Annotated in this window: 54 protein-coding genes and 1 other RNA gene (2 of these 55 only partly in view); 26 read left to right on the top strand and 29 right to left on the bottom strand. The window is 64.7% G+C overall.

The window, feature by feature from the left end:
- Positions 1 to 1,107, top strand: the 3' end of a protein-coding gene (locus RT460_RS07600; RefSeq protein ID WP_313318181.1) for a penicillin-binding protein 1A. It extends 1,329 nt beyond the left edge of the window; the window shows 1,107 of its 2,436 coding nt (coding positions 1,330-2,436); the start codon falls outside the window, past its left edge; its stop codon occupies positions 1,105 to 1,107.
- 74 nt (positions 1,108 to 1,181) lie between these two features.
- Positions 1,182 to 1,823, top strand: a complete 642-nt coding sequence (locus RT460_RS07595; protein ID WP_313318180.1) for a hypothetical protein — start codon at positions 1,182 to 1,184, stop codon at positions 1,821 to 1,823.
- A 286-nt stretch (positions 1,824 to 2,109) separates the two neighbouring features.
- On the opposite strand, the gene RT460_RS07590 is transcribed toward RT460_RS07595, so the two are convergent.
- From RT460_RS07590 to RT460_RS07560, 7 genes are all read right to left on the bottom strand, one after another.
- Positions 2,110 to 3,384: a citrate synthase gene (locus RT460_RS07590; protein ID WP_313318179.1), complete on the bottom strand. Its 1,275-nt coding sequence runs from the start codon at positions 3,382 to 3,384 to the stop codon at positions 2,110 to 2,112.
- Positions 3,385 to 3,664: 280 nt separating this feature from the next.
- Positions 3,665 to 3,907: a type B 50S ribosomal protein L31 gene (locus tag RT460_RS07585; RefSeq protein WP_054657059.1), complete on the bottom strand. Its 243-nt coding sequence runs from the start codon at positions 3,905 to 3,907 to the stop codon at positions 3,665 to 3,667.
- A gap of 86 nt (positions 3,908 to 3,993) precedes the next feature.
- Positions 3,994 to 4,929 (bottom strand): nucleoside hydrolase, encoded by a 936-nt coding sequence (locus RT460_RS07580; RefSeq protein WP_313318177.1) that lies wholly within the window; start codon positions 4,927 to 4,929, stop codon positions 3,994 to 3,996.
- Between the two features lie 65 nt (positions 4,930 to 4,994).
- Positions 4,995 to 7,124, bottom strand: coding sequence for an ATP-dependent DNA helicase RecG (recG, locus tag RT460_RS07575; protein WP_313318176.1), 2,130 nt, complete (start codon positions 7,122 to 7,124; stop codon positions 4,995 to 4,997).
- 278 nt (positions 7,125 to 7,402) lie between these two features.
- Complete coding sequence (locus tag RT460_RS07570) at positions 7,403 to 9,799, bottom strand: TonB-dependent receptor (protein WP_313318175.1); 2,397 nt, start codon at positions 9,797 to 9,799, stop codon at positions 7,403 to 7,405.
- Between the two features lie 82 nt (positions 9,800 to 9,881).
- On the bottom strand, positions 9,882 to 11,069 hold the full coding sequence (locus tag RT460_RS07565; RefSeq protein ID WP_313318174.1) for an SO2930 family diheme c-type cytochrome: 1,188 nt from the start codon (positions 11,067 to 11,069) through the stop codon (positions 9,882 to 9,884).
- An 8-nt stretch (positions 11,070 to 11,077) separates the two neighbouring features.
- Positions 11,078 to 12,313, bottom strand: a complete 1,236-nt coding sequence (locus tag RT460_RS07560) for a parallel beta-helix domain-containing protein (RefSeq protein WP_313318173.1) — start codon at positions 12,311 to 12,313, stop codon at positions 11,078 to 11,080.
- Between the two features lie 117 nt (positions 12,314 to 12,430).
- On the opposite strand from RT460_RS07560, the gene RT460_RS07555 reads away from it, so the two are divergent.
- Positions 12,431 to 13,468, top strand: coding sequence for an AraC family transcriptional regulator (locus RT460_RS07555; RefSeq protein WP_313318172.1), 1,038 nt, complete (start codon positions 12,431 to 12,433; stop codon positions 13,466 to 13,468).
- Between the two features lie 54 nt (positions 13,469 to 13,522).
- On the opposite strand, the gene RT460_RS07550 is transcribed toward RT460_RS07555, so the two are convergent.
- The 6 genes from RT460_RS07550 to RT460_RS07525 all read right to left on the bottom strand — a co-directional run bounded on the left by RT460_RS07550 (position 13,523) and on the right by RT460_RS07525 (position 20,045).
- Positions 13,523 to 13,906 carry a RidA family protein gene (locus RT460_RS07550; RefSeq protein WP_057629049.1) on the bottom strand — a complete coding sequence of 128 codons (384 nt, stop codon included), beginning with the start codon at positions 13,904 to 13,906 and terminating at the stop codon, positions 13,523 to 13,525.
- Between the two features lie 604 nt (positions 13,907 to 14,510).
- Positions 14,511 to 15,155, bottom strand: a complete 645-nt coding sequence (locus tag RT460_RS07545) for a heme-binding beta-barrel domain-containing protein (RefSeq protein WP_313318171.1) — start codon at positions 15,153 to 15,155, stop codon at positions 14,511 to 14,513.
- Positions 15,156 to 15,582: 427 nt separating this feature from the next.
- Positions 15,583 to 17,742: a bifunctional (p)ppGpp synthetase/guanosine-3',5'-bis(diphosphate) 3'-pyrophosphohydrolase gene (locus RT460_RS07540; protein ID WP_313318170.1), complete on the bottom strand. Its 2,160-nt coding sequence runs from the start codon at positions 17,740 to 17,742 to the stop codon at positions 15,583 to 15,585.
- A 107-nt stretch (positions 17,743 to 17,849) separates the two neighbouring features.
- Positions 17,850 to 18,149 (bottom strand): DNA-directed RNA polymerase subunit omega, encoded by a 300-nt coding sequence (gene rpoZ, locus RT460_RS07535; protein WP_313318169.1) that lies wholly within the window; start codon positions 18,147 to 18,149, stop codon positions 17,850 to 17,852.
- Positions 18,150 to 18,272: 123 nt separating this feature from the next.
- Complete coding sequence (gmk, locus tag RT460_RS07530) at positions 18,273 to 18,893, bottom strand: guanylate kinase (protein ID WP_313318168.1); 621 nt, start codon at positions 18,891 to 18,893, stop codon at positions 18,273 to 18,275.
- A gap of 291 nt (positions 18,894 to 19,184) precedes the next feature.
- Positions 19,185 to 20,045, bottom strand: a complete 861-nt coding sequence (locus tag RT460_RS07525) for a YicC/YloC family endoribonuclease (RefSeq protein WP_313318167.1) — start codon at positions 20,043 to 20,045, stop codon at positions 19,185 to 19,187.
- Between the two features lie 108 nt (positions 20,046 to 20,153).
- Between RT460_RS07525 and rph the strand changes: the two genes are divergently transcribed.
- From rph to pepQ, 7 genes are all read left to right on the top strand, one after another.
- Positions 20,154 to 20,882, top strand: a complete 729-nt coding sequence (gene rph, locus RT460_RS07520; RefSeq protein ID WP_313318166.1) for a ribonuclease PH — start codon at positions 20,154 to 20,156, stop codon at positions 20,880 to 20,882.
- Positions 20,879 to 21,268, top strand: coding sequence for a VOC family protein (locus RT460_RS07515; RefSeq protein WP_313318165.1), 390 nt, complete (start codon positions 20,879 to 20,881; stop codon positions 21,266 to 21,268). The genes rph and RT460_RS07515 overlap by 4 nt, the downstream gene beginning before the upstream one ends.
- Positions 21,265 to 21,864 (top strand): RdgB/HAM1 family non-canonical purine NTP pyrophosphatase, encoded by a 600-nt coding sequence (gene rdgB, locus RT460_RS07510; RefSeq protein ID WP_313318164.1) that lies wholly within the window; start codon positions 21,265 to 21,267, stop codon positions 21,862 to 21,864. Before RT460_RS07515 ends, rdgB begins: the two co-directional genes overlap by 4 nt.
- 14 nt (positions 21,865 to 21,878) lie before the next feature.
- On the top strand, positions 21,879 to 23,090 hold the full coding sequence (gene hemW, locus RT460_RS07505) for a radical SAM family heme chaperone HemW (RefSeq protein ID WP_313318199.1): 1,212 nt from the start codon (positions 21,879 to 21,881) through the stop codon (positions 23,088 to 23,090).
- A 71-nt stretch (positions 23,091 to 23,161) separates the two neighbouring features.
- On the top strand, positions 23,162 to 25,627 hold the full coding sequence (locus RT460_RS07500) for a DUF1631 domain-containing protein (protein WP_313318163.1): 2,466 nt from the start codon (positions 23,162 to 23,164) through the stop codon (positions 25,625 to 25,627).
- Complete coding sequence (locus RT460_RS07495) at positions 25,624 to 25,971, top strand: PilZ domain-containing protein (RefSeq protein WP_313318162.1); 348 nt, start codon at positions 25,624 to 25,626, stop codon at positions 25,969 to 25,971. The genes RT460_RS07500 and RT460_RS07495 overlap by 4 nt, the downstream gene beginning before the upstream one ends.
- An 82-nt stretch (positions 25,972 to 26,053) precedes the next feature.
- Entirely contained in the window at positions 26,054 to 27,382 is a 1,329-nt protein-coding gene (gene pepQ, locus RT460_RS07490; RefSeq protein WP_313318161.1) for a Xaa-Pro dipeptidase, read from the top strand.
- A gap of 1,153 nt (positions 27,383 to 28,535) precedes the next feature.
- Here pepQ and pepP read toward each other — a convergent pair.
- A complete protein-coding gene (gene pepP, locus RT460_RS07485; protein ID WP_313318160.1) occupies positions 28,536 to 29,861 on the bottom strand; it encodes a Xaa-Pro aminopeptidase in 1,326 nt (441 codons plus the stop codon).
- A gap of 8 nt (positions 29,862 to 29,869) precedes the next feature.
- Positions 29,870 to 30,415 carry a YecA family protein gene (locus tag RT460_RS07480; RefSeq protein WP_313318159.1) on the bottom strand — a complete coding sequence of 182 codons (546 nt, stop codon included), beginning with the start codon at positions 30,413 to 30,415 and terminating at the stop codon, positions 29,870 to 29,872.
- Between the two features lie 124 nt (positions 30,416 to 30,539).
- Here RT460_RS07480 and RT460_RS07475 point away from each other — a divergent pair, with 124 nt between their 5' ends.
- From RT460_RS07475 to RT460_RS07440, 8 genes are all read left to right on the top strand, one after another.
- Positions 30,540 to 30,761, top strand: a complete 222-nt coding sequence (locus RT460_RS07475) for a TIGR02449 family protein (protein WP_293706393.1) — start codon at positions 30,540 to 30,542, stop codon at positions 30,759 to 30,761.
- Entirely contained in the window at positions 30,758 to 31,057 is a 300-nt protein-coding gene (locus RT460_RS07470; RefSeq protein WP_313318158.1) for a cell division protein ZapA, read from the top strand. The genes RT460_RS07475 and RT460_RS07470 overlap by 4 nt, the downstream gene beginning before the upstream one ends.
- An 87-nt stretch (positions 31,058 to 31,144) precedes the next feature.
- Positions 31,145 to 31,329, top strand: a non-coding RNA gene (gene ssrS, locus RT460_RS07465) — 6S RNA.
- Positions 31,330 to 31,527: 198 nt separating this feature from the next.
- On the top strand, positions 31,528 to 32,118 hold the full coding sequence (locus RT460_RS07460) for a 5-formyltetrahydrofolate cyclo-ligase (protein WP_313318157.1): 591 nt from the start codon (positions 31,528 to 31,530) through the stop codon (positions 32,116 to 32,118).
- Positions 32,115 to 32,591, top strand: coding sequence for an EVE domain-containing protein (locus RT460_RS07455; protein WP_313318156.1), 477 nt, complete (start codon positions 32,115 to 32,117; stop codon positions 32,589 to 32,591). The genes RT460_RS07460 and RT460_RS07455 overlap by 4 nt, the downstream gene beginning before the upstream one ends.
- Positions 32,592 to 32,740: 149 nt before the next feature.
- A complete protein-coding gene (rpiA, locus tag RT460_RS07450; protein WP_057629081.1) occupies positions 32,741 to 33,388 on the top strand; it encodes a ribose-5-phosphate isomerase RpiA in 648 nt (215 codons plus the stop codon).
- A gap of 220 nt (positions 33,389 to 33,608) precedes the next feature.
- Entirely contained in the window at positions 33,609 to 34,067 is a 459-nt protein-coding gene (locus RT460_RS07445; protein WP_313318155.1) for a DUF192 domain-containing protein, read from the top strand.
- A gap of 65 nt (positions 34,068 to 34,132) precedes the next feature.
- A complete protein-coding gene (locus RT460_RS07440) occupies positions 34,133 to 34,981 on the top strand; it encodes a SirB1 family protein (protein ID WP_313318153.1) in 849 nt (282 codons plus the stop codon).
- Between the two features lie 61 nt (positions 34,982 to 35,042).
- Here RT460_RS07440 and RT460_RS07435 read toward each other — a convergent pair whose 3' ends face one another.
- Positions 35,043 to 35,234, bottom strand: coding sequence for a rubredoxin (locus RT460_RS07435; protein ID WP_313318152.1), 192 nt, complete (start codon positions 35,232 to 35,234; stop codon positions 35,043 to 35,045).
- A gap of 69 nt (positions 35,235 to 35,303) precedes the next feature.
- Here RT460_RS07435 and thiE point away from each other — a divergent pair, with 69 nt between their 5' ends.
- Entirely contained in the window at positions 35,304 to 35,930 is a 627-nt protein-coding gene (gene thiE / locus RT460_RS07430) for a thiamine phosphate synthase (RefSeq protein WP_313318151.1), read from the top strand.
- Between the two features lie 169 nt (positions 35,931 to 36,099).
- Positions 36,100 to 37,392 carry a glutamate-1-semialdehyde 2,1-aminomutase gene (gene hemL, locus RT460_RS07425; RefSeq protein WP_313318150.1) on the top strand — a complete coding sequence of 431 codons (1,293 nt, stop codon included), beginning with the start codon at positions 36,100 to 36,102 and terminating at the stop codon, positions 37,390 to 37,392.
- Positions 37,393 to 37,668: 276 nt separating this feature from the next.
- Here the strand turns inward: hemL and azu are convergent, their stop codons facing one another.
- A complete protein-coding gene (gene azu, locus RT460_RS07420; RefSeq protein ID WP_313318149.1) occupies positions 37,669 to 38,121 on the bottom strand; it encodes an azurin in 453 nt (150 codons plus the stop codon).
- Between the two features lie 138 nt (positions 38,122 to 38,259).
- Here azu and RT460_RS07415 point away from each other — a divergent pair, with 138 nt between their 5' ends.
- Positions 38,260 to 38,856 (top strand): HAD-IA family hydrolase, encoded by a 597-nt coding sequence (locus RT460_RS07415; protein ID WP_313318148.1) that lies wholly within the window; start codon positions 38,260 to 38,262, stop codon positions 38,854 to 38,856.
- Between the two features lie 220 nt (positions 38,857 to 39,076).
- Here the strand turns inward: RT460_RS07415 and RT460_RS07410 are convergent, their stop codons facing one another.
- Positions 39,077 to 40,306: an acetylornithine transaminase gene (locus RT460_RS07410; RefSeq protein ID WP_313318147.1), complete on the bottom strand. Its 1,230-nt coding sequence runs from the start codon at positions 40,304 to 40,306 to the stop codon at positions 39,077 to 39,079.
- A 70-nt stretch (positions 40,307 to 40,376) separates the two neighbouring features.
- On the opposite strand from RT460_RS07410, the gene RT460_RS07405 reads away from it, so the two are divergent.
- Positions 40,377 to 41,240, top strand: a complete 864-nt coding sequence (locus RT460_RS07405) for an ion transporter (RefSeq protein ID WP_313318145.1) — start codon at positions 40,377 to 40,379, stop codon at positions 41,238 to 41,240.
- Between the two features lie 160 nt (positions 41,241 to 41,400).
- Here RT460_RS07405 and RT460_RS07400 read toward each other — a convergent pair whose 3' ends face one another.
- Positions 41,401 to 42,216, bottom strand: a complete 816-nt coding sequence (locus RT460_RS07400; RefSeq protein WP_313318144.1) for an NAD(P)-dependent oxidoreductase — start codon at positions 42,214 to 42,216, stop codon at positions 41,401 to 41,403.
- A gap of 140 nt (positions 42,217 to 42,356) precedes the next feature.
- Here RT460_RS07400 and RT460_RS07395 point away from each other — a divergent pair, with 140 nt between their 5' ends.
- On the top strand, positions 42,357 to 43,031 hold the full coding sequence (locus tag RT460_RS07395) for a hypothetical protein (RefSeq protein ID WP_313318143.1): 675 nt from the start codon (positions 42,357 to 42,359) through the stop codon (positions 43,029 to 43,031).
- A 60-nt stretch (positions 43,032 to 43,091) separates the two neighbouring features.
- On the opposite strand, the gene RT460_RS07390 is transcribed toward RT460_RS07395, so the two are convergent.
- Entirely contained in the window at positions 43,092 to 43,757 is a 666-nt protein-coding gene (locus RT460_RS07390) for a serine/threonine-protein kinase (protein ID WP_313318141.1), read from the bottom strand.
- A 124-nt stretch (positions 43,758 to 43,881) separates the two neighbouring features.
- On the opposite strand from RT460_RS07390, the gene RT460_RS07385 reads away from it, so the two are divergent.
- Positions 43,882 to 45,882 carry a VTT domain-containing protein gene (locus RT460_RS07385; protein ID WP_313318140.1) on the top strand — a complete coding sequence of 667 codons (2,001 nt, stop codon included), beginning with the start codon at positions 43,882 to 43,884 and terminating at the stop codon, positions 45,880 to 45,882.
- Positions 45,883 to 46,054: 172 nt separating this feature from the next.
- Here RT460_RS07385 and RT460_RS07380 read toward each other — a convergent pair whose 3' ends face one another.
- The 8 genes from RT460_RS07380 to RT460_RS07345 all read right to left on the bottom strand — a co-directional run bounded on the left by RT460_RS07380 (position 46,055) and on the right by RT460_RS07345 (position 53,526).
- Positions 46,055 to 46,660: an LON peptidase substrate-binding domain-containing protein gene (locus tag RT460_RS07380; RefSeq protein ID WP_313318139.1), complete on the bottom strand. Its 606-nt coding sequence runs from the start codon at positions 46,658 to 46,660 to the stop codon at positions 46,055 to 46,057.
- A gap of 88 nt (positions 46,661 to 46,748) precedes the next feature.
- Positions 46,749 to 48,122: a DcaP family trimeric outer membrane transporter gene (locus RT460_RS07375; RefSeq protein WP_313318136.1), complete on the bottom strand. Its 1,374-nt coding sequence runs from the start codon at positions 48,120 to 48,122 to the stop codon at positions 46,749 to 46,751.
- Between the two features lie 245 nt (positions 48,123 to 48,367).
- Positions 48,368 to 49,156: a 2-oxo-3-hexenedioate decarboxylase gene (gene dmpH / locus RT460_RS07370; RefSeq protein WP_313318133.1), complete on the bottom strand. Its 789-nt coding sequence runs from the start codon at positions 49,154 to 49,156 to the stop codon at positions 48,368 to 48,370.
- Positions 49,153 to 50,193: a 4-hydroxy-2-oxovalerate aldolase gene (dmpG, locus tag RT460_RS07365; RefSeq protein ID WP_313318131.1), complete on the bottom strand. Its 1,041-nt coding sequence runs from the start codon at positions 50,191 to 50,193 to the stop codon at positions 49,153 to 49,155. Before dmpG ends, dmpH begins: the two co-directional genes overlap by 4 nt.
- A gap of 9 nt (positions 50,194 to 50,202) precedes the next feature.
- Positions 50,203 to 51,141, bottom strand: coding sequence for an acetaldehyde dehydrogenase (acetylating) (locus tag RT460_RS07360; RefSeq protein WP_313318129.1), 939 nt, complete (start codon positions 51,139 to 51,141; stop codon positions 50,203 to 50,205).
- Positions 51,142 to 51,181: 40 nt separating this feature from the next.
- The gene (locus RT460_RS07355; protein ID WP_313318127.1) at positions 51,182 to 51,979 is read right to left on the bottom strand and encodes a fumarylacetoacetate hydrolase family protein; all 798 of its coding nucleotides are present in this window, start codon (positions 51,977 to 51,979) and stop codon (positions 51,182 to 51,184) included.
- Complete coding sequence (locus RT460_RS07350) at positions 51,976 to 52,179, bottom strand: tautomerase family protein (protein WP_313318125.1); 204 nt, start codon at positions 52,177 to 52,179, stop codon at positions 51,976 to 51,978. The genes RT460_RS07355 and RT460_RS07350 overlap by 4 nt, the downstream gene beginning before the upstream one ends.
- 21 nt (positions 52,180 to 52,200) lie before the next feature.
- Positions 52,201 to 53,526, bottom strand: a complete 1,326-nt coding sequence (locus RT460_RS07345; protein WP_313318123.1) for an MFS transporter — start codon at positions 53,524 to 53,526, stop codon at positions 52,201 to 52,203.
- Between the two features lie 89 nt (positions 53,527 to 53,615).
- Between RT460_RS07345 and RT460_RS07340 the strand changes: the two genes are divergently transcribed.
- Positions 53,616 to 54,284, top strand: coding sequence for a hypothetical protein (locus RT460_RS07340; protein ID WP_313318121.1), 669 nt, complete (start codon positions 53,616 to 53,618; stop codon positions 54,282 to 54,284).
- A 62-nt stretch (positions 54,285 to 54,346) separates the two neighbouring features.
- Complete coding sequence (locus RT460_RS07335; RefSeq protein ID WP_313318119.1) at positions 54,347 to 55,192, top strand: IclR family transcriptional regulator; 846 nt, start codon at positions 54,347 to 54,349, stop codon at positions 55,190 to 55,192.
- A 177-nt stretch (positions 55,193 to 55,369) separates the two neighbouring features.
- On the opposite strand, the gene mpl is transcribed toward RT460_RS07335, so the two are convergent.
- On the bottom strand, positions 55,370 to 56,254 hold the 3' portion of the coding sequence (gene mpl / locus RT460_RS07330; RefSeq protein WP_313318117.1) for a UDP-N-acetylmuramate:L-alanyl-gamma-D-glutamyl-meso-diaminopimelate ligase. Its footprint extends 582 nt past the window's final position; only the last 885 of its 1,467 coding nucleotides appear in the window; its start codon lies off the right edge, out of view; its stop codon occupies positions 55,370 to 55,372.

Below are 56,254 nucleotides of genomic sequence, written 5' to 3'. Positions count from 1 at the left end.
TTTGCCGGCAACAAGTTCAACCGCGCCACCCAGGCGCGCCGTCAGCCGGGTTCGAGCTTCAAGCCCTTCATCTACGCCTCCGCGTTCGACAAGGGCTTCAACCCGGCCTCCATCGTGCTGGATGCGCCGGTGGTATTCCGCGACCGCCGCGGCAAGACCTGGCAGCCGCAGAACGACGGCGGCGGCTTCCGCGGCCCGATGCGCCTGCGCGAGGCGCTGGTGCAATCACGCAACCTGGTCTCGGTTCGCCTGCTGGACAGCGTCGGCGTGGACTATGCGCGCAAATACATCAGCGAATTTGGCTTCCAGGAAGCCGAGCTGCCGCCGAACCTGTCGATGTCACTGGGTACCGCCTCGCTGACCCCGTTGTCGGTCGCGCGCGGCTACGCGGTGTTTGCCAATGGCGGCTCGCGGGTGGACACCTGGATCGTCGACGAGATCAAGGACCGCGACGGCAACGTCATCTTCAAGGAAAACCCGGCCATGGCCTGCCGCGGTTGCGGCGGCCTCAGCACGCCAGGCGCTGCGCCGGCCAGCCAGGTCGTCGATGGCTTCAATTTCGGCGCCGAGCCTGCGGCAGCTACCGCCCAGGCGCCGGCCGCCAAGCCGGATGCGCCGGTGGAACCGCCGAAGCCGGTCAACCCGGATGCCCGTACCGCGCCACGCGCCATCGACGAGCGCACCGCCTATCAGCTGGTGTCGATGATGCGCGACGTGGTCCAGCGCGGCACGGGCACCGCCGCCAAGGTGCTGGGCCGCGAGGACGTGGGTGGCAAGACCGGCTCAACCAATGACCACCGCGACGCCTGGTTCTCCGGCTTTGGCGGCCCGCTGGTCACCACGGTATGGGTTGGCCGCGATGATTTCCGCTCGCTGGGCTACCGCGAATACGGCGGCAAGGCTGCCCTGCCGATCTGGATCGACTACATGCGGGTGGCGCTGAAGGATGCCCCCATCGCCAAGAACGATCCGCCGTCGGGGATGGTCGAGGCGACGCTGAATGGCGCCACCGAATGGGTGAAGACCGAGGACCTGGAGCGCATGCAGGATTTCGACTTCCAGCAACAGGACCAGGCAACCAACGACGCCGCGTTCGATATTTTCTGATCGCAGCCACAGCGGCGGGACGCAATGCCCGCCGCCTGCCTACAATCGGGCTCGCATTCCACCGGAGGAGCCCGATGCCGCCATCCCCGCAGACCACCCGCCGTGCCCCACGCGAACGCCTGCTGATCGCGCAGGAGGCGGCACGCCTGATCGCAGAGAGCGGCATCCACGACTTCGAACACGCCCGCCGCAAGGCGGCTGCCAAGCTCGGCATCCATGAAGAAGGCCTGTGGCCGAGGTTGGCCGACGTTGAGCAGGCCCTGCGCGAGCACCAGCGGCTGTTCGCCGCGACGGAGCAACCCGGCGCACTGCGCCAACGCCGCGAATCGGCCGTGCAGGCCATGCAGTTCCTGCAGGCCTTCCAACCGAGATTGGTGGGCCCGGTCCTAAGCGGTGTTGCCGGCGACAACAGCCCGGTCACCCTGCAGTTGCACTGCGATGATGCCGATGCTGTGCAACGTTTTCTGCATGAGCAGCACATCCCCGCCGAAGCCAGGACCTGGTCGCTGCAACTGGCCGGCCATGCAGGCCGCCAGCACTTTCCGGGCTGGGAGTTCGCCGCCGACGGCATTGCCTTCGAACTGTTGGTGCTACCCGAGGACGCATTACGGCAACCGCCCGTCTCACCCGACGACGGCAAGCCCCTGCCGCGCGCAACGCTGGCGCAGCTCAAGCAACTGCTGGCCACCTCCGCTCCCCTGGCAGGTGCGGTGTAAACCACAAAGCCGCAACACTTGCCCTGTAGTGCCGAGCCATGCTCGGCAGAAGCTCTACCGATAGCGTCCATTGCCGAGCATGGCTCGGCACTACAACGCTTGCCGGCGCAGCTGGACAAAATATCACCACGCACTGAAAAGGCACGCCACACAACGGTTGTGCGGGCTTATCCACAACTTGTGTCACCACCCCCGCACAAGCTATGTGGATAGCGCACATGAAAAAGGCCCCGCCGAAGCGGGGCCTTGCAAGCAGCGGAGGCGGCGCATCACTGCGCCGACGCCCTTACTTGTAGTCGCGCACGTCGTGGCCGGTATAGACCTGACGCGGACGGCCGATCTTCATTTCCGGATCAACCTGCTGTTCCAGCCAATGCGACACCCAACCTGCGGTGCGGCCCAGCGCGAACATGACGGTGAACATCTCGGTCGGAATGTTCAGTGCCTTGTAGATGATGCCGCTGTAGAAATCGACGTTCGGGTACAGCTTGCGGGCGACGAAGTACTCGTCCTGCAGCGCAGCCTGCTCCAGCTTGACGGCAACGTCGAGCAGCGGATCCTGCACACCGAGCTGGCCGAGCACCTGCTTGGTCATCTCACCGATCACCTTGGCGCGCGGGTCGAAGTTCTTGTACACGCGGTGGCCGAATCCCATCAGGCGGAAGCCCGAGGTCTTGTCCTTGGCCTTGACCACGGCGGACTCGACGTTGTCGGCCGAACCGATCTCTTCCAGCATCTTCAGCACGGCTTCGTTGGCGCCGCCGTGTGCCGGGCCCCACAGTGCAGTCACGCCAGCGGCAACCGAAGCATACGGGTTGGCGCCGGTGGAACCGACCAGACGCACGGTCGAGGTCGAGGCGTTCTGCTCGTGGTCGGCGTGCAGGATGAACAGCAGATCCAGTGCCTTGACCACGTCCTTGTTCAGATCGTACTTGCCATCGGCCGACTCGAAGGTCTGCTTCAGGAAGCGGCTGACGTAGTCCAGCGAGGTGTCCGGCTTGTTGGCCGGCAGGCCCTTGCCGTGACGGTAGATCAGGGCCGACAGGGTCGGCACCTTGGCGATCAGGCGCACGGCAGCCTGGCGGCGCTGTTCGGCGTCGTCCAGATCCAGCGAAGCGTGGTACTTGGCCGACAGCTGCGCGATCGAGGCAGTCAGGATCGCCATCGGATGTGCATCCTTGGCGAAGCTGCCGATCAAGGTGTTGATGGAATCATCAACGCCGGCTTCAGCGGTCAGTTCGGCTTCGAAAGCCTTCAGCTGGTCGGCGCTCGGACGATCGCCATTGATCAGCAGGTAGGCCACTTCGACGAAGCTGGACTTGGCGGCCAGCTGCTCGATCGGATAGCCGCGATACAGCAGCACGCCCTTGTCACCATCGATGTAGGTGATAGCCGACTTGCAGCTGGCGGTAGCGGTGTAGCCAGAGTCGTAGGTGAAGAGACCGGTTTCCTTGGTCAGCTTCGAGATATCGACACAGTTATTGCCCAGGACGGGTTTGACGACAGGCAGAACGACCGACTTTTCGCCGGCGTTGAGCGTGACCTGATCAAGATCGGACACAGTGTGCGCTCCTCAAGTGGAAGGCGCCTGTCCTGACGATTGGGGTGCGGGCAGGCGCGTGAAGGAATTCCGCAGTTTTCCACTGCGGTTCCGACGATTATCGCACAGCAGCATTTGCAGATTGCGAAGACAAAAGTCTTATAGGCGGGGGTTTGCCTGCGACACAGCGTCGCGCTGGCAAAGCCGCCAGATTCCGCAATGGTTCAGCCGTACGACGGACAAGACAAAACAACGGCCGCGCAGGGCGCGGCCGTTGTCGGGACAGCAACAACCCGTTCGATTAGCGCGCGTAGCGCTTCTGGAACTTGTCGATGCGGCCGCTGGTATCGATAACCTTGTGCTTGCCCGTATAGAACGGGTGCGAAGCCGAGGAAATTTCAACCTTGACGAGCGGATACTCTTCGCCGTCTTCCCACTTGACCGTTTCCTTGGAGGACATGGTCGAACGGGTCAGGAACTTGAAATCGGAGGTCACGTCGTGAAAAACGACGTTGTGGTAATCGGGATGGATATCGGCCTTCATGGGCTCGCACCGTGTGGGCTGGTGGTCAAGACCGCCATTATAGGCAGGCATTGCCCCGACAAGCAAGTCGGGGCCAATCACCTGCCTTACAGCCCCAACGCCCGCCGTACCTGGGCCTCGAACCGCTCCTGGTCATAGCCGATCAGCAGGGCGGTATTGTCCGCCGCGCCAGTCTGCCGGTTCCAGTCGACGATGGTGGCGCCGCGGCTGCGGTTGCCGGTCAGCTCGATAGACAGCGGGCGCTGCTCGACCCGGGTCGCCCCTTCAGGCTGCAATGCCCACGCCATGGCCAACGCATCGGCGGCGTACCAGCGTTCACCGCGGCTGTCTTCGGACCACAGCCGCGTCTGCCGCGAGATCAGCTCATAGAAACGCGCCTTGTCCGTATCGGACGCCAACCATTGCTCGACATCGCGATGCAACAGGCCATGCGCAACAGTCGCCTCCCAATCAGCGACGTCGGTGTGCGGGAACTGGCTGAAAACAATATGCGCAGCTTCCGGGTCGAAGGCGATGTTGAATTCCGCCGCCGGCGTGATGTTGCCATGGCCGGTGATCGCACCGCCCATCACCAGAAAACGCTTGATGCGCTTCGGCAAGCTCGGGTCCAGCTTGAGTGCAAGCGCGATGTTGGTCAGCGGGCCGAGTGCCACCAGCACCAACTCCCCGGCGTACTGGTGCGACAAACGCAGGATCGCCAGCGCGGCGTGCTCGGCCTCGACCTTGCGCGCGGTCAACGGCAGGTCCACATCACCGAAGCCGTCACGGCCATGCACGTGCGCGGCGTCCTCGGCCGGATAGACCAGCGGATCGGGAGTGCCGGCAAACACCGGCACGTCTTCACGGCCAGCGACTTCGCACAATTTGAGCGCGTTGCGCACGGTGTATTCGAGGCCGACATTGCCCGCTGCCACGGTCAAGCCCACCACGTCGTGGCGTTCGTCGGCAAAGGCCATCAGCAGCGCCAACGCGTCATCCACGCCCGGGTCGGTATCAATCAGCAACGGTATCTTCTGGCTCATCTTCTGCTTCACTTCTGGTTGATCATGGAGTCTGTCACCACATCCATGACAGTGGAAGCACGCAATCAGGCCGATGCATAGCGTACCGCGCCACCAATCCAGCGCCTGACGATGCGATCGGCCAGCGCTGGCGCCTCATCCAGCAAACGTTCGGCCAAGCTGTGCACGGTCGGCAACATGCCCGCATCCCGCGCCAGGTCGGCAACGCGGAATGCGGCCAGCCCAGTCTGCCGCGTACCCAGCAACTCGCCCGGGCCACGCAGTTCAAGATCCTTTTCGGCGATAAGGAAGCCATCGGACGTGTGCCGCATGGTTTCCAGGCGTTCACGCGCCATTGCCGACAGCGGCGCCTGGTACATCAGCACGCAACTGGAGGCGGTGGCGCCGCGACCCACCCGACCACGCAACTGGTGCAGCTGGGCCAGGCCCAGGCGCTCTGCGTTCTCGATGATCATCAAGGAGGCATTGGGCACGTCGACGCCCACTTCAATCACCGTTGTGGCGACCAGCAGGTCGGTCTCGGCCTGTTTGAAGGCACGCATCGCAGCCTGCTTCTCCGCCGCCTTCATGCGCCCATGCACCAGACCGATGCGCAGCTCTGGCAACTGCGCCGACAGCGCCTCGAAGGTGGTCTGCGCAGCCGAGGCATCCATGCGTGCATTGCCTGGCCCGGCCTCTTCTTCGCTTTCTTCGATCAGGGTACAGACCCAGTACACCTGACGCCCCTGTTGGCAGGCGACGCGGATGCGTTCGACCAGCTCCGGGCGACGCTCGGCACTGATCACGATGGTCTGCACCGGGGTGCGCCCCGGCGGCAGTTCATCGATCGCCGACACGTCCAGGTCCGAATATGCAGCCATCGCCAACGTGCGCGGGATGGGCGTGGCCGTCATCACCAGCTGGTGCGGCACCACCCCGGCAGCGGCGCCCTTGTCGCGCAATGCCAGACGCTGGTGCACGCCGAAGCGATGCTGTTCGTCGACGATGGCCAAGGCCAGATCGTTGAACACCACGTTTTCCTGCATCAACGCATGGGTGCCGACCACCACCTGGGCGTGCCCGGATGCAACCTCTTCCAGCACCTTGCTGCGCGCCTTGCCGGTGACCTTGCCGGCCAGCCAGGCGACGCGGATATCCAGTGGCTCCAGCCAGCTGCGCAGGTTGGCCAGGTGCTGCTCGGCCAGCAGCTCGGTCGGTGCGGCCAGTGCCACCTGCTTGCCCCGCTCAACCGCCAGCATCGCCGCCAACGCGGCAACCACGGTCTTGCCGGAGCCGACGTCACCTTGCACCAGGCGCAGCATCGGGTGAGCACGCGCCAGATCCTTGCGGATCTCGTCGAACACGCGCTGTTGGGCACCGGTCAGGCGGAACGGCAGCGATTGCAGGAGCGCCTTGACCAGCCCGTCGCGCCCGCGCAGCGACGGTGCACGGTGCTGCTGCAAGGCGATACGCTGGCGACGCAGGCTCAGGTGATGGGCCAGCAACTCTTCCATCGCCAAACGCCGTTGTGCCGGATGGGTCCCTGCGGCCAGCGCGGCGATATCGGCATCCCTCGGGGGACGATGCATGGTCAGCATCGCCTCGCGCAGTGAGGGCAATTGCAGCCCTGCCAGAAAGCTGTCTGGCAGCAACTCCAGCGCCGCTGCATCCGGCAGGCGGTCCAATGCCTGTCCGATCAGCTTGCGCAGGCTGGCCGGACCAATGCCTTCCACCGCCGGATAGACCGGATCCAGCGATTGCCCCAGCGCGGCATCCTCGCCGTCGCCCAGTACGTGATAACTGGGATGGACGATCTCCAACCCGTGCTGGCCAGGCCGCGGCGTGCCATAGGCGCGCAGGCGCCGGCCCACCGCGAACTGCGCCACCTGCGCGGCTCGAAAATGAAAGAACCGAAGCACCAGGGTGGCACCGGAGTCATCACTGATCGCCACCCGCAGCACCGGCCGATAACGGAAGCCCCGCTCCACCGCTTCCACCCTGCCCTCGACCTGCGCGGCCATGCCCGCCTTCAACGCACGGATCGGCAACAGCGTGGTGCGATCTTCGTAGCGCAGCGGCAGGTGCAGCCACAGGTCCTGCAAGGTCGTCAGACCACGGGCTTCAAGCTTGGCTGCCACCCGGGGCCCGACCCCGGCCAGACGGCTCAGCGGTTCGGTGGAAAGATCGAGGATGGCGGGTTCACGGCGTGCAGGCATGACATAAGGATGCCGTCATGCGCCGCAAACAGAAACCCCGGCGTCAGCTGACGCCGGGGTTTCCTACAGTTTCGCCGCGGGTTTCCTGTGGCGATGTCGATCGGCGCCTTGTTGCGGTAAATGTACGTGGCGAATAGGCCCTCACCCCCAACCCCCGCTCCGCGCCCCGGCCCTTGCGCTGACGCAAGGGCGTTCGATGGACAGCGAATCGGTGGCTCGTAAACTGTCCATCTCACCCCGCAAGCGGGAGAGGGGAGCCTTTTGCGCAGGCAACATTTTTAGAACTTCACAGTCATCTCCAGGCCGTAGGTTCGCGGATCGGTGATGGTGGCGCCGACCACACCCAAGGGATCTCGCCCATAGGTGTTCAGGCCACGCACGTACTGCTTGTCAAACACGTTGTTGGCATACACCGCCCAGGTCCAATGCTGCAGCGGCGAGGTCCAGCCCACGCGCACGTCGGTGCGCTGCTGCGATTCACCGATGTTGAGCAACCTGCTGATACCACAATCGCCCTGCAGCTCGGAGCCCGCGTTGCAGCGCACCGCACCCCGATAGGCGTGACGCAGCGAGAAGCGCAGCTGGCCATTGCCCCCCAGATCGGCCAGGTACACCGCACCCGCCGACGCAGTGAAGCGCGGTTCACCGGTAGCGGCACCGTCCAGGTCGACGCCTTCGGGCGTCACGTAGTTCTTGTACTTGGAATCGATCCACTCCGCTGCCGCATCCAGGGTGAGGCCATCGGTGACCTTCCAGCGCATGTCGAAGTCCACGCCCGTCGCTTCCAGGTCACTGGTGTCGAACACATAGACCGGGATGTCGACGGGATTGTTTGGGTCCGGATCGACCAGGCGGATGGCCTGGCGGTTGTCATAGCGGTAGTGGAAGGCAGACAGGTTGTAGGAGAACCGATCGAAGCTCTGCTTCAAGCCGATCTCCAGGTTCCACACATCCTCGTTCTCGAACGCCGGCCCGATCTGCAATGCGTTGAAACCGCCGGCCTTGTAGCCCTTGGCCAGTGAGCCGAACACCATGGTGTCGTCATTGAGGTGGTAATCCACCACGAAGCGCGGGCTCCAGTCGCTCCAGCTCTTCTTGTCGCGCACCAGCTTGCCCTTGTTGACCATGGCCGGCGCATCGATGAAGGCCATGTCGAAGGTCAGCAACTCGCGGGTGATCGGAACCCCCATCTGCGCCAGCGCCTGGAAGAAGCCCAGCGCCTCCAGCGTGTCCAGCTTGGCCTCCAGGCCCGGGGCATTGCGCGGCGTATTGAGCCAGGTGAAGTCCTTCTCATCGCGCGTGTAGCGCAGGCCGAAGGTGAGGTTCAGTCGGTCGGTCGCCTTCCAGATGACGTCACCGAAAGCAGCATAGGATCGGGTGCCCAAGGTATTGGCGAAGCGTTCGTTCCACTTCTCGCCGACCAACGAAATGGGAATGCCGTTCATCTGCGCCAGCATCGAGGTGAAGTTGAACAGGCTGCCATCGGGCGTGGGCGCGATGCCCATGTTGCGTACGATGTTGTCCACGGCCTCGGTGTTGGTGTTGACCTCGCTGGTCTGGCGCGCGTCCTCGTCGAAATAGCTGGCGCCAGCCACCCAGTCGAAGCGCGCGTTGCTGCCGGAGAACTTGAACTCCTGGTAAAGGGTTTCGTTGCTCTCGGTGTTCTTCGAGTCCACGTACAGGTCGTAGCGGTTGGTGCCGTCTTCCTCGGTGTGGTTGGTGGAGTCGTATTTGCGCCAGGAGCTGGTGGAGGTGAAATTTCCCCACGACAAGGCATGGTCGATGATCAGGCTGACACCATCGAAGGTCCGCCACTCGGCGTTGTCCGCATCGCTGTAGGTCTTGATCTTGCGCGGGTCCAGATAGTCGTCCGGATCCACCGGCACGCTCGGCCGTGCGGGGTAATCCGGCAGCGCCACGATGCCCGTGGTGACACGGCCGTTCTGGTCCAGGCTCTCGTGGTCCCAGCTGACGTAAGCGGTGGTGTTGTCGCCGAATCGCGATTGCCAGGCCGCGCGCGTCGCCCATACATTCTCGCCGCCCAGGTCCTTGCCGGTGGCGCCATCCTGGAACCAGCCGTCGCTGGTATTGATCAGGGCATTGAAGCGCAACGCGGAGTTATCACCGGTGGGGATGTTCCACATGGCGTCAGCGTATTTCTTGCCATAGTTGCCGACCCGCACGGTGGCACGTGCTTCCGTCTCGGCCTGCGGCCGACGGGTGATCAGCGAGATCGCACCGGCAGCGGTATTGCGCCCGAACAAGGTGCCCTGAGGCCCCTTCAACACTTCGATGCGCTCCACGTCGACGAAGGGCAACAGCACGCCACCGCCACGCCCGCCATACACGCCATCGACAAAGATACCCACCGCGGGATCGGTACCGATGCCGAAATCGTCTGTTTCCACGCCACGCAGCTTGAACGAAGGCTGGGTTGGCTGAACGGCATCGATCACCAGGCCAGGCACGAAGGCATCGATATCGCCCAGGTTCTCGGCGGCGACGTCACTGAGCAGGGCCTGGTCCACCACCTGCAGCGCGATCGGCACATCCTGTATTTCCTGTTGCCGGCTCTGTGCGGTGACCGTGATGCGATCCAGCGTAGTGGCAGCATCCTCCGTCGCCGACTGGGCCATTGCCGGGGTCGCGACCCCCAGCACCATCAGCCCGGCCATGGCCCGCTGCAACCCGATTACCAGATTCCTTTGCTTCACTCGCATCGCGCTCTCTCCCACGCAGTGAGGTGTAAAGCCGGCATCAAACGGCCGGCGGTCCTGTAATGCCCGGCTGGCCTTCGCCACCGGTGTCGCAGCTTGCTTCCAGTTCGTTGATCCATTGCCGGATCAAGGCCACGCCTTCCTTGTGTACGACTGCCCGTCCGACCTCCGGCATCATCACGGCCGGATCATCGCTATCGATGCGATAGGCGATGATCGAGGCATCGGCGTCACCGGGCTGGATGTCATACAGCCGGTTGCCGGTGCCCTTGCCTGCTGCAATGGGCTGCTTGCAGATACCCAGCTTCAAATGATCCTGGGTCGGCGCGTCCAGCCACAGCCCCGAGGTGATCGCCGGCCCGGTGCGGCTATGGCAGTGCCCGCAGTTCACGTCCAGGTAGGCACGTGCACGCGCATCCAGGGCAACGTTCGGATTGCTGGCATCAGCCGAGCGCGGCACCTGTTCCGGCGCCGGCAGATCCTTCAGGTAGCCGATCTCCGCCAGGTGGCTCAACTGGTTGTCACGGCCGCTGGCGTAGTCGAAATCACGGTTCAGGTGCCTGGCCTTGGGCCCGATCGGCTGCAACCTGCGGGACCGGTTGTCGGTGACGTGGCAGCCTGCACATTGGTTCTGGTCCGGCACCTGGTAGGCCAGCGCCTCGCGCGTGCCATCGGCGGCCACCAGTTCCAGGTCGACGCTCGCTCCAGTCCGCTGCAGGCTGGCCGCGGTCTGCTCCTTGTTCCAGACATAAGGCAAGGCAACCCAGCCCTCCTTGCGATGCACCAGCAAGCGGGTTTCGATCAAGCGGACTTTGGACAGGTCCAGGCTTTCGCCCTGCAGTGATGACTGCGAGGGCGGCGTCCGCGCGACCGATCGGCCATCGCCGGCACCGTCAGCCGGCAGGGGGTAATAAAACGTCTTGCTGAGGATGGTGCCCACCGGGAAATCAAACGCGTGTTCCGGCTGGTAGCCGGCCGCCTGGCCCTTGGGCATCCATACCGTGCGCAACTTGTGGGCATAGTCGCTGAACAACGGGGTATTGAGGTCATATGGCACCACCCCGTCATTGAGCGACAAGCGGCCATCACGCACCCGCAATACATGCCATTCGTCCAGCGTGGCCGGCTGGCCCTGTTCAAAAAAATGCACGCCTGCCGGCTTGCCGCAACCGGCCAGCGCCAACAGCACCGTTACCAGAACCATGCCCCGCAACATCAGATTGCCCATGCCCGTGCTCAAGCCCGCTTAAGGTCGATGGCAGGCAAACGCGGCAACTCACAGTCAAACGGCTTGGCGTCCTTGCTCGGGTTCTTGTACCCGCCGGGGCCATCGGCGTTCACCACGCCGCTGACATTGCGCAGGCATATCTGTGGGCCAAGCTTGACCCCGTCCACCATCCTCTCCTTGTTGTAATAGCCATCCCACAACACGTCCGGGAAATTGCCGGTCAGGCCATACATGGCCACCTTCAAGGCTTTCAGATCCAGTCCATCGGGGGAATCGCCGCCACCGGACAAGGTGTTGTTGTGGATGTAGATGCGCTCCGGGTAGGGGTCGAAGTTCGGCGACGCACTGCTGTCCTTGTAACCAGTGGAATACACGCTGGAAACAATGATGTTGGTGGTCGCGTTGTCACGCACTTCGTTGTCGAACACCTCGATGTCATCGTTGGAGTTGATGACGATGCCCGAGCCCGCCGGCACGCTGGACACCGGCGTGCCCTTGGCGCCGAAGTTCTCGTGATTGTTGGCGATCACCTTGTTGTTGAACACGCGGATGTTGGCGCCCTGCTGCGACAGCCCTGGCATGTTGAACACCAGGATGCCGCCGGTATTTCCGGTAGCCACGTTGTCGTACACATCAGCGTTGCGGGTGTTCTCGACCTCGATGCCGGCCACGTTCTGCTCGGCGCGACTGTTGCGCACGATCACCCCATCGGACTGGCCCACGTAGATGCCAGCATCGGAGGCACCAATGGACACGGTGTTCTCGATCAGCACGTTCTTGGTCAGCACCGGATAGATACCGTAGGCGCCGTTCTTGGTGCTGGGGCCACCGGTCCACTGCACCTTGATACCGCGGATGGTGATGTTTTCCGATTCGCTGATCTTCAGCCCATCGCCTTTTGAATCCTCGATGGTCAGGTTCTCGATGGTGAAGTTGTCGCCGTTGACCAGCAGCCCCTCGGCGCCCGCCTTCTGCCCCTTGAAGCTCAGTACGGTGCGATCCATGCCCGCCCCGCGGAGGGTCACGCCATCGGCGCGCAGGCTGAGGCTGCGCTCGAACTGGTGCCGCCCCGCCGGGATGTCGATCACGTCGCCAGGCTTGGCATCGAGCAGTCGCTCCTGCAACGTGGCCGCAAATGCCCCGTCGGCGGCAGCCACGGTCGGTGCCTGCTGGGCCTGCTTCTGGCAGCCGGCAATCATCACGGCCAAGGTGGCGGAAACCGCCAAGGTAACGCTGCGCTGCATGATCCCCTCCCATACGCCTGCAGATGTTGGGCGCAGTCTGGCTTTCAGGCAGTGTTCACGCGAAGGGCAAGAGCGGCATACTTGGGGGGGCAAAGCGGACAAGCTGGAGGGGCTTGAATGCATCGCAGGAGCGCCGGCGGCGACCGCCTGGCTATCGCCAATGTGCCAACCAACATGCTCAGCGGGCTATTGCTGCTGGGCAGCGAGCTGGGCGTGGACACCGACAGCTGGCTGGCCGGCCTGCACCTGAGCCAGGACCAGCTCAACGACCCGCGCACGCGCATTTCCTACCGCCAGGCCTACGAAGTCATCCGCCGGGCACTGCCGATGCTGCCGATTGATGCTGCCGGCCTGGCAATGGGCGGCGCGCAGAACGGTGGCAACTTCGGCCTGCTCGGGTTGGCGATGAAGACCGCTCGCACCTTTGGCCAGGCCGTGCGCATTGGCCTGGACTACCAGCGCAACCTCGGCCCCTTGATGGACCTGGTGCTGGACGAGAGCAATGCCGACACCCTGGCCGTGGTTGCCACCGCGCCGGAGCAGGCCCAGGACCTGCTGCCGTTCCTGTGCGAGGAAATGTTCTCCAGCATCCTGATGCTGGGCCGGGAACTGGCCGGCACGGACTTCAGCCCGGTCCGGCTGGAGGTGGCGTATGCCGCACCCGCCAGCATCGACAAATACCAGGCACTGTTCCGCTGCGAGCTGCGCTTTGGCCAAACCCGCAATGCCATGGTGGTGGAGCGGCACTGGATGCAGCTGCCGTTTGCCAGCTACAACCCGGTAACCTCGCAGCAGGCCTTGTCGCTGTGCCGTGCGCAGTTGGCCACCTTGGCCAGCCGCGGCGAAACCACCGCCGCACTGGAGCGGCTGCTGCGTGCGCAGCTGCGCGACAACCCACAGATGAGCGACGTTGCCCAGGCCCTGCACCTGAGCGAGCGCACGCTGCGCCGTCAGTTGGCCGAAGAGGAAACCAGTTTCAGCGAGATCCATGATCGCCTGCGCACCGAGCTGGCACTGGAACTGCTGCAGGAGCCGGAGCTGAGCATTGCCGCGGTCGGCAGCCAACTGGGCTTCAACGACGCGCGCGAGTTCCGCCGCGCGTTCAAGCGCTGGACCGGGCACACCCCCAGCGATATCCGTCGGCCCGCTGGCTGAAACGCAGATGCCCGGCATTGGCCGGGCATCCTTGGACACATCCTGCGGGCAGGATCAGTCGATGATCATGATCGCGTCGACCTCGAACGCGGCGCCCTTCGGCAGGCCCGACACTTCGATGGTGGAACGCGCCGGGAACGGCGCCTGGAAGTATTCCTGCATCACTGCATTGACCTTGGCGAACTCGCCCAGGTCGGTCAGGTACAGGCCCAGGCGCACCATCTTGTCCAGCGAACCGCCGGCTTCCTCGGCCACGGCCTTGAGGTTGTCGAAGGCGCGACGGGCTTGCGCGGTGACGTCGCCGGCGACGATCTCACCGGTAGCCGGGTCCAGCGGGATCTGGCCGGAGAAATACACGGTATTGCCGGCGCGCACGGCCTGCGAGTACGGGCCGATGGCAGCCGGGGCGTTGGCGGTGTTGATGATCTGGCGGGACATGGACAGCTCCAGTCTGGAAAAGGTGGGCCATTGTAGCGTCGCCTTCTTGGCGGGCGGCTGAGCGTAGCCGGCGTCATATGCTGGACAAAATTTCATCACACCTAGCAGAGCCTTGTCCCGCAAGGCCTGCCAGCGCTTATCCACAACTTGTGGGGGCAACAGGGCACAAGCTGTGTGGATAGTGCCGCGCGCCATCCACAAGCCATGGACAAAATATCACCAGCTTCTGCAAAGCACCGCCAGACAAGGGCTGCGCGGCCTTATCCACAACTTGTGTAACCAGCCGGACACAGACCGTGGGGATAACCGCGCCGCCGCCAATAGAGCCGAGCAGGGCTCGCCGCCACAAGGCTGGCTATGGGTAGGGCCGAGCCATGCTCGGCTGGGGCTTTACCGGAAACGCCGCTTACCGAGCATGGCTCGGCACTACAGGGCTGGCTATGGGTAGAGCCGAGCCATGCTCGGCTGGGGCTTTACCGGGAACGCCGCTTGCCGAGCATGGCTCGGCACTACAGGACTGGCTTTGGTAGAGCCGAGCCATGCTCGGCTGGGGCTTTACCGGGAAAGCCGCTTGCCGAGCATGGCTCGGCACTACGGGGATGGCTCAGTCGGCCAGCGCGGCTGCGCGTGCGGTCGGGTTGGGTACCGCCGCGCCAACCTTACGCAGGGTGTTGCGGTCGGTATGCGCGAACGGCTCGCTGCGATCAGGGATGACCAACATGGTCTGCTGCTCGTAGGACCAGGTGCCATCGTCGTTGATCGTCACTTCGATGTCGTAGCTCTCGGTGCGGAAGGCATGCTCAAGGAAGGGATTTGAACTGATGCCATTGGTGGTCGAGCCGCGCTCGGCGCGCAGCTTGAAGCGCTTTGCATCCGGCGCAGCCTTGCCCACCGCCATCGCCGTCTGCCCGCGCGGGATCGACAAGGTCTGGATGATGGTGCCGGTGGCCGGCTCCCACAGCCAGTAGCCAACCTGGTCATGGAAGGTTTCAACCTCACCCGGCTTCACGATGCGGGTGTGATAACGCAAGCCATAGAACAGCTGCGGCCCGTTCGGCTGCGCATCGATCGGCTGGAATTCCACATGCTCGATATAGGCCTGGTGCTCCGGGCCGTCCGCCTTGGGGTTGACGTCCATGCCGCGCTCCCCGATCCAGATACCGGCCAAGGCCGCCAGCGGACCGAGATTGGCCAGCGTATCGGTATCAGGGGTGGGCTCGGTATAGATGTCCTGCGGGAACGTGCTCATGTGCGTACTTGCTGAAGGGGGTATCCCTTGTATGGTACGCACAAGCCTGCAATGACTCATCCACACGCATCCACAGCGTGTGGACAAAATATCACCACGTTTTGCAGAGGCTTGGTACGCAAGGGCTACGCGGGCTTATCCACAACTTGTGTAGCCATCAAGGCACAGCCCGTGGGGATAACCGCGCTATCGCTGTAGAGCCGACCCATGCTCGGCTGCGGTATTGGCGCGATCGCTTCTTGCCGAATGCGGTTTGGCATTGTCGGGATGGCCCCCTGCCGAGCATGGCTCGGCACTACAGGGGGGGCATTGTCGGGACGGCCCCCTGCCGAGCATGGCTCGGCACTACAAGGGGGTTTGACATTGCCGGGACGGCCCCCTGCCGAGCATGGCTCGGATTACCCTGCCAGGTGTGGTTCGGCAGGCGCTACTGGCGGCGTACCGCCTGCACTACCTGCAGGCGGCGCAGGCGGCGCATGACTTCGGCCAGATGGTTCCTGTCGCGGACCTGGATGTTGAAACACAACACCGCCGCATTGAAGTCACGGTCCAGGTAATCCACACGCTCGATGTTGGAGTGGCTCTGGGCGATCGCCGCAGCAAGCTGGGCAAGCACGCCGGTGCCGTTCTCCACTTCGACCACCAGCGCGGTGTCGTAGTCGCCGACCACGCTGGTATCCCAGCCGATCGGCACCCAGCGGTCCGGCGTCTTGCGCAGCTCGGCCAGGTTCGGGCAATCCATGCGATGCACCACGATGCCCTTGCCGGCGGTGTGGTAACCCATGATCTCGTCGCCCGGGATGGGCTGGCAACAATTGGCGAAGCTGACCACGCCACGTTCGCTGCCGTTGATCAGGATCTTCTCCTGGGCGCGGTGCGCGGTGCCCCCGGCACGCAGTTCTGCATAGGACATCAACGCCTGCGCAGCCTGCGTGGGCATCCAGTTGCCCAACGCCACGTCGGCCAGGAAGGCCTCCAGGCGCGGATAGCGGTGCTCGTTGAGGAAGGCGTCCAGGCGCCCCTTGGGCAAGCGTTCGATCGAGCTGTCCATCGCTTCAAGCGCGCGGTCCAGCATGCGATGCCCCAGCTGCACGGCGTCCTCGTGCTCAAGCTGCTTGAGCTGGTGGCGGATCGCGGTACGCGCCTTGCTGCTGACCACGAACTCCAACCACTGCGGCTTGGGCGAGGCTGAGCGCGCGGTGATGATTTCCACCGTCTGCCCGCTGCTCAGACGCGTGCGCAGCGGCACCAGCTTCTTGTCCACCCGCGAGGCCACGGCGCGGTTGCCCACGTCGGTATGCACCGCGTAGGCAAAATCCAGCGCGGTCGAATTGCGCGGCAGCGCCAGGATCTTGCCCTTGGGCGTAAACAGGTAGACCTCGTCCGGGAACAGATCCACCTTGACGTTGTCCAGGAATTCCAGCGACGAACCGGCGGTGCGCTGGGAATCGATCAGCTCCACGATCCACGCATGCGCCCTGCTCTGCGCGCTGTTCGGGCCGTCGCCGCCGAACTTGTAGGTCCAGTGCGCAGCCACGCCGCGCTCGGCGATCAGGTCCATTTCCTCGGTGCGGATCTGCACTTCGATCGGCGAGCCGTACGGGCCGAAAAGCACCGTGTGCAGCGACTGGTAACCGTTTGCCTTGGGAATGGCGATGAAATCGCGGAAGCGCCCATCCAGCGGCTTGAACGCCGCATGCACGCCGCCCAACGCGTGATAACAGTTGGGCACGTTGCGCATCACCAGGCGGAAGCCGAAGACATCCATGACCTGGTCGAAGCTTTTGTTCTCCTCGCGCATCTTGGTGTAGATGCTCCAGGGCGTCTTGATGCGGCTGATCAGGCGGTGTTCCAGGCCTTCACGGGCCAGGCGCTGCGACAGCTGCACCTCCACCTGCGCCATCGACTCACGGCGCACCACCGGCTGGCTGCGGATATGTTTTTCGATGATGGCGTGCCGCCACGGGTACAGCGCGCGGAAGCCCAGGTTCTGCAACTCGGACTTGATCAGGTTCATGCCCAGGCGCTGGGCAATAGGCGCGTAGATGTCCAGCGTCTCCATCGCGATCCGGCGACGGGCCTCGGCACTCTGCGCGCCAAGGGTGCGCATGTTGTGCAGGCGGTCGGCCAGCTTGATCATGATCACGCGCAGATCGCGTGACATCGCCAGCAGCATCTTGCGGAAGCTTTCCGCCGCCGCTTCCTGCCGGTCACGGAACTTGAGCTTGTCCAGCTTGGTGACGCCATCCACCAGGTCGGCAACGGCCTGGCCGAACTCGGCGGCCAGTTCTTCACCGGTGAGCGGGGTGTCCTCGATGGTGTCGTGCAGGATCGCCGCGATCAGGGTTTCCACGTCCAGGCCAAGCTCGGCCAGGATGCGCGCCACCGCGACCGGATGGGTGATGTAGGGCTCACCGGACTTGCGGGTCTGGCCGGCATGCGCCGACGCCCCCACTTCCCAGGCGCGACGCAGCAGCGGCAGCTGCTCGGCGGGGAGATAGCTGGCTGCGCGTTCGAATTGCAGTACATAGTCAGGTACCGCCCCGCCCGCTGGCGTGGCTACCTGGGCGGAAGGGCCTGGGTTCATGCCGAAAGACTATGCCAGCAGGCGTGCTTCGGCAAACCCCAAAATGCAGAACAGCCCGCATGGGGCGGGCTGTTCGCAGACAACGTCAATCAATGCCAGAGAGGCGATCAATCGTCGTTCTTGGACATGTCTTCGTCGGCGACCACTTCAGCGGCAGCCCATTCCAGCGCCTCACGCTCAACGCGCTCGCGCTCGGCCTTCTCGACTTCCTCGATCAGCTCGTTGTCGATCTTGCGGGCAGCGATTTCGCGCAGCGCCAGCACGGTCGGCTTGTCTTCGCTCTCGCTGTTGTCGATCGTCGCCTGGACACCATTGGCCAGCTGACGGGCGCGCTTGGACGCCATCATGACCAGCTCAAAACGGTTGTTAACGACTTCCAGGCAATCTTCTACGGTAATGCGGGCCATGCGGGCTCCCGGCGACCTGCACGGCCGCTCGAACGAATGAGGGAAAGGGGATGGATTGTAGCGGCAGGGCGGCGCCGGAATCAAGCCGACGCCTGAACAGCCCCTTGTGGATCAACAACTTGCTCAGCTTTCCGGGGTCAACAGGGAGGCAATGAGCTGGGCGTGACGTGCCTGTTGGGGCTCCCGGCGCAGCCGGCTGGCGGCAAAGATCGAGCACATCTCGCCTACCGCGGTGTCGAAGTCCTCGTTGACGATGACGTAGTCGAACTCGTCGTAATGCAGCATTTCCTCGCGCGCGGCGGCCAGCCGCTGGGCCATCACCGCCTCGCTGTCCTGGCCGCGCTTGCGCATGCGCTCGGCCAACGCCTGCCGCGAGGGCGGCAGGATGAACACGCTGACTGCGCCCGGCACTTTCTCGCGCACCTGGCGCGCGCCCTGCCAATCGATTTCCAGCAACACGTCCTTGCCGGAGGCAAGCTGCGGCTCCACCGATTGCCGCGCCGTGCCCTTCCAGTCGCCATGCACCAGCGCGTGCTCGAAGAAGTCGCCGGCAGCGATCATCTGCTCGAACTCGGCGGCCGGGACGAAGTGGTAGTGCTTGCCGTTCTCCTCGCCCGGACGCATGGCCCGCGAGGTGAAGGAGATCGACAGGGAGATGTGCGGGTCGCGCGCCAAGGTGGCGTTGACGATGCTGCTTTTGCCGGCCCCGGATGGGGCAGCGACGATGTAGAGGGTGCCACGCATGCGGTGGGCCAACGTCGGAATGGCCCGGCATTGTACCGGCGCGGGCCCGTCTGTGCAGGGGACGGTGGTGTTCATGCCCCGCATCGGCCTTGTGGGAGCCGCCGCACCTGTAGAGCCGAGCCATGCTCGGCTGGGCGTTATCTGTAGAGCCGAGCCATGCTCGGCTGGGCGTTATCTGTAGAGCCGAGCCATGCTCGGCTGGGGCGTTACCGGTAGAGCCCCTGCCGAGCATGGCTCGGCACTACAGGCAATCCTGGGTAAGCCTCTGCCGAGCATGGCTCGGCACTACCGTTACTCGATGTTCTGGACCTGCTCGCGGATCTGGTCGATCAGCACTTTCAGCTCGACCGCGGCATTGGAGGTGCGCGCGTCCACCGACTTGGAACCCAGGGTGTTGGCCTCGCGGTTGAACTCCTGCAGCAGGAAGTCCAGGCGGCGACCCACCGGCTCGCGCTGGCGCAGTACGCGGCGGATCTCGGCGATATGGCTGCCCAGGCGGTCCAGTTCCTCGTCCACGTCCAGCTTTTGCAGCCACATCACCAGTTCCTGCTCGGCGCGGCCCGGGTCCACCGGGTGCGGCAGGTCGGCCAGGCGCGCGGCGAGCTTGACCCGCTGGCCTTCACGGATGACCGGGATCAATTCGCGCACTTCGGCGGCAATGCGCTCCACCGCATCCACCCGTTCACTGATGGCCGCAGCCAGCTTGTCGCCTTCACGTTCGCGGCCCTGCACGAAACCGTCCACCACTTCGTCCAGCAGCGCCAGCGCCTCGGCCTGCAACGCTGCCGCATCCGTGGATTCGACCTGCAGGACACCGGGGTACTGCAGCAGTTCGGTGAAGCCGATGCGCATGTCCGGAAAGCGCGAATGCAGGCGCCGCGCCAGGTCGCCCAGTTGCTCGATCAGCGCGTCGTTGACCGACAGCGACGTCGCCGCCTCGGGCGCACGCAGGCGCATCACCAGGTCCAGCTTGCCGCGGCTCAGGCGCGCTGCGATGCGCTCGCGCAGCTGCGGCTCCAGCGCACGCAGGTCCTCGGGCAGGCGCACGCCCACTTCAAGGAAACGGTGGTTGACCGAGCGCAGCTCGCAGCCAAGGGTGCCCCAGGGCGTTACGCGTTCGCCGCCAGCGTAGGCGGTCATGCTTCGAATCATTGGAATTCCGGTGCGTTGCAAAGGGCGAATGGTACCCTAGGCGCCCCTGGACGCCGGCCTTGCGGCCGCCCGGGCGCCCTATCAGCTCCCCCTGTTTATTGGATCCCCATGACCTTTTCCCGTCCGAGCGGCCGCCAGGCCGACCAGTTGCGCACCGTCACCATCGAGCGCTCGTTCACCCGCCATGCCGAAGGTTCGGTGCTGGTGAGCTTTGGTGACACCCGCGTGCTGTGCACGGCCAGCGTCGAGAACCGCGTACCGGGCTTCCTGCGCGGCAAGGGCGAAGGCTGGGTGACCGCCGAGTACGGCATGTTGCCGCGCTCCACCCACACCCGCTCCGACCGTGAAGCCGCGCGCGGCAAGCAGGGTGGCCGTACCCTGGAAATCCAGCGTCTGATCGGCCGCACCCTGCGTGCCTGCATCGACCGCAATGCGCTGGGCGAACGCACCATCACCCTGGACTGCGACGTGCTGCAGGCCGATGGCGGCACCCGTACCGCCGCCATTACCGGCGCCTACGTCGCCCTGGTCGACGCGGTAAACGTGTTGCTCAAGCGCGGCGAGATCAAGCGCAACCCGCTGTTCGGGGCCGTTGCGGCGGTCTCCGTCGGCGTCTACAAGGGCCAGCCGGTGCTGGACCTGGATTACGCCGAGGACAGTGACTGCGATACCGACATGAACGTCGTCATGAATGATGGCGGCGGCTTCATCGAACTGCAGGGCACGGCCGAAGGCCACGCCTTCCGTCGCGACGAACTGGATGCGCTGCTGGTGCTGGCCGAAAAGGGCATCCGCGAGCTGTTCGACGCGCAGCAGGCAGCCCTGGCACAGGCATGAACCGGCGCATCGCCTTGGTGACGTTGGTCGTCGCCGACTACGACGAGGCGATCGCCTGGTACACCGGCAAGCTGGGGTTCCAGCTGCTGGAAGACATCGACCAGGGCCGCAAGCGTTGGGTGGTGGTGGGTCCGACCGATGGCAGCGCCGCCGCGCTGCTGTTGGCACGTGCCAGCGATGAAGAACAGCGCAGCCGCATCGGCAACCAGACCGGCGGCCGCGTTGGCTTCTTCCTGCACACCGATGACTTCTGGCGCGACCACGCGGCCATGAGCGCAAACGGCGTCGAATTCCTCGAAGCCCCGCGCGAAGAATCCTATGCCACGGTCGCGGTGTTCCGCGATCTGTATGGCAACACCTGGGACCTGTTGGAGCCCAAGCAATGAAACTGGTACTGGCCAGCGGCAACGCCGGCAAACTCAAAGAGCTGCAGGCCATGCTGGCCGAACTGCCGCTGCAGATCGTGCCGCAACGCGAGCTGGGCGTGGACGACGTGCCGGAGACCGGCCTGACCTTCGTCGAGAACGCCCTGATCAAGGCCCGCCACGCCTGTGAAGTGACCGGCCTGCCCGCGCTGGCCGATGATTCCGGCCTGATCGTCGACGCTCTCGACGGCGCCCCCGGCCTATACAGCGCGCGCTATGCCGGCAGCCCCACCGACGATGCCGCCAACAACGCCAAGCTGTTGGCAGCGCTGCGCGATGTGCCCGCCGAGCGCCGCACTGCGCGTTTCTACGCGGTAATCGTGCTGCTGCGCCACCCCAATGATCCGCAGCCGCTGATCTGCGAAGGCAGCTGGGAAGGCCGCATCATCGATGAACTGCGTGGCAGCAATGGCTTCGGCTACAACCCGGTGTTCCTGGATGAAGAACTCGGCCTGACCGCCGCGCAGATGGAGCCGGCGCAGAAGAACGGCCGCAGCCACCGCGCCAAGGCCCTGCAGTTGCTGGTGCAGCAGCTGTCCACCCAACTGGCGCGCTGAGAAGCAGCATGCATATGCACGTCCACGACCACAACGACGCCTGCGGCTGCGATGCACCGGGCCCGGTGCAACTGGTACCGCCGCCCTTGGCGCTGTACGTGCACCTGCCCTGGTGCGTGCGCAAATGCCCGTACTGCGATTTCAACTCGCATGCGGGCAAGGGTGAACTGCCGTTCGATGCCTATATCGATGCGCTGATCCGCGACCTGGACCAGGACCTGCCACTGGTCTGGGGCCGGGTGGTCAGCAGCGTGTTCTTCGGCGGCGGCACGCCCAGCCTGTTTCCGCCGGAGGCGATCGACCGCTTCCTGCAGCAGGCCAGCGCGCGGCTGCGTTTCGCGCCGAACCTGGAAGTAACGCTGGAGACCAACCCCGGCACCGCCGAGCACGGCCGCTTCGACCGCTACCGCGCAGCCGGCGTCAACCGCATCAGCTTCGGCATCCAGACCTTCAACGATGAAGCCCTCCAGCGCCTGGGTCGCATCCACGACAGCAACGAGGCCGAACGTGCGGTCAAGCTGGCGCAGGACGCCGGCTACAACAACTTCAACATCGACCTGATGTACGCGCTGCCGCAGCAGACGTTGGCCCAGGCCGAGCATGACCTTGAGCGGGCCTTCGCCCTGGACCCTACCCATATCTCGCACTACCAGCTGACGCTGGAGCCGAATACGGTGTTCTTCGCGCGGCCGCCGCAAGGCATTCCCGACGAAGACAGCGCCTGGGACATCCAGGAACACTGCCAGGCCCTGCTCGCCGAGCGTGGCTATGGCCAGTACGAGGTCAGCGCCTACGCCCGTGATGGCTGGCAATGCCAGCACAACCTAAACTACTGGCGCTTCGGCGACTACCTGGGCATCGGCGCCGGTGCGCACGGCAAGATCAGCTCTGGCGCCGAGCAGCACGTGCTGCGCCGCTGGAAGCACAAGCACCCGCAGACCTTCATGGATACCGCCGGCAGCCTGGCCAGCATCGGTGGCGATGACGTGATCAGCGCCGAGCGGCTGCCGTTCGAGTACATGCTCAACCTGCTGCGCCTGCACGAAGGCTTCACCCTGCGCGATTTTGAATCGCGCACCGGCCTGCCCCGCGCCGTGCTGCAGCCGGCCCTGCAGCAGGCACAGGCGCAGGGCTGGCTGTTGCCCGACAGCAGCGGACAGCACTGGGTTCCGACCGAATTGGGGCGGCGCTTCACCAATGACGTTGTAGGGCTTTTCCTGACATAACAACCAGTAAAAGTGGCGATCAGGTCACCAAAGTGATAGAAATCACGCCCCAAGGGGCAGGGATCAATCGAATGTCAGGGACCGGATCACGCACTTCCAACCAGGCGCTGGCGCGTATCGCCGCCGCGCCGGCACCCGCGCGCGCGCGTGCGTTGCTTGAAAGCGTGTACCTGACCGCCATCGAGGTCCTGCATACCCCCCTGCAGCTGACCATGGTCGAGCTGGAGCGGGCCCTGTTCCAGCGCGCTGAGAAAGCCCGCAGCAGCCAGATGCAGGCCGATGTCTACGCGCAGATGCGCCTGCTGCGCGACAACGCAGCCCGCTTCCCCGATAGCTTTCTTGATGCCCTGGCCGCACAGCTGTCGGACCTGAAGAGCACACCGAAGCCGGTGGTCGAAGAACGCTCGCAGACCAGCTTCAAGACCATGACCCTGGTGGAAGACACGGACATCGACCGCGATATCGTGCTGCACGACATGGCACGCCGCGAAAGCAGCCGTGGTGTAAGTGCCCTGCAATTGCTGGGGCAGCGCTTTGCGGTCCTGGCGGCACAGCCTGCATTCGATGTCGACCGCGTGCCGACCGGCCCGTATTCGCTGTGCAATGCGCTGCGCGACAGCGGCGAGCAGCTGCAGCTGAATCTGGAAACCCAGTTGCTGCTGTACCAGGTGTTCGAACGCCAGGCCATGGAACGGCATACCGAGTTGTCCGATCGCCTGAACATCCTGCTGGCACGCGAAGGCGTGCTGCCCGGGCTGATCTACCGGCCCTATCTGGTGCGCCCCTCGGCGCCGCGCGGGCATGGCCCAGCCACCTCAACCGGCGCAGCGCCTGATGCGCAACGCAATGCCGGCCAGGCGCCGTTGACCAGTTGGCAAGGTCAGGGGCCGGCCGCATCCTGGACCCAGCTTCCGGACACCCAACCCGCTCCGGCGGGGGGAGCGGCCACCTTCCCAGGCAGCCCGGCACCGACGGCTGCTGACACCGCAAACGCCGCCAATGCCGCCGGCCTGCACGCCCTGCTGGATGCTGCGCGACAAAGCCTGTCACGGCAGGGCACCGCTGGCGGTACTGCCGGCCAAGCAGCACTGGGCGCGCTTGTGGGCGCTGGCGGGGCTGCGGGGACAGCCACCGGTACCGCGGCCATCCCCAACGCCTGGCCGCAGGCAGCGGCAGGCGCAGCAGCAGCCACGCAGCAGCCCGCAGCGCAGGCCGTCCCCAGCGACGCGGTGATGGGCGTGCTCGCCAAGTTGCAGGCCCAAGCCGCCACCCCCAATGGGCGCCGCGGATTCAGTGATATCCACGACGCCCTGCTGGCCCAGCTCAAGGCCGAGCACGGCAGCAACGCCGCCCTGTCCCCGCAGGATGCCGACACCCTGGACCTGCTGGGCATGCTGTACAGCCAGATCCAGCGCGAGGTGCGCGCCGAGGGGCCAGCCGCCGACCTGCTGAGCCAGTTGCAGGTGCCGCTGGCACGCGCCGCGATCAACGACCAGGAATTCTTCCAGCGCGACCAGCACCCGGCGCGCGAACTGCTCAACGCGGTTGCCGAATCCGGGGCCGTCTGGCTCAGCGACGACGACAGCGACCCGATGCTGCTGTACAAGCTCGGCGAGGCAGTCCAGAAAGTAGTCACCGACTACCAGGGCGATGAGTCGGTCTTCATCGAGGCCAACGAGCGCATCCAGACCCACCTGCGCGGGGCCGCACGGCGCGCCGAAGTTGCCGAACGCCGTCAGATCGAAGCCGCGCGCGGCAAGGAAAAGCTGGAAGCAGCCAAACAACTGGCCAACCACAACATCGACGAACTGTGCGCTGCGGAAGCACCGCCCAAGTTCGTGCAGACGCTGCTGCGCAAGGCCTGGGCCGACGTACTGACGCTCACCCTGCTGCGCCAGGGCGAAGAATCCGAGGAATGGCAACAACGCGTCCAGGCCACCCAACGCATCAGCGAGATCACCCGCCTGCCACCGGGCGGAGCACCGGACATCGCGTTTGGCGAGCAGATCGAAGAATCGCTGCTGCAGGTGGGTTACCACCGCGACGAAGCCGGCGCCATCGCCAGGCGCCTGTCCTCTCCCGGCGGCGAGGACGACGTCACCTCCAAGACCGAACTGACCGCCAAACTGAAGGCCCGCTCGCGCCTGGGCGAGGCAGGTGACCGCGATGAGGACGAGGAACGCCGCAAGAACAGCCAGCCCGAGCGCACCCCGGCCGAGGAAGCCTATTACCGACAGCTGCGCACCCTGCCCTTTGGCACCTGGTTCGAGTTCACCATCAACCAGCAAGGCGACAGCCGCCGCCAGCGCCTGTCCTGGTACAGCCTGATCACCGACAACGCGCTGTTCGTCAACCAGCGTGGCCAGAAGGTTGCCGAGCACTCGCTTGATGCCCTTTCCCGGCTGATGGCCAACGGCCAGCTGCGCATCGTCACCGAAGACCGCGGCCGCCTGATCGACCGCGCCTGGCAGGCCACCTTGCGGACCCTGCGCGCCATCGCCGGCAACAACAGCTCTTCAGCAGCGGAAAGCCCATGACCACCGAAACCCGCCGCGCCCCGCGCCTGCCGGTACCGGCGCTGATCCCCGTCCGCGACCAGATGACCGGCGCAGTGATCGGCCGGCTCAGCAATGTATCGGAGACCGGCATGCTGCTGATCGCCTCCGAGCCGCTGCACGATGACGCGCTCTACCAGTTGCAGTTTGCGATCCCCGACGGCCGTGGCGGCAACGCCACCATCGATGTTGGCGTGCACCTGTTGTGGCGGGAGCCGGCACAGGCGCCGGACCAGTCCTGGGTTGGCTTCCGTTTCCTGACCCTGGACAACGCGCACCGTGAGCGCCTGGTGAAGTGGATCGAAGCCAGCCTTCCTGCGGGCTGAGCGCCGAAACCGGCACAGCAGCGGCACGCTGTTTGCGGCAAAATCATTGCCTGCATTCCGTATCGACAAGCGAGCCCGTGCAATGAACCAGAAAGATCCCGGCGCCCTGTATTCCCAGCATCTGGGCGAAATGATCCGGCGCGCCGACGCGGCCCTGGCACGTGCCGGCTACGACCACCTGGTGGTTCCCAGTGGCACCCAGCACTACCAGGTGTTCGATGACCGCGATTACCCGTACGCGGTCAACCCGCAGTTCAAGACCTGGCTGCCGCTGACCAAGCTGCCCTACAGCTGGCTGATCCATACCCCGGGCAAGCGCCCAACGCTGGTGTTCTACCAACCCTTCGACTACTGGCATGTGGTCCCGGATGCCCCCAGCGGCTGGTGGGTGGAGCACTTCGACATCCATATCATCCGCAAGCCGGAAGAAGCACTGGCTTTGCTGCCGGCAGATCCAAGCCGCTGCGCCATCCTCGGTGAGCCGCAAAGTGCGCTGGGCGGCTTTGCCCCCAACAATCCGCCGGCGGTTATCAACTACCTGGAATGGCATCGCGGCTACAAGACGCCTTACGAGATCGCGTTGATGCGCCAGGCCCAGGTACTGGGTGTGCGCGGCCACCGCGCCGCCGAGGCCGCATTCCGCGCGGGTGCCAGCGAGTTCGATATCCACATGGCCTATTGCAGCGCCGTGGGCCAGGACGCCAATGAACTGCCCTACGGCAACATCATCGGCCTGAACGAACACGCCGCCGTGCTGCACTACACCGACCTCGGCAAGCAGGCACCGCAGCCGCTGCGCAGCTTCCTGATCGATGCCGGCGCCTCGGCCCATGGCTATGCCAGCGACATCACCCGCACCTACGCCGCAGCCGGCCATGATGAGTTCCAGTCCTTCATTGACGCCGTGGACGCGGCCCAGCTGAAGATGTGTGCAGCGGTGCGTGCAGGCTTCGACTACAAGCAGCTGCATGTTGATGCCCACCTGTCGCTGATGGCCATCCTCAAGGACTTCGGGGTGATCAATGTGTCCCCTGAAGCAGCGCTGGCTACGGGTGTGAGCGCAGCGTTCTTCCCGCACGGCATCGGTCATCTGATCGGCGCACAGGTGCACGATGTGGCTGGCTTTGCCGCTGGCGAAGACGGCGGCCGCATCGAGCGCCCGGCCGGTCATCCGTATCTGCGCATGACCCGTGTATTGGAGCCGGGCATGGTGGTCACCATTGAGCCAGGCCTGTACTTCATCGACATGTTGCTGGACGAAGTAAAGAAGGCCGGCAATGCCGCCAGTGTGAACTGGGACCGCGTGGACTTCTTCCGCCCGTATGGCGGCGTACGCATCGAAGATGAAGTGCTGTGCACCGACGGCGAAGCGGACAACCTCACCCGCCCGGAATTTGCCGCACAGGCGTGATCGCTTGCCCGGACGGCGGATAGCTGTCGTCCGGGCTGTTGGCACGCGCATCCGATGGATCTGATTTTGGTCAGGTGAACGCCGGACGGCGCTCGGTTGCGCTGTGTCCCCTGCCCCGGTTGGTATACGGGGCTTCCCGGGTGCGCTGGCGCTTACCCGGGCTACGTGATCTCGCCGGCCTTTCACTTTCACCGACCGATATTCGGCCCAGCAAGCAACGCTATTGCACTTGCACTTGCCCTCCCTTACGCAAAGCGTACGGGAGGGTATGGGAGGGGTGCTTTGCCTTGGCTCTGGCGGGTGCATTCGCTTTTGCAGTTGCTTTTGCAGTTGCTTTTGCAGTTGCAGTTGCAGTTGCTCCAACGCTTTTGATCTACCGGGTCCCCTTCCGCAGCGACGGAGCTGGCAGACAAGACCTCGCACGGGGCGACGTGCAGGACGCACGTCGTTTTTCGACGATACAGGGATGTATCGTCGAAAAATCCTGCCAGCGGAGTGGACCTGGAGCGCGCAGCGCGGAAGGCGCGCAGGCAGGGTGTGCTTTCTTTTGGTTATCTTTTCTTTGCACAAGCAAAGAAAAGTAACTCGCTCCCCGAAGGGGAGTGAAAGCTTTTGCTCTGGCTTTTGCTGTTTGCTGCAAGTCGGAGCGAAAGCTGAAGCCAAGGCCAAGGCAAGAGCTTTCGCCCCCCTTCGGGGCGCGAGCGCACCTTTCTTTGCTTGTGCAAAGAAACGTGGCCCAAAGAGACGCGTTCCAACAGCCGAATGGCTCGTCAAGCACACCCTGCCTCCGCGCCCACGCCGCTTCGCGACGCGGGTCCACTCCACCGCCGGGATTTTTCGACGATACATCCCTGTATCGTCTAAAAACGACGTGCGTCCTGCACGTCGCCCCACTCGGGGTCTTGTCCGTCGGCTGCGTCGCTGCGGAAGGGGACCCGGTGATTCAAAAGCGTTGGAGCAACTGCAAAGGCACATGCAACTGCAACTGCAACTACAACTGCAAATGCCGGAGCCAAAGCAAAGCACCCCTCCCATACCCTCCCCTACGCTTTGCATAAGGGAGGGCAAGTGCGGGAGCAAAGGCAACAACAACAGCAAGTGCAAGTACGGGTACGGGTACGGGTGCGCACACTACCGCCAAACACCTCGCGCCTCAGCGCTTGGCCATGAATGCCTCAATCTCGTCGGCGCTGCGCTCCAGCGCAGCGGTCAACACCCGGTGACCATCCTCGGTAATCAACACATCGTCCTCGATACGGATGCCAATACCGCGCCAACGCGCCTCCACATCCCGATCATCCGGCGAGATGTACAACCCTGGCTCGATCGTGAATACCATCCCCGGCTCCAGCAGGCGTGACTCACCGGCTACCCGGTAATCACCCACATCGTGAACATCCAGGCCCAGCCAATGCCCGGTCTTGTGACGGTAAAAACGCTGGTAATGCCCCTCCACAATGTTCTCTTCCAGGTCGCCCTTCAGCAGACCAAGACGTAACAGCCCCTCGGTCAGGACCTCAACCGCCGCCAGGTGCCCTTCCTCGTAGGCAATGCCCGGCTGCGCCTGCTCCAGCGCCGCCGCCTGCGCCGCCAATACCAGATCGTGCAGCGCACGCTGCTCGGGAGAGAACGTGCCGTTCACCGGGAATGTGCGGGTGATGTCACTGGCATAGCCGCGGTACTCGGCACCGGCATCGATCAACACCAGGTCACCATCACGGCTGCCACTGCTGTTGTCGCGGTAATGCAACACGCAGGCATTGGCGCCGGCGCCAACAATGCTGTTGTAGGCAGGCCAACCATCGGCGGCGCGAAACTCGCGTTCCACCTCCGCCTGCAACGCGTACTCGTGGATGCCCGGCCGCGCCGCGCGCATCGCCGCACGGTGGGCGCGCACGCTGATGTCGGCCGCCACCTGCATCAGCGCGATCTCGTCGGCCGACTTGAACAGGCGCTGCTCATGCAACAGATGCCCAAGCTCCAGGAACTCATGCGGCGGCTGCGCGCCATGCCGAACCTGCGAGCGCACCCGGTTGACCCAGCCGATCAGCTTCAGGTCAAAATCCGCGTCACGACCGAAGTGGTAGTACACCCGCGAGCGCCCTTCCAGCAGACCCGGCAGGATCTCGTCCAGGTCGTCGATCGGGTACGCATCGTCCATGCCGTAACGCGACACCGCGCCGTCCTGCCCCTCACGCGGGCCATCCCAGGCTTCGCGGTCGACGTCGCGTTCGCGACAGAACAGGATCACCTCACCGTGCTTGCGCCCCGGGATCAGGACCAGCACCGCTTCCGGCTCCTGGAACCCGCACAGGTACCAGAAATCCGAATCCTGCCGGTAGGGATAGAAGGTGTCGTGGCTGCGCACCCTTTCCGGTGCGGCCGGCAATACCAGGATGGCGTCATCGCCGGCGGCCTCCATCAACTGGCGGCGGCGCAGCGCGTATTCGGCAGGGGTGATCCCCGACAGACGCTTCATCGCCGACCTCAGTTCAAGCGTTGCCGATGGCGCGAGCCCATCACGCAGTCGCCGTGCAGCAACAGCGCGGCCACGCGCACGAATTCTTCGATCTCGGCCAGCGCGTCCTCATCCTCATCGGCGCTGTCGAATTCGTCGCTGGAGGCCTGCGCCAGGCGCGCCAGGTCCTGCAGGGCCTCTTCACCCTCCTCGCTCAGCACCGGCCGCTTGCCGGATGCCAAACCGAAACCACCCAGGAATGCCCGGCACCACTCAAACAGCGCATCGGTGCGCACCTGCAAGGGGGCCGCTGCATCGGCCAGCACCAACTCGAAGGCGAAGTCGCGGTCTTCCAACTGCGCGACCGTGGTTTGGCGCAACTGGTCCAGTGCACTGCCCGGTTCCGGCGTGGGCAGGTTGTCATCGGCCAATACCTTGGCCGGCCAACCCGGCAGATCGGCACCACCGGCGGCCAGCCAGCCGCACAGGCCACCGTGGAGTTCGGCCGGGGAAGCGCCTAGGCCCAGCGACTGGCTGGCCTGGAGGATGTCGTTGACGGCAGGAAGATCGGTCATGTCACAGGTCTGTAAAGCGGAAAGGATGGCGTCATGGTCATCATGACGACGGCCGCACAGTGTACCAACCGCATCGTGCTCCCCATCTTGACCGGCCCTCACCGCCATGCCTATCGTGCCGCCCATGGACGCCTTCGACCCCGCTGGCCAGCTGCTGGCCCTAGTCTCCCGCATCGAGCTGCTGCTTGAACGCAACCAGCGCCTCAGCGATGAGAACCGCAGCCTGCGCCAACAGCAGGAACAGCTGATCAGCGAACGCTCGCAGTTGCTGACCAAGAACGAACAGGCCCGCTCGCGGGTGGAAGCGATGATCAACCGCCTCAAGTCGCTGGAACAGCACACATGAGCCAGAACCAACCGGTCAGCGTCCACATCCTCGACCGCGAATACACCGTCGGCGTGGAGCCCAGCGAGCGCGAAAGCCTCACTGCCGCTGCCCGCGTGCTTGACGGCAAGATGCGCGAGATCCGCGGCAGCAACCGCATGGCCGCAGTGGACCGGGTTGCCGTGCTTGCCGCACTCAACCTTGCCCACGAGCTGCAGCAGGTGCGCGACGAACAAGCCGCGCAGCAGCAGCGTTTCCAGGCCGCATTGAACGATCTGAACCGGCGCCTGGACATTGCCGTCGACAACGCCCGTTGATCAGCCTGAGCAGCTCAGGCTGATGAATTGGTAACTGACCGACGAACGGACTGCCCGCGCGCGCGCAACCTCGCTATACTGGCCTCGCGTTCTCTGCTGTGAACGACGGCGTGTGCAAACATTCGCCTTGTCCCTTAATTACGACCACGGGGGCGCGACGGAGCCGGGTGTGCAAGTCCGCCTTGTAGCGGGAAGCCCGATGGCCCCCCAGCGTTCCCACTTGAACCCCGGGTTCAAGGTCGTTTCGCACGCATCGTCACCGCGGAGAATGCAATATTCCAGAACGGCGCCCAACGGGCGCCGTTCTTTTTTATCCTTCTCCCTCCGGGAGAAGGTGCCCGAAGGGCGGATGAGGGTAAGGGCAAACCGTCACGAAGATTGGCTACGCCAGTGCTTCGCACTTACCCTCTGCCCAACCCCTCTCCCTGAGCGGGAGGGGCTTCAGCTCGCTGCCAGCAGACTTTTCCCCCATGACTGCCGATCCCCGCCAACTCCTCCGCCAGCAACTGCGCCAGCGCCGCCGCGATATCCCCGCCGGCGCGCGCATCGCCGCCGCCGAGACACTTGCGGCGCATCTGCTGTCCCTGCCTTTCGCCGGTATCAGCGGCCATGTCGCCGGCTACTGGGCAATGGACGGCGAGATCGCCCTGCACCGCTGGCAGATGCAGCTACCCGCACAACAGATCTATTGCCTGCCGGTGCTGCACGGCAAGCTGCTGCGTTTCGCGCCATGGCGGCCCGGACAGGCGCTGGTCAGCAACCGCTATGGCATCCCCGAACCCGATGTTGACCCCGCACAGGCGCTGCGGCCGGAACAAATGGCCCTGGTGGTCGCCCCGCTGGTCGGCTTTGATGGCGCCGGCCGGCGGCTGGGCATGGGGGGCGGCTGGTATGATCGCAGCTTCGCATTTCGGCAGCGCCAGGCCGCGCCGCCATGGCTGGTGGGGGTAGGCTTCTCCGCCCAGCAGGTGCCGTCATTGCCGGTCGAGGACTGGGATGTGGCGGTGGATGCCATCTGTACCGAGCAGGCCACTCTCTATCCGGAACCGTTGAACGCATGACCGCCCGCAAGCGCTACTGGCTGATGAAGTCCGAACCGGACGCCTTTTCCATCGACGACCTGCAGCGCGTAGGCACCGAACCGTGGAACGGCGTGCGCAACTACCAGGCGCGCAATTTCATGCGCGATGGCATGAAGGTTGGCGACGGCATCCTGTTCTACCACTCCAATACCAAGGTACCGGGCATCGTCGGCATTGCCACGGTGGCCAGCGAGGCCTACCCGGACGACACCCAGTTCGATCCCAAGTCCGATTACTACGACCCCAAGAGCACGCGCGAGCAACCGCGCTGGATGCTGGTGGACGTGGGTTTCGAACGCAAACTGGCGCAGGTGATCGCGCTGGACGAGATCAAGCTGCATGCCGAGCAACTGGGCGAGGGATTTCCGCTGACCGCCAAGGGCAACCGCCTGTCAGTGTTCCCGGTTACGGCCGCACAGTGGAAGCTGCTGCTGTCGCTGGAAAAGCGGTGATTGGGGAGTCGGGATTTGGGATTCGGCAAGAGCACTGCACCGCAGTCCTTGCCAATCCCGGATTCCCCTCTCCCCGCAATCTGAAAGCTCGCCGCCACCCGCCTTTGCGAATCCCTAATCCCGAATCCCCAATCTCCAATCACAAACCCATGTCTGAAGCCAAGCGCCTGGCCGCCGAAAAAGCCATCGAGTACGTGCAGAAGGGAATGATCGTCGGTGTCGGCACCGGCTCGACCGTTGCTTATTTCATCGAAGCCCTGGCCCGTATCAAGGACCAGATCGAAGGCGCGGTCTCCAGTTCCGACCAGAGCACCGCCCTGCTCAAGGGCCATGGCATCGAGGTGCTGGACCTGAACCACACCGGCGGCCTGTCGCTGTATGTGGACGGCGCCGATGAATGCGATGGCAACAAGAACCTGATCAAGGGCGGCGGTGCTGCATTGACCCGCGAGAAGATCATCGCCGAGGCCAGCAAGCAGTTTGTCTGCATCGTCGACCCCAGCAAGCAGGTCAAGGTGCTGGGCAAGTTCCCGCTGCCGGTGGAAGTGATCCCGATGGCGCGCAGCCTGGTGGCCCGCGAAATCCTGGCGCTGACCGGCGGCCAGCCGGTGTGGCGCGATGGCGTGGTGACCGACAACGGAAATCTGATTTTGGACGTGCACAACCTGGCCATCACCGACCCGGTCAAGCTTGAGCAGCAGCTCAACCAGATCCCGGGCGTGGTCACCGTTGGCCTGTTCGCACGCCGCCCGGCCGACGTGGTCATCATCGGCGGCGAACCGCCGCAGGTGCTGTAAGTCAAGGCAGCTTGGCTTTGGCTGTCGCTCTAGCGCTGGCTTGATGCTTTGGCTTGATGCTTTGGCTTTGGCTTTGGCTCCAGCTGTCGCTCCAGCCTTGGCTTGATGCTCTCCCTTCTCCCGTTCACGGGAGAAGGTGCCCAACGGGCGGATGAGGGGAGGCCTTTGACTTCCACCGGATCCGCCACAAGGCCTCCCTCCAGGAACCAGGTCCCACCCCATGCCCAAATCCTTCCTGCGTACGATCTTCACCCTTTCCCTGCTTCCCCTTGCCGGCTGCGCCAGCGCCGACGCCAAGCACTGGGTGGAACTGGCCGGCACCCGTTACAACGTGGAGCTGGCCCAAAACGATGATGACCGCGCCCGCGGCCTGATGTTCCGCGACCAGATGGCAACCGACCACGGCATGTTGTTCATCCATGAGCGCGAGGAACCGCAGGCGTACTGGATGAAGAACACCAAGATTCCATTGGACATCCTCTACTTCGACAGCCAGCGCCGCCTGGTGGGCCAGCAGCGCGATGTGCCGCCGTGCTCGGCCGGCGACATGTGCCCGCCCTATCCCAGCTTCAACCCGGCGCTGTATGTGCTGGAGCTCAACGCAGGCCAGGCCGCCAAGCTCAAGCTCGAAGACGGCGCCCAGCTGACCTTCGGCCCCGGCATCCCGACGGGCAACTGACCGGGCGGAACAAGTTGAACAGCGGCGCCCTTGAACCGGCGCCGCTTTGCCGCCAGTCTTGGGGCATGTCTGAAACGCGCATTACCCTGCCGCAATGGGAAGAACTGGCCGCCTTGCCCGACGAGGCGCTGCCGCTGCTGCCCACTGCCCTGCTGATCGCCCGCGACGAGTACCCGCAGCTGGACCCGGCCGCCTACGACAGCGTGCTGCAGGCCCATGCCGATCACCTGCGGGTGGAAGTGGACGCCATCGGTGAATGGCCGCTCAAGGTTGCTGCCATCAACAACCACCTGTTCAACGAGGTGGGCTACAGCGGCGACAACGACGAGTACTACGACCCACGCAACAGCTATCTCAACGAGGTGTTCGAGCGCCGCCTGGGCAACCCCATCTCGCTGGCGCTGGTGCAGATCGAGGTTTCGCGCCGGCTCGGCCTGCCGCTGGAAGGTATTTCCTTCCCCGGCCATTTCCTGGTGCGGCTGCCGGTGGAAGATGGCGTGCTGATCATGGACCCGTTCAACGGCGGCCGGCCGCTGGGCGTGGACGAGCTGCGTGAACGCGCACGCAGCAACCTCGGCGGCGAGACGCCGGATGACAGCGTGCTCGCGCAGATCCTGGATCCCGCGCCGCACCGCGCCATCCTGATGCGCATGCTGCGCAACCTGCACGGTGTGTACGCCGAGCGTGGCGAATGGGACCGCGCCGCGCGCAGTGCCGACCGCATTCTCAAGCTGGCCCCCGAACAGGCCGATGCCGTGCGCGATCGCGGCCTCGCCTACCTGCAGCTCGAACACCTGGCCGGCGCGCGCGTGGACCTTACCCGCTACCTGAAAATGGAACCCGAAGCGGCCGATGCCATCAGCATCCGCGAGCGCTTGATCGAGCTCGGCGGCGGCAACCCAAGGCTGCATTGAGCCCTGCTGCCTGCGATACTTTTGCAGGAGCGGCTGACGCCGCTGCTGCAAATTGCGAAGATCAGTCCAGCTCGACCATCTCGAAATCATCCTTGGTCACACCGCAGTCCGGGCAGGTCCAGGTGTCGGGCACATCTTCCCAGCGCGTGCCCGGGGCGATGCCTTCTTCCGGCAAGCCGTCGGCCTCGCGGTAGATGAAGCCGCAGACGACGCACATCCAGTTGCGCAGGGTGGAGGCCGTAGCGTCGGACATCAGGGATAATCACCGGACAGAGAAACGGCGTTGATTGTCACATTCCCGCCGCCGTACCGGTAGCCATCCATGACCCAGCTTGCCGACGCCCGTGGCGTCTACCTGATTACCCCCGACGAAACCGACAGCGCGCGCCTGCTCGAACGGGTCCGCCCGCTGCTGGCCGGCGCCACCTGGCTGCAGTACCGCAACAAGGCCGTGGATTCGCCCACCCGCCTGGCCCAGGCCACCGCCCTGCAGGCGCTATGCGCCGCCGCTGGCGTGCCGCTGATCATCAATGACGATGCCGCCCTGGCCGCCCAGATAGGCGCCGCCGGCGTGCACCTGGGCGAGGACGACGGCGACATCGCCGCAGCCCGCACCCTGCTCGGCCCGCAGGCCATCATTGGCGCTTCGTGCTATGACCAACTGGCTTTGGCCCAGCGCGCGGTCGCCGCCGGCGCCAGCTACGTAGCCTTCGGGGCGTTCTTCCCCAGCCGCAGCAAGATCACGCCGCGTCGCGCCAACCCGGAGCTGCTGCGACAAAGCGCCGCACTGGGCGTGCCACGGGTGGCGATTGGCGGTTTGACCCCGGACAATAGTCGGCCTGTGGTGGAAGCTGGTGCGGAGCTGATCGCGGTGATCAGCGGCGTGTTCAGCGAAGCGGATCCGGTGGCGGCGCTGGAGGCTTACCGGCGCTGTTTCCAGCACCAATGACGTATTCCTTCTCCCTTCGGGAGAAGGTGCCCCGAAGGGGCGGATGAGGGTAGGTTTCGGCGTTCGCTTGCTAGAAGCTTCCCCTCACCCCAACCCCTCCCCCGCACGCGGGAGAGGGGCTAACGCTCCGCTCAGCAACTCGATCTAGTGCTCTTTCAAAGGACTCACAATGAACCACGCCCAATCCCACGCCCTGTTCACGCGCGCACAGACGTTGCTGCCCGGTGGCGTCAATTCGCCGGTGCGTGCGTTCAAGTCGGTCGGCGGTGAACCCTTCTTCGTGCAGCGTGCCGACGGTGCCTACCTGCATGACGTGGATGGCAACGCCTACATCGACTACGTCGGCTCCTGGGGCCCGATGATCGTTGGCCACAACCACCCGACGGTGCGCGAGGCAGTGCAGCAGGCGATCAGCAATGGCCTGTCGTTTGGCGCCCCGTGCGCGGCTGAAGTCACCATGGCCGAGACCATCACCCAACTGGTGCCGTCCTGCGAGATGGTGCGCATGGTCAACTCCGGCACCGAGGCAACACTGTCGGCGATCCGCCTGGCGCGCGGCGCAACCGGCCGCAACAAGATCGTCAAGTTCGAAGGCTGCTACCACGGCCACGGTGACTCCTTCCTGGTCAAGGCCGGCAGCGGCATGCTGACCCTGGGCGTGCCCACCTCGCCTGGCGTGCCGGCCGGCCTGAGCGAACTCACCCTCACCCTGCCCTATAACGACTTCGACGCCGCCACCGCGCTGTTCGAACAGCAGGGCAAGGAAATCGCAGGCCTGATCATCGAACCGGTGGTGGGCAACGCCAACTGCATCCCGCCGCGCGAAGGCTATCTGCAGCACCTGCGTTCGCTGTGCACGCAGTACGGCGCGCTGCTGATCTTCGACGAAGTGATGACCGGCTTCCGCGTCGCCCTCGGTGGCGCGCAGGCCTATTACGGCATCACCCCGGACCTGACCACCTTCGGCAAGATCATCGGTGGCGGCATGCCGGTGGGCGCCTACGGCGGTCGTCGCGAGCTGCTGTCGCAGATTGCCCCGGCCGGCCCGATCTACCAGGCCGGCACCCTCAGCGGCAATCCTGTCGCCATGGCCGCTGGTCTGGCAATGCTGCAGCTGGTGCAGGCGCCGGGCTTCCATGAACGTCTCACCGCCGCCACCAACACCCTGTGCGATGGCCTGGAAGCGGCCGCACGCGATGCCGGCGTGGCCGTCACCACCAATCGCGTCGGCGGCATGTTCGGCCTGTTCTTCACCCATGAAAAGGTGGAGACCTACGCACAGGCCACCGCCTGCGACATCAAGGCCTTCAATGTGTTCTTCCACGCCATGCTGGAACGCGGCGTGTTCCTGGCCCCGTCAGCCTACGAGGCCGGCTTCCTGTCCAGCGCGCATGACGATGCAGTGATCGAAGCCACCCTGGTTGCAGCGCGCGAAGCCTTCAGGGTAGTTGCTGCAGGTTGATGCTGCAGCGGCTTCGGAAAAAAGCAGGTCGGCTTCATCCGGTAACGCTGTTCTTCCTGACGAAGCAGCGTTACCTGAAGCGGAAAGCAGATGGTGCACCGGTTTGTGGGAGCGGCGTCAGCCGCGAAGCTGACGTTGCTTCAGTCCATGGTCTCTGTGCAATCTGATGATGCCGCTTGCTTCGCGGCTGACACCGCTCCCACAAGGAGCCAGGCAGCTCATCACCAACGTAGCCCGGGTAAGCGCAGCGCACCCGGGAACCTCGAAACGCATCAATCAACCAAACACCAGCTTGCCCTTCATCATTCCCCAGTGCCCCGGGAACGAGCAGAAGAAGGTGTAGTCGCCACCGCGCGTCAGCTTGCTGGTGGCAAAGCGCACCCGCGTGGTCTGGCCACCACCGATGACCGGGGTGAAGGCGAGAACGCGGGCATCGTTCTTCGGCAGATAACTGTCAGCCAGGGTCGACCGCATGCCGGCCGTAGCCACTTGCTGGAAATCCGGCGTGCGCGTCAGCACCCAGTTATGCCCCATCGCGCTGGCCGCCATCGTGCCGGTGTGCTTCAGGGTCAGATCCACCTGCGTACAGTCCGCCGCAATGCGGATCTGCGGCAGCGAGAACTGCATCCGATCATTGCTTTCGATGGTGACGGTACAGGTGCGCGCCAACGCCGGAGTGGCGGGCAGCAAACCTGCCAACAGCAGGAACAAGAGGCTGGAACGTTTCAAGCAGGACTCCGGGTCATGAACGGCTACGGTGTCTGGATTCTAGGAAAGCGCGGCCATTTTCACCTGTGACGCGATGTCGCAGGCTGCAGCCCATCGCCGTCGCGGCGATACTGCACTCCCACCCTCGCACGACAAGCAATGCAACGACCGCACGCGCTACTGCTGGATTTCGATGGTCTTCTGGCCGACTACGATCACCGCGTGCATCTGCGGGAGCTTGCCGACGCTGCTGGCTGCTTGCCTGAGCAGGTGGATGCTGCGTTGCGCACGGACGGGCTTGAGTTCGCGCACGCCCGCGGTGAACTGGATGGTGGGCAGTTGCTGCAGGCCTTGAATCAACGTTTGGGCAGCACGTTGGGCGCTGCGCATTGGCATGCCGCAAGGCTCGCTGCGACCAAGCTGCGCAACGATTGCACAGCAGTGTTGGAACGCCTGCATACGGATGTACAGGTTGCGGTACTGACCAACAATGGCCTGCTGACGCAACCGGTGATCGAACAGTTGTTACCGGGTAGGCGCGTGCTGTGCAGCGCAACGTTGGGCGTACGCAAGCCCGACCCTGCGGCGTACCTGGCCGCCTGCGCGGCGCTTGGCTGTGCGCCAGGGCGCAGCCTGTTCGTCGACCATCTGTTCCGCAATGTGCAAGGCGCGCGCGAAGCCGGCCTACATGCCGATACCGCGTTTCATGCACAGTCGCTGCGGCGATTGTTGAAGCGGAATCATTGCCTGGGGTGAGAACCCGCGTGCTGCGCACGCATGCCCTCATCCGCCCTTCGGGCACCTTCTCCCGCATTGGCGGGAGAAGGAGATTGCATGCATCAGAGCGAGTGCAGGCTACCGACAGCTCCCAGCAGTATCGATTTCTCCCTTCTCCCGCGTGCGGGAGAAGGCGCCCGAAGGGCGGATGAGGGCAAGCTTCTAGGGGAGCTCACAAAGCCGACAGCGAAACTCCAACTTACTTGCGCGCCGCCCTATAAGCCGCAATCGCCTCACGCACACGCTTCAGGCCTTCAGCCACTTCTTCATCGGTGATGTTCAGCGCCGGTACGAAGCGCAGCACGCTGGTACCGGCCTGCAGGATCAGCACCTGCTTTTCGGCGGCCAGGTCCAGCAGCACGCCGATGTCAGCCACGTACTCCGGCTTGAGCACCGCGCCCAGCATCAGGCCCATGCCGCGCACCTGCTCGAACACGCCGAACTCTTCGCCAATGGCTTCCAGCCCGGCTTTCAGCGCGGCCGACTGGCGCACGACATTGGCCTTGATTTCATCGGAGGCCAGCTTGCGCAGCGCCACGCGCGCCACTGCTGCCGCCAGCGGATTGCCACCGAAGGTACTGCCGTGCGCGCCCACACCCATGACGTCGGCCACCTTGGGGCCAGCCAGCATCGCCCCGATCGGGAAACCGCCGCCCAGTGCCTTGGCCAGGGTGACGATGTCAGGGGTCACGCCCCAGTTCCAATGCGCGAACAGCGCACCAGTGCGGCCCATGCCGACCTGGATCTCGTCCAGCACCAACAGCGCATCGTGCTGATCGCACAGCTCACGGGCGCGGCGCATGAACTCGGCCGTGGCCGGCATCACCCCACCCTCGCCCTGCACCGGCTCGAACATCACCGCCGCCACGTCGCCGCCGGCCATGGCCTGCTCCAGCTGGGCAACGTCGTTGAAATCGACATAACGGAAGCCACCGGGCAGCGGCTCGTAGCCTTCCTGGTATTTGGGCTGGGCAGTGGCGGTAACCGTGGCCAGGGTGCGGCCATGGAAGCTGCCACGGAAGGTCACGATGAAACGCTTGTCCGGGCTGCGGCCCTGGCCGCTGGCCCACTTGCGCACCAGCTTGATGGCCACTTCATTGGCCTCGGCACCGGAGTTGCACAGGAACACGCGCTTGGCAAAGCGCGAAGCTTCCACCAGCTCCTGCGCCAGGTGCAACGGCGGTTCGCTGTAGAACATGTTGCTGGTGTGCCACAGCTTGTCGGCCTGCTCGAACAACGCCGCCTTCAGGTCCGGGTTGTTGTGGCCCAGGCCACACACCGCGATACCTGCGGCCAGATCGATGAATTCACGGCCCTGGGTATCCCATACACGTGCGCCCTGGCCTCGCTCCAGCACCAGCTGGCGGGGGCGGTAGACCGGCAGGTAGTAATTGGACAGGGACAACAGCGGCTCGGCGACAGCGGTCATGGCGTTCAGGGTCAGTGAGTGTGAAAGTCCCCATTGTCCTCCATTACCGGCCCTGCGGCACAATGGGCCCATGCGACTGTTTTCCACTCCCCAACTGAACCCCGCCACGGACACCGGCTGGCGCCGCCGCTGGTTCGACATCATCCACCGCACCGACACGCCGGCCTCACGCCGTTTCGACCTGCTGCTGGTCTACGCCATCATCGCCAGCATCTTCGTGGTGATGATAGACAGCGTGCAACGCATCCACGTTGCCTGGGCCAGCTGGTTCTACGTGGTCGAATGGGGTTTCACCGTGCTGTTCACCGCCGAGTACGTGCTGCGCCTGCTGGTGGTGCGGCGGCCGCTGCGGTATGCGTTCAGCATCTGGGGCATCATCGACCTGCTGGCGATCCTGCCCTCCTACATTTCCTTCTTCGTGCCCGGCGCGCAGAGCCTGTTGGTGGTACGCGTGCTGCGCCTGCTGCGGGTGTTCCGCATCCTCAAGCTGACGCGCTACATCGAGGAAAGCGGTGTACTGCTGCAGGCCTTGTGGCGCAGCCGGCGCAAGATCCTGCTGTTCCTGTCGATGGTGATCACCATCGCCGTGATCGCCGGCGCATTGATGTACGTGGTTGAAGGCCCGAAGTACGGTTTCAGCAACATCCCCGCCAGCATGTACTGGGCGGTGGTGACGATGGCGACCGTGGGCTTTGGCGACATCGTCCCGCACACCACGCTGGGCCGCTTCATCACCTCGGCCTTGATCCTGATCGGTTACAGCATCCTGGCCGTGCCCACCGGCATCTATACCGCCGAGCTGGCCGGCAACATGTTGCGCGAAGGCCGCCATGACAACCGCGGCTGCACGGTCTGTGGTCACGAAGGCCATGAGGTCAAGGCGCGCTACTGCAACCGCTGCGGGCACGATTTGCCCGAACATATCGAGCATTGAGCCGCTTCGCGGAGGTTGCAGGAACCACCTAAGCCGCGAAGCGGTGTGAAGCGGGAAAAGCCCTGAAAGCCAACCCTTCTCAAGCCCTCCCCTACGCCTACGGCGCAAGGGAGGGAGCGTGGCGCCGCCCCTTGTGCCTTCGACGCAAGGGGCGTGGCAATCAGAGAAACAGGTCTGGCATCAACGGGCGCGACGGATCCACCGCGTAGCCGGACAGATCGGTGACCCCTGCCTGTGCCAGCACCTCGTCATCCAGCAGGAACTGCCCGCTGAAACCGGCCGCGCTCCGGGTCAATACCGCATGTGCGGCATCGGCCATGATCTCCGGCTTGCGGCAGCCCGCCACGTCCACACCGGGAATCATGTTGATCGCATCGGTGGCAATGACCGTCCGCGGCCACAACGCATTGATCGCCACGCCCTGCGGACCAAACTCGGCGGCCAGGCCGAGGGTGACGAAGCTCATGCCCATCTTGGCCAGGGTGTAGCCGGTATGCGGCCCCCACCACTGCGGATCAAGGTTCGGCGGCGGAGCCAAGGTGAGAATGTGCGGGTTGGGCGCCTGCAGCAGATACGGCAGGCAGGCCTGGGCACAGAGGAAGCTGCCGCGCGCATTGACCTGCTGCATCAGGTCGAAGCGCTTCATCGGCGTCTCCAGCGTGCCACGCAGCCAGATCGCCGAGGCATTGTTGACCAGGATGTCGATACCGCCGAAGGCATCCACGGTGGCGGCAACAGCGGCCTTGACCTGATCTTCCTCGCGGATATCGCATTTCAGCGCCAGCCCTTGGCCACCGGCGGCGTTGACCGCCTCGGCAGCCGTGTGGATGGTGCCCGGCAGCTTGGGGTTGGGCACGGCCGACTTGGCCGCGATGGCAACGTTGGCGCCGTCACGCGCGGCACGCAGGGCAATGGCCAGGCCGATGCCGCGCGATGCGCCGGTAATGAAAAGGGTCTTGCCCTGCAGACTGCTCATGCGTACTCCAGTAACGGAAATGGCCTGCCCGCATTATGCCGACTGGCCCCGGCGACGCTGAGTCGATTTTCCTGGGTTCGCGACATTTTGCGTTCATGCACCGCATTGATACTGGAGCGGCGCTTACCAAGGATCACCTGATGAAAACGCTGCTCCGCACCGCACCGCTGCTACTCGCCCTGGGCCTGTCAGCCTGCCAGCAGCCGCAACCGGCGGCTGAGGTCCTGTCGCCGGCCAAGGACGTCACGACCGAAACCACCGGTCTGGGCGTGGAAGCGACCCGCATTGGGCCTGACGCGGTATGGACCGGCTCGGTCGAGTCCTGCCGCGGCAGCACCGCTGCAGATGCCTGCCTGCTGCAGACCATGCGCGCCGGTGCCGCGTCGCCAGCGGCGCTGGCTGCGGCCAGCACCTTGTCGGCCGAGGGCAAGCCTGGTTTTGTCAGCGCCTGGCAGAGCATCGAAGGCATCGGCGTGGCCACGCTGACCTTCCCGTTCCGCGCCAATACCAACCAGGGTACCTGGCTGGTGGATGCCAATGGCAAGGCCATCGACGTGGATGAGGACGTGCTGGATGAGGCCACCCGCAACGCCGATGCATTCAAGGCGTTTGCCGCCAAGTATCCGGAAGCAGGGCCGTTCGCACCGGCGGTGGCGCTTGGCCATGAATCCCTGCCGAACGGTGGCGTGCGCCTGCGCTATGCCACACCGCTGCGCAGCTGCCACGCCTGTGCAGATGATGGGAAGCTGGTATCTGCCTATGACTTCGATGCGCAACGGCGCTTCGTGGGCAAGCAGCTGCTGGAGCTGCGCTGAGTCGGTAGCCTGCGCACTGTCCCCTGCAGGGACAGCACCACCGCCCTGCGCCCGCCTGGGTCAGGGCTTGGGGCCCTGCCCTTCGTTGTCTTCCCAATGCAGGATGCGCCGGGTGACAAAGCGGTACACCGGCTTGCCGGTGGCGAACCACAGCTCGCGGACCCAGGAATGACGCTTGAGTACCCGGCGTTCAACCGGCGTCAACGACTGCGGGCAATACATGCGCTTGTGCTTGAGCAGATGGCGCAGGTCTTCGCGTGCCAGCAAGCGCATCCAACGCGACCGCGGATTGCCACGGACCGCCAGCTGGAAGTCGATCAAGGCCGGCGACCCATCCTCGCGCACCAGCCAATTGGCTTCCTTGGCCAGATCGTTGTGGGCGATGCCATGCCGGTGCACGCGTTGCAGCAGCTTGCGGGCCGCGCGGAAATAAGCCACATCCCCGCGCGGTGGACGCTGGTACATCGCCGCGCCTTCCATGTAGCTGCGGTCCAGCCAGCGCCCGTCCCACCCCAGCAGACGCGGGGTCGCCTCCATGCCATCCAGTTGCGCCAGCGCCCGCGCTTCGCGCCGGGCCAGCCACCACGCGGGCAAGCGCAGCCACAACGGCGTGGCGCCCAGGTCACGGCGCACAAACTGCCCCTGCGGACCTTGAACCAGCAGGATGCGCCCAAAACTATCGGCTTTGAGGGCGACAACGGAGGAATGAGGGGAGGTTTCTACCATCGCTGCATTCTAGCCGGCCGTCCGCGTTCATCCAGCGGCATGGCGTGTGAACGGTGCGCAGCACGCGTCACGGAACCCTTGCGGCGGCTGCCGGTCTGAAAAGCCTTCCCTTTATAATCGGCCGATGAATTCTTCCTGGATCGACGCCACGCTTGCGTGGATCGCCGCCCATCCCGTCTTGGCCGGTGTCGTTATTTTCGCCATCGCCTTCTGCGACGCCGTCATCATTCTTGGTGCCATCGTCCCGGCGCTGCCGCTGATGATCGCCGTTGGCGTGCTGATCGGCATGGGTGAGCTGTCAGGCCCCTATGCGGTGGCCTGCGCCACTGTGGGCGCGTTTGCCGGCGACGGTCTGAGTTATTGGGTGGGCCGGCGCTGGGGCAATCGCCTGCGCGGGGTCTGGCCGTTCAGCCGCTACCCGCAGCTGCTGGACCGTGGCGAGCTGATGTTCCGCCGCAATGCCTTCAAAAGCATCCTGATCGCACGCTACGTCGGGGCCATCCGGCCTTTCGTACCGGCCATCGCCGGCATGGCCCACATGCCGTTCCGCACCTACTTCAAGGCCAGCGGCATCGCCTGCCTGTCCTGGGCGGTGTTGTTCCTGCTGCCTGGCTGGGCCTTGGGCCAGGCCTATGACGCGGTAGCGGCAGTGGCCGGACGCCTGTTCCTGGTGGTGGCCCTGCTGGGCGCGATGCTGGGCCTGGTCTGGGCCATCGTGCTGTACAGCTATCGCTGGTCAGCGGCACGCATGGACGTGTGGCTGGCCCGTCTGTTGGGCTGGTCGCAACGGCATCCACAGTTGCTGGGGCGCTCACTGACCGATCTGTTCGACCCCAAGCGGCGCGAGTCGGTGCCGCTGGCGATGCTGGCACTGATGCTGCTGGTGTTGGGCTGGGGCTGGTTCGTGTTGCTGATGGTCGTGGTTGGCCACGGCGAACCGTTGGCACTGGATCTGGCGGTGCACCGGCTGATGCTGGCCCTGCGCAATCCGCTGGCCGACTATCCCATGGCAGCCCTGGCCTCGCTGGCGGACTGGCAGGTGCTGCTGCCGGCCATCGCCGCCGGCATGGGCTACCTGGCCTGGCGCCGGCGCTGGATGGCGGTCTTCCATTGGCTCGCGGCCCTTGCCTTCGGCCTGGCCCTGACCAAGCTGCTGGGTGCGACCGTGGACGTGGTTCGCCCGCCGGCGGCCAGCAGCGGCTTTGGCTTCCCGTCGGTGGCGGTGACCATGGCCACCATCACCTTCGGCTTCTTCGCGGTGCTGATTGGCCGAGAACTGCCGGGCCGTACCCGCGTATGGCCCTATCTCGTCTCCGGCATCGTCGTCACCCTGATTGGTTTTGCACGGATCTACCTGGGCGCGCACTGGGTCAGCGATGTCATCGGCGGCATGCTGTTCGGCATCTTCTGGCTGCTGTTGCTGGGCGTGGCCTACCGGCGCCGCTTCAACCGCTCGTTCTGGGTCAAGCCCGTGGCATGGCTGTTCTACGGTGTCTTCGCCCTGGCCGGGCTGTGGTATGCGCCGCGCAATGTGCCGGCCAAGCTGGCCAAGTTCGAACCCGCCGCGGAAGCTCCGCGCCTGATGCAGAGGGCGTATTGGTGGCAGGACGGCTGGCGCGAATTGCCGGCACGCCGCAACGATTTCGACGATGACCAACGTTGGCCGCTGGACGTGCAGGTCGCCGGGCCGCTGCCGGTGCTGCAGCAGCAACTGCAGGCCCAGGGCTGGCGGACGCAGCCGCAGGCTGGTTGGCAACAAGCCCTGCTGATGCTGGACATGAAGGCCCCGCCCAACGACGTGCCGGTGCTGCCAGCCACGCTGGACACCAATGTCGAAGCGCTGTTGATGTTGCACCCCGGCAAGCGCCCGGATGAGGTGTATGCCTTGCGCCTGTGGCCCTCGCCCGTGCGGCTGGAACCCGGGCAAGCGCCGGTATGGTTGGGCAGTGCGCAGACGCTGCGCTATCAGCGCCATCTGAAGTTGTTCGGCATGTGGCGCCCGCTGCGCGGGGTGGACCCGGCCCTGGATACGCTCAAGCAGTCCTTGGGTGAACTGGAAACCCAACAGCAGGTTCAGCCCGATACCGGACTGCCGGTATTGATGATCCGTGCCGAGCAGCGCTGAGGCGCTGCAGCTCGCGGAGCGTGAGTCCGGCTCTGCTGCTGGTCCTTCAGCAACGTCATTGCCGACCCTGGGTCGGCACTACATCGCAGGCTTGGCATCGACGGGAACGGCAGTTCCGCTGCCAGCTGGCAAGGCGTTTATGTCGCAGTTTGGGCCGCGCCTGCGGCGGCGGTCATAGCGGCTGTTCGGGGACGTCGAAATCCGGGATCCATTCCAGCAGGCGGTCCAGGCGCTGGCGCGGGTCGTGCTCCTGCAGCAGTGCCAGCCGTTGCTCCTCGCTCAGTGGCAGCAACTCGGCCAGCCGCCAGCCCACCCAGGCGGCCTGATCCAGCTGCGCGGGGCCCGCCGCAGCGTACTCGCCGCCGGCCTGCTCGAGGATGTGCTCCAACAAGGTCCCCAACAAACCGTGCTCGGGCTGCAGTTCATCATCGCTGTCACGCTCGCACCACTGGACATCGGCAACCACCAGGCCGTTGTCGCGCACACGCGTGCTTTGCACATGGAATCGCCGCGCGCCGCGCAAGCGCAATACCAGCACGCCGTCCGGGCCGACGTCGAAATCTTCAATGGCAGCTTCCACGCCCCAGGCTGCAGGTATGGCGGGTGCGCCGACTTCCTCGCCTTCGAGGATCAGGCACACGCCGAAGCTGCAGCCCTTGCGTCCACACTCGCGCACCAGGTCCAGATAGCGCGCCTCGAACACGCGCAGGTTCAGCGCAGCGCCTGGCAACAGGACCGAGTGCAGCGGAAAAAGCGGCAGCGTTTGCGATGGATTCATCGGATGAAAAAACAGGCGGACCGGGAACGATGTTACCCCAGCCCGCCTGTATCGACCGGCGCGGCGATCTTCACCGCCACGCCCAGCATCAGAAGTTGTACTTCACGTGCGTGTGCAGGCGATTCATGTCGCCCTCTTCGCCGTTCTCGATACGACGCGTGGCATGGCTGAGTTCAACGCCAAGATCCAGCTTCGGGAACGGCGAGTAGATCAGGTTGGCACGCACCGACTGCGCCTTCTCGGTGACTTCATAGCCGGTAAGCGCCGCATCGTTGTCCAGCACTGCCACCGAGTAGACCAGGTTGCCGCGCAGTTTGGGCGAGAACGCGTGGCGCCAGGCGGCAAAGCCGCCGTAGCCGTCCATTGCATGCAGGCGGCCTTCTTCGTCCAGCACCGTGTCACTGCCCAGCGCAAAGCCCAGGTAGCGGCCCACGCCGCTGCCGCCGCTGACCATGTAACGCAGGTCGTCGTTTGCCCCCATGTTGAAGCGGCCCGACACACTCAGCGCCGCGCCGGTCTCGGTATCCCCGCCATAACGGAAGCTGCGCAGCAGTGCCGCGGCGGTGAAATGGCCCCAATCACCGCGGGTGCCCCAGCGCGCGGTCAGGTCGGGCATGGTGTCAACGCCGCTGTTGAAGCGCGCGCCCTTGCCTGCAAACGGGGTGATGGTGGTCTGCGGGTTTTCCGCGGAGAACGACCATGCGCCGCGGGTGTAACGCAGCTGCGCCTGGCGCGAGAAGATCGTGCCTTCCGATGGGCCAGTGAAATCCACCGTATCCGGCAGCGCCGCCACGTCCTGGAAATTGGACCAGGTCTGGCCGGCCAGCCAGTTGTTCCAACTGACATAGGCTTGGCGCAGGGTCAGCGCATAGGTGTTGGTGATGACTTCATTGCCGGCAAAGGCATTGCTGCCACCGCCGTACATGTCGGCCTCGATGTAGGCCTTGAGTTTGTCGCCGCTATCGGTGGTGGTATCGGCGCCAAACCAGAAACGCGAGAACTGCGCATGTACATCGGTATAGCTGGCGCTGTGGCCATTGCCATCAGCGGCTACCGGCGTGGCACTCGGGAAATAGAACAGACGCCCGGCCGAACCATCGGCCATCTCGCCATCGCTGGTATGCGTGGACATGGCGTCCAGCTTGATGAAGCCACCGAACGAAAACTTCGTGCCTGCCATGGCATTGGGCATGGTCGTCGCTGGTGCCGCCGGTGCCGCCGCGGTCGCCACCCGGGTTGCATCCAGCGCGCTGGCACTTGGCGAAGAAGATGCGGCCGCACTGGCGGATTCGCGCTGCTGGTACTGCTGCAGCGCGGCGCGCATCTGTTGCATTTCCTGCTCCAGTTGCAGCATTCGCGCTTCCATGGCCTTGGCATCCATTGCCTGCGCGAGTGCGCTCAGCGGCATTGCTGCCAAGGCCGTGCTGACGGCCAGGACCGTCAATTTCTTGTTGCTGATCATTATTTTCCCCTCCCAGGGCAACAGAACACCGTTCCGGCCTTTCGTGGAAGGGCCGGTCAAATTGATGCCGCTTTCCAATGCGCGAAATCGTTCGTACTGATTTCCCGCCCAGATTTCAGTACGTCTATCCCGCGCGAGCGGGGATCACTCTTGCCTTTGATTTTTCGGTCATATGTTGAAAATTCCGCAGCGCGAGTTGCCAGCAGGGGGCCAGAGCGATCTCCACCTGCGCGGGATTGACGGGCTCAGACAAAGCGCATCGACGTGGTACCGATGCCATCGGCGCGCACCAGCACGTTGTCTCCGGCAGCAACCGCCACCGCCGCAGTGATGGCACCGGACAGGACCACGCTGCCGGCAGGCAACACCTGCCCACGTTCGGCCAACATGTTGACCAGCATCGCCACGGCATCGGCGGGATTGCCAAGCACCGCTGCGCCCGCGCCGACCTCGACCACCTGGCCATTCTTCTCCATCACCACGCCCAAGGTCTCCAGGTCCAGCCCTGCCACCGGGGTGGGCTGCGAGCCGAGTACGTAGCGCGATGCCGAGGTGTTATCGGCAATCACGCTGGGCAGGTCGAAACGGAAATTCTCGTAGCGCGAGTCGATCAGTTCGATCGCTGGCACCACATAGTCCGTGGCGGCCAGTACCTTGGCGACATCGCAGCCCGGGCCGGCAAGTGCCTGCGCCATGACAAAGGCTATCTCGGCCTCCACCTTCGGATGGATCAGCCGCGCGGTATCGATCACCGCGCCATCGTCCACGGCATTGTCATCACCAAGGAAGCCATAGATCGGCGTATCCACGCCCATCTGCTGCATCTTGGGTTTGGAGGTCAGGCCCATTTTCATGCCGACAATGCGCACGCCTGCCGCCTGCTTCATGCCGCGCAGGCACTCCTGGATGTCATAGGCATCGCTGACATTGATCTGCGGGTGGGCGTCGGTGATCTTGGTCACCTCGCGCACTTCCTGTTCGGCGGCGAGCAGCTGCAGGGCGCAGCCTTCGATGATGGAACGGTCCAGCGTCATGCGCTCATCTCCTGCGGGTGTTCGCCGCGTGCACGCAGCATGTCCAGTGCGACATCAACAATCATGTCTTCCTGACCGCCGACCATGCGGCGCTTGCCCAGCTCCACCAGGATGTCGACGGTATTGATGCCAAAGCGGCGCGATGCGGCCTCGGCGTGGCGAAGGAAGCTTGAATACACACCGGCATAACCCAGCGCCAGCGTTTCGCGATCGACCCGTACAGGCCGATCCTGCAGCGGACGCACGATGTCGTCTGCCGCGTCCATCAAGGTGTACAGGTCACAGCCGTGGTTCCAACCGATGCGCTCTGCCGCGGCAATGAACACTTCCAACGGTGCGTTGCCGGCACCGGCACCCATACCCGCCAGGCTGGCATCGACACGGATCGCACCGGCCTCGACCGCAGCAATGGAGTTGGCCACGCCCAGCGACAGGTTGTGATGGGCGTGAATGCCGATCTGGGTGGCCGGCTGCAGCGCTTCGCGCAGCGCGCCGACGCGCTCGCGCACATCATTCATGTTGAGCGCGCCACCGGAATCCACCACGTAGACGCACGAGGCGCCATAGCTTTCCATCTTCTTCGCTTCCACCGCCAACGCCGCCGGCGTGGTCATATGGCTCATCATCAGGAAGCCCACCGCATCCATGCCCAGGGCATTGGCGGCCTCGATGTGCTGGCGCGAGATGTCAGCCTCGGTGCAATGCGTGGCGACGCGGACAATGCGCGCGCCTGCGGCGTAGGCATCCTTCAGGTCGTGGACGGTGCCGATGCCCGGCAGCAGCAGCGTGGCGATCTTCGCGTGCGATACCGCACCGGCCGCCGCTTCGATCCATTCAACGTCGCTGTGTGCACCGAAGCCGTAGTTGAACGAAGAACCCTGCAGCCCATCGCCGTGCGCGACTTCGATCGAGTCGACGCGGGCCTTGTCCAGCGCAGCGGCGATCGTGCGTACCTGCTCCACGCTGTAGCGATGACGCACGGCATGCGAGCCATCACGCAGGGTCACATCGGAAATATAGAGCTTGTTGTCTGTCATGGTCGTTCCTCAGGCGGCAGCGCGCTTGGACAGCACCGCCGCGGCAATGCGTTCGGCGGTGGCCAGCGCGGCCGAGGTCATGATGTCGAGGTTGCCGGCATAGGCCGGCAGGTAGTGCGCGGCGCCTTCCACTTCCAGGAAAACCGAGGTCTTCAGGCCGGTGGTCGGGCCAACGCCCGGTACGTTGACCGCTTCGTCCAGCACCTCGAACTGCACCTGCTGCTTGAGCCGGTAGCCAGGCACGTAGGCCGCAACGCGCGCCACCATGTCGTTGACGGCGGCCTCGACCGCGGCGGTATCGGCCAGTTCGCTGAGCACATAGACCGTATCGCGCATCAGCAATGGCGGCTCGGCCGGGTTGAGCACGATGATGGCCTTGCCCACAGCGGCGCCACCAACGCTTTCGATGGCGCGCGAGGTGGTTTCGGTGAACTCGTCGATATTGGCGCGGGTGCCGGGTCCGGCACTCTTGCTGGAAATACTGGCGACGATCTCGGCGTACTTGACCTTGGCCACCGAGGCGACCGCCGCCACCATCGGAATGGTGGCCTGGCCACCGCAGGTGACCATGTTGACGTTTGCCGCGTCGAGGTTGGCGTCCAGATTGACGGTAGGCACGCAGTACGGACCGATCGCCGCCGGGGTCAGGTCAACCACGCGGATGCCGGGCTTGGCCTGGCGCAGCAATGCATCATTGGCAATGTGCGCCGAGGCCGAGGTGGCGTCGAAAACGATGTCGATATCGGCAAACAGTTCCGAGGCGATCAGCCCGGCCACGCCGCTGGCAATGGTCGGCACGCCCATGCGCGCGGCGCGCGCCAGGCCGTCCGAGGCGGGGTCGATGCCGACCAGTGCCGCCATCTCGATGTGCTTGCCGTGGCGCAGGATCTTGATCATCAGGTCGGTGCCGATGTTGCCGGGACCGACGATGGCTGCTTTCAGGGTCATGCAGAACTCCTGTCATTCAATGTGGGGGAGGAAGCAGGCGTCATGCAAAACGGATTTCGGCACTGCCCAACGCGCCGACCCGCACGCGCATGTGGTCGCCTGCGGCAACCGGGATCAGGGGCACCAACGCACCGGACAGGATGACCTCGCCAGCCTTGAGCGGCGTGCCCAGCCGGCCCAGCGTATTGGCCAACCAGGCCACGCAATTGACTGGCGAGCCGAGTGCTGCAGCACCGGCCCCGGTGGCAACCAGTTCGCCATTCTTCTCGACCACCATGCCCAGCGTGCCCAGGTCCAGGCTCTTCGGTGGGACCCGCAGCTCGCCCAGCACGTAGGCCGCTGCCGAAGCGTTGTCGGCCACGGTATCGGTGATGCCGATACGCCAATCGCGGATGCGCGAATCAACGATCTCGAAGCACACCGACAGCGCTTCGGTTGCCGCCAGTACGTCGTGGTGGGTGATGCCAGGGCCAACCAGATCGCGCTTCAGATGGAAGGCAATCTCGCCCTCCGCGCGTGGCGCGATCATGCCGGCCACCGGCAACACGCCGCCGTTGGCCACTTCCATGCGGTCGGTGAGGAAGCCGAAATCCGGCTGGTCCACCTTCAGCATGCGTTGCACCGCCACAGACGTCGCGCCGATCTTCTTGCCTACCACGCGCTCGCCATCGGCCAGGCGCCGTGCCAGCAAGTCGTTGGAGATCGCGTAGGCATCGGCAAGGCTCAAGCCCGGGATGCGCTCGCTCAAGGGCTCGACGGCAACCCCGCTACGCAGGGCAGCATGCAGTTCGGCGCCATGCACGGCGATGGCATCGCTGCCCAGTACCGAGGCACTCATGGCTTGCCTCCGTCCATCGGATCACTCTTGAGCACATCACCCACCGCAAAGCGTTGCGGCGGCACTTCGTTGACCATTACCCGGATCGCGCTCATCGGCGCATCCAGTTCGGCATGCGCCACCCGCGCCAGTTCGCGGATGAAGCGCTGCACCTTCTGCTCGTCGCGGCCCTGCACCAGGGTCACTTGGATGATCGGCATTTCTCTACTCCAGTATTGCAATCAGGTCAGCTCGGCGCCCTTGGTCTCGGGCAGGAACAGCAGCACGATCACCGCAGCCAAGGCGAAGAACGCTGCAGTAGCCATCAGGCCGCTGGCAACGCCATAGCGGTTGGCGAGGAAGCCGATCAGCGCAGGCGCGATCGCAGCGATGGCGCGGCCACCGTTGTAGACAAAGCCCTGCGCGGTAGCGCGCACCGTGGTCGGGAACATCTCGGCGAAGGTCGGTGCAAAACCGCTATAGAAGCCGGTGCCGAAATAAGCCACGACGATGCCGAATGCCATCAGCGCCATCGGCGACTTGATCATCACGAACACCGGCACGGTCAATGCCGAGCAGACGAAGAACAACATGAAGGCCTTCTTGCGGCCGATGGCGTCGGCGATATAGCCGAACGTGACGAAGCCCAGCGCGGCGCCGACCTGCATGATCACGATCCAGATCGTCGACTTGACCATGTCCAGGCCCGGGCCGCCGTCGGCAACCGGCGTTGCCAGGTAGGTCGGGATCCAGGTGAACAAGCCCCAATAGCCGCACATCGCAGCAGTGACGAAGGCCAGGCCGACGATCGTGTTGCGCGCATGTGAACCGAACAGCGTCCCCATGGTCTGGCCGAAACTCAGACGCTCGGTCTGGTTGACCCAGATTTCCGGTTCCTTGACGTGGCGGCGCACATAGAAAGCCAGCAACGCCGGCAGCAGGCCGACCATGAACACCCAGCGCCACCCCAGCGTCGGCACCACCAGCGCGGCGATGATCGCCGCAGCGGCATAGCCGGATGCGAAAGCACTTTGGATCCACGCCAGGATCTTGCCGCGGTGTTGCGCCGGCCAGCTCTCGCTGACCAGTGCCGAGCCCGCCGACCATTCACCGCCCACGCCCAGGCCGACGATGATGCGGAACAGCATCAGCTGGCCCAGCGAATCGGACAGCCCGCACAGCGCGGTGCCAATCGAGTAGCAGATGATGCTGAGCATCATCGATTTGGCGCGGCCCATGCGGTCGGCCAGGTAGCCGAACACCAAGCCGCCGAATGCGGTGGCAAGCAGCGTGGCCGACATCACCATGCCTGCCTGCGACTTGTCGAAGCCCAGGTCGGCACTGACGTGCTTGAGCACCATCGCGAACAGCATCAGGTCCATCACATCCAGCATCCAGCCCAGATAGGCCGAACGGAACGTGCCCCACTGCTGTTTGCTGGCGCCCTGCCACCAGCGGCCGCCACTGAGGGCGGTTACCTCTTGGATCGTTGAATCACGCTGCGCCACGGTCTTCCCCTCCGGAATCTTGGCCGAGATGAAAGTATCGGTGAACGATACCGAGACCACAAAATATCCGACTTTTCTCAAAAATGGAACATGACAATCAATTTCGTATCGATATACGATACAGACGTCGTAACCACCGCGAGATTCCGATGTCGAAACTGATCCTCCGCCTCCACGAAGACCACCTGCCGGCCGGTTGCCCGCCGGTCTACCTGCCCAGCGGCCCGCGTGCGCTCTATGTGCGCAGCGGCGGCCTGGGGGTTGAATCACCGCAGGACAGCCAAGCCCTGGACCCGGCCCAGGCGCGCGTGTCACAGGAGCCGTTGACCCTGCTCAATGGCGCCCAGGACACCGTGCTGTGGCGCTGGGATCTGACCGACAGCGCTCGACCGGCGGGCGCTCTCCCCTCCGCCCCCGCCACCCGCAGCGCGCTCAAGCTGGAGGCGCCGATCGAGCTGGACGAGCGCTTTGAATGGCTGATGCGCTGCGACCGCGTGGATTTCCCCAAGGGCGGGGTCGCCCTCACCCACGTCCACCAGGGCCCCGGCATCCGCATCTGCGACTACGGCCAGATCAGCATCGAAACCCTGGGCAACAGCCACGATTACCCGCCCGGCACGGCCTGGTTCGAGCTGGGCCATGCACCGGTACTGGCCCCCACTACCGACGCCGAGGAGACCCGTTTCATCCGCTGCTTCCTGCTGCCACGCCAGCTCAAGGGCCGCAGCTCGATCCGCTATGTGCGCCCGGAAGATGCCGCCGCGCCGAAGACGCAACAGTACAAGGTTTTCGCAGAGCGATACATCGACCTGCCATAATCGGCAAAATTCGCGTCTTTCGAGGGCGCGCCCCTGCCATGGAAATCGCCGACAGGTACCCGATGCCCCGCAACGTTGCCAGTGACAAACAGGAAGTACGTGCCGCCAGCGGCACGGTGGAAACCCAGGAAGAAGGCACCGAGCACGGTCTGCCCACCGCCATCGTTTCGTTGAAGGTGATCGAAGCCTTGGCCGCTGCACCAACCGGGCTGGGCGTCACCCGCCTGGCCCAGGTGCTGGGCATGCCCAAGGCACGCGTGCACCGCCACCTGAGCGTGCTGCGCGAGCACGGTTACGTCGATCAGGATCCGGACAACAATCAGTACCGCGTCGGCTGGCAGATGTTCCTGCTGGGCCGTGCCTGCAGCAGCCGTTTTGACGTGATGGGGCTGGCCAAGCCGATGCTTGAACAGCTGCGCGACGAAGTCGGGCAGACGGTGGTGATTTCCACCTTCTCCGACAACGAAGTGGTGGTGCTGGACCTGCTGCGCGGCACCGCACCGGTGGAAATCAGCCTGCGTCCGGGCACGCGCTTCCATCACAACAGCGTGGCGCAGGGCAAGATCGCCCTGGCCTACGGCCCTGAAAAACTGCGCCGCGCCTATCTGACCCAGACGTTGCCGGCCAGTACGCCGCGCACCATCGTCGATCCGGACCGGCTGGCGGCGGAGATTGCGCTGGTCCGAAAGCGCGGCTGGGCCGATGCGCCCGAAGAACTCTATATCGGCATCAATGCGCTGGCAGCACCGTTGCTGCAGGGCGATGGCGAGCTGTTCGGTACGTTGGCGATCGTAGGTTCGATCCACTACCTGCCAAGCACGCCGGACCCTGCGCATGTGCAGGCCTTGCTGAGCGCATCGGCGCAGATCTCGGCGCTGATGGGATACATCGCCAAACCCTCGCGCTAGGCAACGCGCACCGCCAAACACCGTCGCCCCGGTAAGCGCAGCGCACCCGGGGCCTTGGCGATGATCATCGCGGTGTGCGTAGAACGCTGTTGACCAGCGCCCTACCCGGTTGCGGCAAGTCCCGGGGGCGCCGTGCTGACCCGGGTTACCTCGCTGGCTTCGCGGTTTACGCCAGGCTTAACGGGATGCCTGCAACTGCGCCAGGAACCGGCGCGGCGCCCCGTCGAAGCCACCATTGGACATGAACACGACGTGGTCGCCCGCACGCGCCACCTGGCCCAATTGCACCAGCAAAGCGTCGGTATCGGCCACCGCCTGAGCATCGCCGCGCACTGCGTCGATCACCTTGGCAGCATCCCAGGGCAACTCCGGTCGCGCCAGGAACACCACCGCATCGGCAACATCCAAAGACGGCGCCAAAGCGTCGGCATGCGCGCCAAGGCGCATTGAATTGCTGCGCGGCTCCATCGCCACCACGATGCGCGCGTCGCCTACCTTGGCGCGCAGCCCTTCCAGCGTGGTGTGGATCGCGGTCGGGTGATGGGCGAAATCGTCATAGATGGTCACATCCCGCGCCTGCCCGATCACTTCCATGCGCCGCTTGACGCTGTGGAAGCCAGCCAAGGCCGGTGCAACTTGTGCCGGATCGACCCCCACCGCATGTGCAGCAGCCAGCGCCGCCAACCCATTGAGCACGTTGTGACGCCCCAGCAACGACCATTCCACCGTCGCCACTTCCGCGCCGCGGTGCAGGACCGCAAACGCACTGCCATCCTGGTTGATCAACCGCGCACTCCACTCCAGCGCCGGATCAAGGCCAAAGCGCTCTACCGGTGTCCAGCAGCCCATCGCCAACACCTCGGCAAGGTGCTTGTCCTCGCCATTGACGATCAGCCGGCCGCGGCCCGGCACAGTGCGCACCAGATGATGGAACTGGCGCTGGATCGCCGCCACGTCCGGGAAGATATCGGCGTGGTCGAACTCAAGGTTGTTGAGGATGGCCACCAGCGGCCGGTAATGGACAAATTTGCTGCGCTTGTCGAAGAACGCGGTGTCGTATTC

Source organism: Stenotrophomonas sp. (genome assembly GCF_032061965.1).
GTDB lineage: Bacteria > Pseudomonadota > Gammaproteobacteria > Xanthomonadales > Xanthomonadaceae > Stenotrophomonas.
This window is presented reverse-complemented; position numbering and strand designations above follow the sequence as displayed.

Coding starts and splice junctions, on each gene's coding strand:
- RT460_RS07360 (WP_313318129.1), bottom strand. CDS start 51,141: ATGACCCTGAAAGCAGCCATCGTCGGTCCCGGCAACATCGGCACCGAC.
- RT460_RS07395 (WP_313318143.1), top strand. CDS start 42,357: ATGAAAACGCTGCTCCGCACCGCACCGCTGCTACTCGCCCTGGGCCTG.
- RT460_RS07595 (WP_313318180.1), top strand. CDS start 1,182: ATGCCGCCATCCCCGCAGACCACCCGCCGTGCCCCACGCGAACGCCTG.
- RT460_RS07435 (WP_313318152.1), bottom strand. CDS start 35,234: ATGTCCGACGCTACGGCCTCCACCCTGCGCAACTGGATGTGCGTCGTC.
- RT460_RS07540 (WP_313318170.1), bottom strand. CDS start 17,742: ATGAACCCAGGCCCTTCCGCCCAGGTAGCCACGCCAGCGGGCGGGGCG.
- rph (WP_313318166.1), top strand. CDS start 20,154: ATGACCTTTTCCCGTCCGAGCGGCCGCCAGGCCGACCAGTTGCGCACC.
- RT460_RS07350 (WP_313318125.1), bottom strand. CDS start 52,179: ATGCCGATCATCCAAGTGACCCTGGTGCAGGGCCGCGACGAGCAGAAG.
- RT460_RS07335 (WP_313318119.1), top strand. CDS start 54,347: ATGCCCCGCAACGTTGCCAGTGACAAACAGGAAGTACGTGCCGCCAGC.
- hemL (WP_313318150.1), top strand. CDS start 36,100: ATGAACCACGCCCAATCCCACGCCCTGTTCACGCGCGCACAGACGTTG.
- recG (WP_313318176.1), bottom strand. CDS start 7,124: ATGCCTGCACGCCGTGAACCCGCCATCCTCGATCTTTCCACCGAACCG.
- RT460_RS07400 (WP_313318144.1), bottom strand. CDS start 42,216: ATGAGCAGTCTGCAGGGCAAGACCCTTTTCATTACCGGCGCATCGCGC.
- pepP (WP_313318160.1), bottom strand. CDS start 29,861: ATGAAGCGTCTGTCGGGGATCACCCCTGCCGAATACGCGCTGCGCCGC.
- RT460_RS07570 (WP_313318175.1), bottom strand. CDS start 9,799: ATGGCCGGGCTGATGGTGCTGGGGGTCGCGACCCCGGCAATGGCCCAG.
- rdgB (WP_313318164.1), top strand. CDS start 21,265: ATGAAACTGGTACTGGCCAGCGGCAACGCCGGCAAACTCAAAGAGCTG.
- thiE (WP_313318151.1), top strand. CDS start 35,304: ATGACCCAGCTTGCCGACGCCCGTGGCGTCTACCTGATTACCCCCGAC.
- RT460_RS07480 (WP_313318159.1), bottom strand. CDS start 30,415: ATGACCGATCTTCCTGCCGTCAACGACATCCTCCAGGCCAGCCAGTCG.
- RT460_RS07545 (WP_313318171.1), bottom strand. CDS start 15,155: ATGAGCACGTTCCCGCAGGACATCTATACCGAGCCCACCCCTGATACC.
- RT460_RS07555 (WP_313318172.1), top strand. CDS start 12,431: ATGCATCGCAGGAGCGCCGGCGGCGACCGCCTGGCTATCGCCAATGTG.
- RT460_RS07475 (WP_293706393.1), top strand. CDS start 30,540: ATGGACGCCTTCGACCCCGCTGGCCAGCTGCTGGCCCTAGTCTCCCGC.
- RT460_RS07495 (WP_313318162.1), top strand. CDS start 25,624: ATGACCACCGAAACCCGCCGCGCCCCGCGCCTGCCGGTACCGGCGCTG.
- RT460_RS07550 (WP_057629049.1), bottom strand. CDS start 13,906: ATGTCCCGCCAGATCATCAACACCGCCAACGCCCCGGCTGCCATCGGC.
- dmpG (WP_313318131.1), bottom strand. CDS start 50,193: ATGACAGACAACAAGCTCTATATTTCCGATGTGACCCTGCGTGATGGC.
- RT460_RS07410 (WP_313318147.1), bottom strand. CDS start 40,306: ATGACCGCTGTCGCCGAGCCGCTGTTGTCCCTGTCCAATTACTACCTG.
- gmk (WP_313318168.1), bottom strand. CDS start 18,893: ATGCGTGGCACCCTCTACATCGTCGCTGCCCCATCCGGGGCCGGCAAA.
- RT460_RS07405 (WP_313318145.1), top strand. CDS start 40,377: ATGCGACTGTTTTCCACTCCCCAACTGAACCCCGCCACGGACACCGGC.
- RT460_RS07565 (WP_313318174.1), bottom strand. CDS start 11,069: ATGGGCAATCTGATGTTGCGGGGCATGGTTCTGGTAACGGTGCTGTTG.
- RT460_RS07340 (WP_313318121.1), top strand. CDS start 53,616: ATGTCGAAACTGATCCTCCGCCTCCACGAAGACCACCTGCCGGCCGGT.
- rpiA (WP_057629081.1), top strand. CDS start 32,741: ATGTCTGAAGCCAAGCGCCTGGCCGCCGAAAAAGCCATCGAGTACGTG.
- RT460_RS07375 (WP_313318136.1), bottom strand. CDS start 48,122: ATGATCAGCAACAAGAAATTGACGGTCCTGGCCGTCAGCACGGCCTTG.
- dmpH (WP_313318133.1), bottom strand. CDS start 49,156: ATGACGCTGGACCGTTCCATCATCGAAGGCTGCGCCCTGCAGCTGCTC.
- RT460_RS07525 (WP_313318167.1), bottom strand. CDS start 20,045: ATGATTCGAAGCATGACCGCCTACGCTGGCGGCGAACGCGTAACGCCC.
- RT460_RS07500 (WP_313318163.1), top strand. CDS start 23,162: ATGTCAGGGACCGGATCACGCACTTCCAACCAGGCGCTGGCGCGTATC.
- RT460_RS07580 (WP_313318177.1), bottom strand. CDS start 4,929: ATGAGCCAGAAGATACCGTTGCTGATTGATACCGACCCGGGCGTGGAT.
- RT460_RS07515 (WP_313318165.1), top strand. CDS start 20,879: ATGAACCGGCGCATCGCCTTGGTGACGTTGGTCGTCGCCGACTACGAC.
- RT460_RS07460 (WP_313318157.1), top strand. CDS start 31,528: ATGACTGCCGATCCCCGCCAACTCCTCCGCCAGCAACTGCGCCAGCGC.
- pepQ (WP_313318161.1), top strand. CDS start 26,054: ATGAACCAGAAAGATCCCGGCGCCCTGTATTCCCAGCATCTGGGCGAA.
- RT460_RS07560 (WP_313318173.1), bottom strand. CDS start 12,313: ATGCAGCGCAGCGTTACCTTGGCGGTTTCCGCCACCTTGGCCGTGATG.
- RT460_RS07385 (WP_313318140.1), top strand. CDS start 43,882: ATGAATTCTTCCTGGATCGACGCCACGCTTGCGTGGATCGCCGCCCAT.
- RT460_RS07440 (WP_313318153.1), top strand. CDS start 34,133: ATGTCTGAAACGCGCATTACCCTGCCGCAATGGGAAGAACTGGCCGCC.
- RT460_RS07455 (WP_313318156.1), top strand. CDS start 32,115: ATGACCGCCCGCAAGCGCTACTGGCTGATGAAGTCCGAACCGGACGCC.
- hemW (WP_313318199.1), top strand. CDS start 21,879: ATGCACGTCCACGACCACAACGACGCCTGCGGCTGCGATGCACCGGGC.
- RT460_RS07415 (WP_313318148.1), top strand. CDS start 38,260: ATGCAACGACCGCACGCGCTACTGCTGGATTTCGATGGTCTTCTGGCC.
- RT460_RS07470 (WP_313318158.1), top strand. CDS start 30,758: ATGAGCCAGAACCAACCGGTCAGCGTCCACATCCTCGACCGCGAATAC.
- RT460_RS07380 (WP_313318139.1), bottom strand. CDS start 46,660: ATGAATCCATCGCAAACGCTGCCGCTTTTTCCGCTGCACTCGGTCCTG.
- RT460_RS07390 (WP_313318141.1), bottom strand. CDS start 43,757: ATGGTAGAAACCTCCCCTCATTCCTCCGTTGTCGCCCTCAAAGCCGAT.
- RT460_RS07445 (WP_313318155.1), top strand. CDS start 33,609: ATGCCCAAATCCTTCCTGCGTACGATCTTCACCCTTTCCCTGCTTCCC.
- RT460_RS07585 (WP_054657059.1), bottom strand. CDS start 3,907: ATGAAGGCCGATATCCATCCCGATTACCACAACGTCGTTTTTCACGAC.
- RT460_RS07355 (WP_313318127.1), bottom strand. CDS start 51,979: ATGAGTGCCTCGGTACTGGGCAGCGATGCCATCGCCGTGCATGGCGCC.
- rpoZ (WP_313318169.1), bottom strand. CDS start 18,149: ATGGCCCGCATTACCGTAGAAGATTGCCTGGAAGTCGTTAACAACCGT.